Source organism: Peptostreptococcus sp. (genome assembly GCF_036639115.1).
GTDB lineage: Bacteria > Bacillota > Clostridia > Peptostreptococcales > Peptostreptococcaceae > Peptostreptococcus.
In genome coordinates, this window is sequence record NZ_JAVWJH010000001.1 from 505,717 (window position 1) to 563,387 (window position 57,671).

General features: G+C 29.9%; 48 protein-coding genes, 1 riboswitch and 1 other annotated feature. Of the genes, 42 read left to right on the forward strand and 6 right to left on the reverse strand.

Features of this window, described 5'->3' with window-relative positions:
- The first annotated feature begins 47 nt into the window (after positions 1 to 47).
- The 30 genes from RR561_RS02075 to RR561_RS02220 all read left to right on the forward strand — a co-directional run bounded on the left by RR561_RS02075 (position 48) and on the right by RR561_RS02220 (position 35,192).
- Positions 48 to 734, forward strand: a complete 687-nt coding sequence (locus RR561_RS02075) for an MBL fold metallo-hydrolase (protein WP_332505762.1) — start codon at positions 48 to 50, stop codon at positions 732 to 734.
- 279 nt (positions 735 to 1,013) lie between these two features.
- Entirely contained in the window at positions 1,014 to 1,646 is a 633-nt protein-coding gene (locus RR561_RS02080) for a GyrI-like domain-containing protein (protein WP_332505763.1), read from the forward strand.
- 505 nt (positions 1,647 to 2,151) lie between these two features.
- Positions 2,152 to 2,607 carry a GNAT family N-acetyltransferase gene (locus tag RR561_RS02085; RefSeq protein ID WP_332505764.1) on the forward strand — a complete coding sequence of 152 codons (456 nt, stop codon included), beginning with the start codon at positions 2,152 to 2,154 and terminating at the stop codon, positions 2,605 to 2,607.
- 300 nt (positions 2,608 to 2,907) lie between these two features.
- Complete coding sequence (locus RR561_RS02090) at positions 2,908 to 4,017, forward strand: helix-turn-helix domain-containing protein (RefSeq protein ID WP_332505765.1); 1,110 nt, start codon at positions 2,908 to 2,910, stop codon at positions 4,015 to 4,017.
- Positions 4,018 to 4,634: 617 nt separating this feature from the next.
- Positions 4,635 to 5,330: a YdjY domain-containing protein gene (locus tag RR561_RS02095; protein ID WP_332505766.1), complete on the forward strand. Its 696-nt coding sequence runs from the start codon at positions 4,635 to 4,637 to the stop codon at positions 5,328 to 5,330.
- A 64-nt stretch (positions 5,331 to 5,394) separates the two neighbouring features.
- Positions 5,395 to 6,591 (forward strand): TVP38/TMEM64 family protein, encoded by a 1,197-nt coding sequence (locus tag RR561_RS02100; protein ID WP_332505767.1) that lies wholly within the window; start codon positions 5,395 to 5,397, stop codon positions 6,589 to 6,591.
- 90 nt (positions 6,592 to 6,681) lie between these two features.
- On the forward strand, positions 6,682 to 7,347 hold the full coding sequence (locus RR561_RS02105) for a TVP38/TMEM64 family protein (RefSeq protein ID WP_332505768.1): 666 nt from the start codon (positions 6,682 to 6,684) through the stop codon (positions 7,345 to 7,347).
- A gap of 128 nt (positions 7,348 to 7,475) precedes the next feature.
- Positions 7,476 to 8,462: a (Fe-S)-binding protein gene (locus RR561_RS02110; protein WP_332505769.1), complete on the forward strand. Its 987-nt coding sequence runs from the start codon at positions 7,476 to 7,478 to the stop codon at positions 8,460 to 8,462.
- 455 nt (positions 8,463 to 8,917) lie between these two features.
- Positions 8,918 to 9,835 carry a MoxR family ATPase gene (locus tag RR561_RS02115; RefSeq protein WP_332505770.1) on the forward strand — a complete coding sequence of 306 codons (918 nt, stop codon included), beginning with the start codon at positions 8,918 to 8,920 and terminating at the stop codon, positions 9,833 to 9,835.
- Positions 9,836 to 9,857: 22 nt separating this feature from the next.
- Positions 9,858 to 11,834 carry a hypothetical protein gene (locus RR561_RS02120; protein WP_332505771.1) on the forward strand — a complete coding sequence of 659 codons (1,977 nt, stop codon included), beginning with the start codon at positions 9,858 to 9,860 and terminating at the stop codon, positions 11,832 to 11,834.
- A 305-nt stretch (positions 11,835 to 12,139) separates the two neighbouring features.
- Positions 12,140 to 12,643: a transcription repressor NadR gene (locus tag RR561_RS02125; RefSeq protein ID WP_332505772.1), complete on the forward strand. Its 504-nt coding sequence runs from the start codon at positions 12,140 to 12,142 to the stop codon at positions 12,641 to 12,643.
- Between the two features lie 28 nt (positions 12,644 to 12,671).
- Complete coding sequence (locus tag RR561_RS02130; protein WP_332505773.1) at positions 12,672 to 13,433, forward strand: TatD family hydrolase; 762 nt, start codon at positions 12,672 to 12,674, stop codon at positions 13,431 to 13,433.
- A gap of 292 nt (positions 13,434 to 13,725) precedes the next feature.
- Entirely contained in the window at positions 13,726 to 15,414 is a 1,689-nt protein-coding gene (locus tag RR561_RS02135; RefSeq protein WP_332505774.1) for a hypothetical protein, read from the forward strand.
- 195 nt (positions 15,415 to 15,609) lie between these two features.
- Entirely contained in the window at positions 15,610 to 16,029 is a 420-nt protein-coding gene (locus RR561_RS02140; protein WP_332505775.1) for a hypothetical protein, read from the forward strand.
- Positions 16,030 to 16,032: 3 nt separating this feature from the next.
- Positions 16,033 to 17,793, forward strand: coding sequence for an ABC transporter ATP-binding protein (locus RR561_RS02145; protein WP_332505776.1), 1,761 nt, complete (start codon positions 16,033 to 16,035; stop codon positions 17,791 to 17,793).
- A gap of 228 nt (positions 17,794 to 18,021) precedes the next feature.
- Positions 18,022 to 18,414 carry an ArsR/SmtB family transcription factor gene (locus tag RR561_RS02150; RefSeq protein ID WP_334309573.1) on the forward strand — a complete coding sequence of 131 codons (393 nt, stop codon included), beginning with the start codon at positions 18,022 to 18,024 and terminating at the stop codon, positions 18,412 to 18,414.
- A gap of 108 nt (positions 18,415 to 18,522) precedes the next feature.
- Positions 18,523 to 20,691, forward strand: a complete 2,169-nt coding sequence (locus tag RR561_RS02155) for a heavy metal translocating P-type ATPase (protein WP_332505777.1) — start codon at positions 18,523 to 18,525, stop codon at positions 20,689 to 20,691.
- Between the two features lie 98 nt (positions 20,692 to 20,789).
- Positions 20,790 to 21,284: a PTS sugar transporter subunit IIA gene (locus RR561_RS02160; RefSeq protein ID WP_332505778.1), complete on the forward strand. Its 495-nt coding sequence runs from the start codon at positions 20,790 to 20,792 to the stop codon at positions 21,282 to 21,284.
- Positions 21,285 to 21,466: 182 nt separating this feature from the next.
- Entirely contained in the window at positions 21,467 to 22,366 is a 900-nt protein-coding gene (locus tag RR561_RS02165) for a sigma-70 family RNA polymerase sigma factor (RefSeq protein ID WP_332505779.1), read from the forward strand.
- 143 nt (positions 22,367 to 22,509) lie between these two features.
- Positions 22,510 to 23,436, forward strand: a complete 927-nt coding sequence (locus RR561_RS02170) for an AEC family transporter (RefSeq protein WP_332505780.1) — start codon at positions 22,510 to 22,512, stop codon at positions 23,434 to 23,436.
- Between the two features lie 94 nt (positions 23,437 to 23,530).
- Positions 23,531 to 23,639, forward strand: a riboswitch (TPP riboswitch).
- A gap of 100 nt (positions 23,640 to 23,739) precedes the next feature.
- Positions 23,740 to 24,561 carry a bifunctional hydroxymethylpyrimidine kinase/phosphomethylpyrimidine kinase gene (gene thiD / locus RR561_RS02175; RefSeq protein WP_332505781.1) on the forward strand — a complete coding sequence of 274 codons (822 nt, stop codon included), beginning with the start codon at positions 23,740 to 23,742 and terminating at the stop codon, positions 24,559 to 24,561.
- 51 nt (positions 24,562 to 24,612) lie between these two features.
- Positions 24,613 to 26,064, forward strand: a complete 1,452-nt coding sequence (gene thiM / locus RR561_RS02180) for a hydroxyethylthiazole kinase (protein ID WP_332505782.1) — start codon at positions 24,613 to 24,615, stop codon at positions 26,062 to 26,064.
- 130 nt (positions 26,065 to 26,194) lie between these two features.
- A complete protein-coding gene (gene thiC / locus RR561_RS02185; protein ID WP_332505783.1) occupies positions 26,195 to 27,502 on the forward strand; it encodes a phosphomethylpyrimidine synthase ThiC in 1,308 nt (435 codons plus the stop codon).
- Positions 27,503 to 28,037: 535 nt separating this feature from the next.
- The gene (locus RR561_RS02190; protein ID WP_332505784.1) at positions 28,038 to 28,541 is read left to right on the forward strand and encodes an RrF2 family transcriptional regulator; all 504 of its coding nucleotides are present in this window, start codon (positions 28,038 to 28,040) and stop codon (positions 28,539 to 28,541) included.
- A 108-nt stretch (positions 28,542 to 28,649) separates the two neighbouring features.
- Positions 28,650 to 30,770 carry a C39 family peptidase gene (locus RR561_RS02195; RefSeq protein ID WP_332505785.1) on the forward strand — a complete coding sequence of 707 codons (2,121 nt, stop codon included), beginning with the start codon at positions 28,650 to 28,652 and terminating at the stop codon, positions 30,768 to 30,770.
- Between the two features lie 792 nt (positions 30,771 to 31,562).
- The gene (brnQ, locus tag RR561_RS02200) at positions 31,563 to 32,864 is read left to right on the forward strand and encodes a branched-chain amino acid transport system II carrier protein (RefSeq protein ID WP_332505786.1); all 1,302 of its coding nucleotides are present in this window, start codon (positions 31,563 to 31,565) and stop codon (positions 32,862 to 32,864) included.
- Positions 32,865 to 32,992: 128 nt separating this feature from the next.
- Positions 32,993 to 33,403, forward strand: a complete 411-nt coding sequence (locus RR561_RS02205; RefSeq protein WP_332505787.1) for a universal stress protein — start codon at positions 32,993 to 32,995, stop codon at positions 33,401 to 33,403.
- Between the two features lie 415 nt (positions 33,404 to 33,818).
- Positions 33,819 to 34,367 carry a rubrerythrin gene (gene rbr, locus RR561_RS02210; protein WP_332505788.1) on the forward strand — a complete coding sequence of 183 codons (549 nt, stop codon included), beginning with the start codon at positions 33,819 to 33,821 and terminating at the stop codon, positions 34,365 to 34,367.
- 36 nt (positions 34,368 to 34,403) lie between these two features.
- On the forward strand, positions 34,404 to 34,784 hold the full coding sequence (locus tag RR561_RS02215; protein ID WP_332505789.1) for a Fur family transcriptional regulator: 381 nt from the start codon (positions 34,404 to 34,406) through the stop codon (positions 34,782 to 34,784).
- A gap of 21 nt (positions 34,785 to 34,805) precedes the next feature.
- Positions 34,806 to 35,192, forward strand: coding sequence for a desulfoferrodoxin family protein (locus tag RR561_RS02220; RefSeq protein WP_332505790.1), 387 nt, complete (start codon positions 34,806 to 34,808; stop codon positions 35,190 to 35,192).
- 201 nt (positions 35,193 to 35,393) lie between these two features.
- Here RR561_RS02220 and RR561_RS02225 read toward each other — a convergent pair whose 3' ends face one another.
- Positions 35,394 to 36,476 carry a DEAD/DEAH box helicase gene (locus RR561_RS02225; protein WP_332505791.1) on the reverse strand — a complete coding sequence of 361 codons (1,083 nt, stop codon included), beginning with the start codon at positions 36,474 to 36,476 and terminating at the stop codon, positions 35,394 to 35,396.
- Between the two features lie 1,141 nt (positions 36,477 to 37,617).
- On the opposite strand from RR561_RS02225, the gene nifV reads away from it, so the two are divergent.
- The 6 genes from nifV to thrS all read left to right on the forward strand — a co-directional run bounded on the left by nifV (position 37,618) and on the right by thrS (position 47,384).
- Positions 37,618 to 38,790 carry a homocitrate synthase gene (gene nifV / locus RR561_RS02230; protein WP_334309574.1) on the forward strand — a complete coding sequence of 391 codons (1,173 nt, stop codon included), beginning with the start codon at positions 37,618 to 37,620 and terminating at the stop codon, positions 38,788 to 38,790.
- 159 nt (positions 38,791 to 38,949) lie between these two features.
- Positions 38,950 to 40,881, forward strand: a complete 1,932-nt coding sequence (locus RR561_RS02235) for an aconitate hydratase (RefSeq protein ID WP_332505793.1) — start codon at positions 38,950 to 38,952, stop codon at positions 40,879 to 40,881.
- Between the two features lie 87 nt (positions 40,882 to 40,968).
- Complete coding sequence (locus RR561_RS02240; protein ID WP_332505794.1) at positions 40,969 to 42,006, forward strand: isocitrate/isopropylmalate dehydrogenase family protein; 1,038 nt, start codon at positions 40,969 to 40,971, stop codon at positions 42,004 to 42,006.
- 528 nt (positions 42,007 to 42,534) lie between these two features.
- Positions 42,535 to 43,761 (forward strand): glycosyltransferase family 4 protein, encoded by a 1,227-nt coding sequence (locus RR561_RS02245; RefSeq protein WP_332505795.1) that lies wholly within the window; start codon positions 42,535 to 42,537, stop codon positions 43,759 to 43,761.
- Between the two features lie 378 nt (positions 43,762 to 44,139).
- Positions 44,140 to 44,898, forward strand: a complete 759-nt coding sequence (locus RR561_RS02250) for a DUF6873 family GME fold protein (RefSeq protein WP_332505796.1) — start codon at positions 44,140 to 44,142, stop codon at positions 44,896 to 44,898.
- A gap of 291 nt (positions 44,899 to 45,189) precedes the next feature.
- Positions 45,190 to 45,402: a binding site (T-box leader), on the forward strand.
- A 56-nt stretch (positions 45,403 to 45,458) separates the two neighbouring features.
- Positions 45,459 to 47,384, forward strand: a complete 1,926-nt coding sequence (gene thrS, locus RR561_RS02255) for a threonine--tRNA ligase (protein ID WP_332505797.1) — start codon at positions 45,459 to 45,461, stop codon at positions 47,382 to 47,384.
- Between the two features lie 287 nt (positions 47,385 to 47,671).
- Here thrS and RR561_RS02260 read toward each other — a convergent pair whose 3' ends face one another.
- The gene (locus tag RR561_RS02260; RefSeq protein ID WP_332505798.1) at positions 47,672 to 48,292 is read right to left on the reverse strand and encodes an ECF transporter S component; all 621 of its coding nucleotides are present in this window, start codon (positions 48,290 to 48,292) and stop codon (positions 47,672 to 47,674) included.
- A gap of 507 nt (positions 48,293 to 48,799) precedes the next feature.
- Here RR561_RS02260 and RR561_RS02265 point away from each other — a divergent pair.
- The 4 genes from RR561_RS02265 (at position 48,800) to rplT (ending at position 51,033) form a co-directional block, all read left to right on the forward strand.
- On the forward strand, positions 48,800 to 49,666 hold the full coding sequence (locus tag RR561_RS02265; protein ID WP_332505799.1) for a methionyl aminopeptidase: 867 nt from the start codon (positions 48,800 to 48,802) through the stop codon (positions 49,664 to 49,666).
- A gap of 261 nt (positions 49,667 to 49,927) precedes the next feature.
- A complete protein-coding gene (gene infC / locus RR561_RS02270) occupies positions 49,928 to 50,419 on the forward strand; it encodes a translation initiation factor IF-3 (RefSeq protein ID WP_442952312.1) in 492 nt (163 codons plus the stop codon).
- 26 nt (positions 50,420 to 50,445) lie between these two features.
- Positions 50,446 to 50,643 (forward strand): 50S ribosomal protein L35, encoded by a 198-nt coding sequence (gene rpmI / locus RR561_RS02275; RefSeq protein ID WP_332505800.1) that lies wholly within the window; start codon positions 50,446 to 50,448, stop codon positions 50,641 to 50,643.
- A gap of 33 nt (positions 50,644 to 50,676) precedes the next feature.
- On the forward strand, positions 50,677 to 51,033 hold the full coding sequence (gene rplT / locus RR561_RS02280) for a 50S ribosomal protein L20 (RefSeq protein ID WP_332505801.1): 357 nt from the start codon (positions 50,677 to 50,679) through the stop codon (positions 51,031 to 51,033).
- A 463-nt stretch (positions 51,034 to 51,496) separates the two neighbouring features.
- Here the strand turns inward: rplT and RR561_RS02285 are convergent, their stop codons facing one another.
- Both RR561_RS02285 and alr read right to left on the reverse strand, forming a co-directional pair.
- Positions 51,497 to 52,585 (reverse strand): Ldh family oxidoreductase, encoded by a 1,089-nt coding sequence (locus tag RR561_RS02285; RefSeq protein ID WP_332505802.1) that lies wholly within the window; start codon positions 52,583 to 52,585, stop codon positions 51,497 to 51,499.
- A gap of 479 nt (positions 52,586 to 53,064) precedes the next feature.
- Positions 53,065 to 54,231 (reverse strand): alanine racemase, encoded by a 1,167-nt coding sequence (alr, locus tag RR561_RS02290; RefSeq protein ID WP_332505803.1) that lies wholly within the window; start codon positions 54,229 to 54,231, stop codon positions 53,065 to 53,067.
- Positions 54,232 to 54,608: 377 nt separating this feature from the next.
- Between alr and RR561_RS02295 the strand changes: the two genes are divergently transcribed.
- Positions 54,609 to 55,259, forward strand: coding sequence for a TetR/AcrR family transcriptional regulator (locus tag RR561_RS02295; RefSeq protein WP_332505804.1), 651 nt, complete (start codon positions 54,609 to 54,611; stop codon positions 55,257 to 55,259).
- 292 nt (positions 55,260 to 55,551) lie between these two features.
- Here the strand turns inward: RR561_RS02295 and RR561_RS02300 are convergent, their stop codons facing one another.
- Both RR561_RS02300 and RR561_RS02305 read right to left on the reverse strand, forming a co-directional pair.
- The gene (locus RR561_RS02300; RefSeq protein ID WP_332505805.1) at positions 55,552 to 55,890 is read right to left on the reverse strand and encodes a hypothetical protein; all 339 of its coding nucleotides are present in this window, start codon (positions 55,888 to 55,890) and stop codon (positions 55,552 to 55,554) included.
- 17 nt (positions 55,891 to 55,907) lie between these two features.
- On the reverse strand, positions 55,908 to 56,393 hold the full coding sequence (locus tag RR561_RS02305) for a YtxH domain-containing protein (RefSeq protein ID WP_332505806.1): 486 nt from the start codon (positions 56,391 to 56,393) through the stop codon (positions 55,908 to 55,910).
- A gap of 444 nt (positions 56,394 to 56,837) precedes the next feature.
- Between RR561_RS02305 and RR561_RS02310 the strand changes: the two genes are divergently transcribed.
- Entirely contained in the window at positions 56,838 to 57,551 is a 714-nt protein-coding gene (locus tag RR561_RS02310; RefSeq protein WP_332505807.1) for a 3D domain-containing protein, read from the forward strand.
- Positions 57,552 to 57,671: the final 120 nt, after the last annotated feature.

Consider the following 57,671-nt stretch of genomic DNA (forward strand, 5'->3'; position numbering starts at 1 on the left):
AGGCTAAGAGCCAAAAAGTAATAATCAAAAAAAGGAGATGTAAAATTATGAATAAGATAGTAATGTTAGATATAGCTTTTCAATATGGTGATGAATTTAAAATACTTAATCCAGTAGTGTTAATTAGTGAAAAAGATACAGTTTTGGTAGATTGTGGATATATGGGATTTTTGCCACTTTTAGAAGAAGCAATGCTTCGTGAGGGAATAGATCCAAGTTCTTTGACAAAGGTTGTGATTACTCATCACGATGATGATCATGTAGGTGCCTTATATGAATTAAAGGAGAAATATCCGAATATAGAAGTTGTTTCGAGTGAAATAGAAAGCGATTATATAGAACAGAGTAAAAAATCTTTAAGATTAATTCAAGCAGAGGAAATGTTAAATGAGATGCCTGAAGACGAAAAGGAATTTGGAAGACAATTTTGTGAGTCCTTAAAAAAAATCATGCCAGTAGATGTAGATATTAAAGTAAAAGATGGCGAATATTTTGATTGGGCAGGAGGATGTAGAATAATAGCTACTCCAGGTCATATGCCAGGACATATATCACTATATTTGGAAGAGAGCAACTCAGTTGTAACTGGTGATGCAGCAGTAGTAGAGGATGGGGAGTTAGTTGTAGCGAATCCACACTTTACTTTGGACTTAGAAAAAGCTGAAGAATCACTAAGAAAACTAAAAGATATAAAGGCGGATACATACTATTGCTACCATGGTGGTGCAATTTAAAAAATCAAGTGAAGAATAATTTAGAATTAAATTGTTTTAAAAATCTTAATAGAGATCTTTATTGGATTTTATATTATTTAAATAAATTTTTAAATAATAATTAGCTAAGGAATAATATTTCTATAGGGATGCTTGTTTGAAAATAAATCAAAAAAGTAAATCTATAAAACTATTGTACTTCAAAATCTAGATATAGCTTAAAATGTAGATATAGTCGAAAGTGTGATTTATAATGTGTGTTTAATTAGTTTTGTAAGCGTGTAGTTGTGGAGGTAAAAAATGGCATTTGATTTCAAGAAAGAATATAAAGAAATTTATAGCCCCAAAAATAAAGCTGAAATTATTACGATTCCAGAGATGAATTATATGGCTATTAGAGGAACTGGAGATCCCAATGAAGTAGATGGAATGTATCAAAATTCAATAAAAGTTTTGTATACAGTTGCCTATACCCTGAGGATGAGTTATAAAAGTGATTATAAAATTAAAGGTTTTTATAAATATGTAGTTCCGCCACTTGAAGGTTTTTGGTGGCAAGATGGAGTTGCAGGAGTAGATTATTCTAACAAACAATCTTTCAATTGGATTTCTGTAATAAGGCTTCCAGATTTTGTGAGTAAAGAAGATTTTGACTGGGCGGTTGAAACTGCATCTAAAAAGAAAAAAATTAATTGTTCTATGCTGGAGTTTATAAAAATTGATGAAGGATTATGTGTTCAGATGATGCATATAGGACCATTCAATGATGAACCGAAAACTGTTTCGATGATGGATGAGTTTATTGATGACCTAGGATACCAAAATGATTTCTCAGATAGACGACATCATCATGAAGTATATATTTCTGATATGAGAAAAGTATCACCAGAAAGGCTTAAGACTGTTATTAGACACCCTATTAAAAAGAAATAGATATCTATATTTGGGATATATTTACAAGCAAAATAGAGAGTAGTTTATGCAACTTATAAATATATAAAAAATTATAAAAAGGTAAATATATAGTTTTAAAAAATTTAATTGTTATTAGAGTATCATTTTAATTTTGCTATAAAAAAGATATGAATACATTAAGATTATCAAAAAAAATATAGATAGAATAGAACTATAGATAGAATAGAACTATAGATAGAATAGAACTATGGATAGAACAGAACTATAGATAGAACAGAACTATAGATAGAATAGAATTGAAAAATATTAAATAAAAATTATTGTTGATTTAAAAATATTTTCGTTTTTAAAAAATAAAGAGTTTATTAAAATAATTTTCGATATAAAAATAAATAATTTTATAATTAAAAAATAAAATTGTCAATGGATAAAAATTACAAAGAGTTTAAAAATAAGAAAAAATGCGAACGATTATTGATACTAAAATATCAGTAAATAGATAAACATTAAAGGAGAAAAGTATATGAAACATGAAATTGTTAGACTATGTGAGCATCCAGAGATTAAATTAAAAGCTGCTCAGTGGTTTCATGAAAAATGGGAAGTACCTGTAGAGGCTTATCTTGAAAGTATAGAAGAGTGTATTGATGAAAATTCATCTAGTACTCAATGGTATATTGTTTTAGATAACGATGAAATAATAGCAGGTATAGGGGTAATAGAAAATGACTTTCATGATAGAAAAGATCTATCACCTAATGTATGTGCAGTGTATGTAGAAGATGAGTATAGATGTAAAAGAATTGCTGGAGATATGCTCGAATTTGTTGCTAGTGATATGAAAAATAGGGGAGTGGATGTCTTATATTTGATGACAGATCATACCTCTTTTTATGAAAGATATGGATGGGAATTTCTATGTATGGTTCAAGGAGATGGAGATGATCACAAATCTAGAATGTATATGCATAGGAGTTAAAGGTATTTTAAGAATTAAATTTATAAAAATGCTCTAAGCATTAAAAATATAAGAGTGGAAAAGTAAAAATAAATAAAGATTTTTAATAGACCTCAATTAAAAGAAAGTATAAAGACCTGTTTAGTTATATGACTAGATAGGTCTTTATTAGTTTCCCATAGGTTGATTTTATATACTTAAATCAACTATAAACCCATTGAGAAAGAAATATATAACTAGTAAAATAAAGATAATAAATAAAATAATAAATAAAATAATAAATAAAATAAAAAGTAATTATAATTGCATATGGAGGTATATATGAGGGAAATAAATATAGGAAGTATGATAGTTAAAAATAGAAAATTGAAAAATATAACTCAGGATGAATTGGCTAGTTATATAGGAGTATCTAAGTCATCAGTCTCAAAATGGGAGACAGATCAAAGCTATCCTGATATTAATTTTCTTCCACAAATAGCAGGGTATTTTGATATAAGTATTGATGATTTAATTGGATACAAGGCGCAAATGGAAGAAGAAGCTATAAAAGATTTTTATATTAAAACATCTAAAAAATTTGCAAATGAAAATTTTGATGATGTGATGAATTATTGCAGAAAAAATATAAAAAAATATTTTTCTTGTTATCCATTTTTATACCAAGTGGCTTTAATGTTGGTAAATAACAGTTCTTTAGCTGGCGGTAAACAATTTGAAATACTTGACGAAGCTAGAGTCTTATTAGAAAGAGTAATAAGTAATAGTGATGATATAGAATTGATAAAACAGGCAATCAATATAAAAGGTCTGATTCTTCTCACATTAGGAAAATCAGATGATGTAATTGAATTATTAGGTGAATCAATACCTTATGTAATGTCCTCTCAGATACTTCTATCATCAGCATATCAAATGAAAGGGGAAGAAAAGAAAGCAAAAAAGACATTGCAGATAGAAATATACCAATACTATATGAATTTAATTCAGTTGATGTCTTCTTATCTACCTTTGTGCTTTGATGATAAAGATAAGTTTGACGAAACTTGTAAAAGAATATTAGAACTTTCCAATACTTTTAAACTAGATAGATTGTTACCTACTAATTTGTTGTCATTTTATTTATTAGGAGCACAAGGAAATGTAATTCATGGCGAAAATGAAAGAGCATTAGAATATCTAGATATGTATGTAAAACTGGCAACTTCTAATATATATCCTTTAAAATTAAAAAATGATGAATTTTTTAACCTAATAGATGAATGGTTTGAAACTTTTGCAATAGGAAAGAATCCTCCAAGAGATGAAAAAGTTATAAAAGAAAGTATTTTAGATGCTGTTGAAAAACAAGCTAGCTTTGAAGTTTTAAAAGATGATATAAGATTTATAAATATTATAAAAAAATTGAATGATAACTGTTTAGACAAATAAATTACAAATAATTAGACGAATAAATTACAAATAAAATATTATAAGTAACTATAGGATTTTTGAATAGTCATTAGCTTTAAGCGATGGATTAAAATAAAAACAAGTCATTAGAAAATCTCATTAAAGTTATAAAAAGATTGATAGTGAAAGTTATTTTTAAATATTTATTTGTGTTATAATTATAGATAGAATAAATAGACTGATTAAATGATCAGTCTATTTTACTATAATCATTATTATTATAAAGGAGCAAAATAATGATTTATTTTTTCCTGAAAATAAATCATAAAATATTATTTATTAAATTCAAAAGATTTAAAAATTAATTTTACAATAAAAAAACTTATAAAATACATAGAAAAACAGTTAGAAATAATGTTAATTAAAAAATAAATATAAAAAAATAATAATGATTAAATAAAGAAAACAAAGGAATACTTAATGAATTTACAATAATGGAAGCATTCCTTATAGAAAAAATCTATAGGAATTAAGACAGCTATACCTTTTTTGATTTAATCAATATTTAACAAATAAAAACGTTTTATTATTTTTTATTTGTGATATAATTACAAAGGAATTACAAAAGATATAAATTATTAGGGAGGCGTTTTGTAATGAAAATAAATAAAAAGGTATTAGCAGGACTATTATGCTTGTCTTTAGTAGGTATGGTAGGATGTGGTCAGGAAAAGGCTACTGATAACTCAAACTCACAAAAGCAGGAACAGAAAAAAGCAGCAGATGAAGTAGCAGGTGTTTCTTTAAAGCAACCTATTAAGGTTGATAAGGAAGCAAAAACAGTAACAGTATTGACTAAGGTAAATGGAAAATATTTTAACGAACCTACTCGTCATGCTTCAGTTTTTAGTGAAGGATCAAATGGTACGAAATCAATATTCACATCATACGGAACACCAGAAGACTTTTTACAGGGCTTACTTGACATTGGTGCAGAGGCTGGAAATAATATGACACCAGAAAATGCAACAGAAACAAGTGTAAAAGGTTCTCCAATAAAGATGGAAGTAACTTGGGCAGGTGCAGATAAGACTTATGATGTCAATGATGTTGTAAAAGATAGTAATGGAAAGAAGATAGACTTTAAATTTGGTGGAAACTTAGAGAGAGCAAAGAATAAAAAGACAGGTTGTCTTACTTGTTTAGATAGTTGTCCAGTAGGTATAGTGTCAAATGCCGCTTATACCTATGGAGCTGTTGAAAAGAGAAATGAAGTATCTTTCACAGGAAATGCAGATGTATTGCCAGAAGATGGAACATATGTAGCTACTGTTTATAGCTTATCAAAGTAGTTTGTAAACCATAGTCATCTGGCTATGGTTTTATAATGGTTTAAATTAGGAAGGAAGTGTTGAATTGAAAAAGTTAAGATCATTGTTTTATTATACTACAACAGGTATAGCTTTAGGATATTTGTTGTGTACACTATTGTTCTTTAGCGTTAGCTTAGAAATGATGGTAGGATTAGGCTTGGTGATGTATATATCATTAGGTTTTGGAGTAATGCTTGGAATAGCCTATAATAGAATAAATTTCAAATATTTATTTTTTATTCTTGAAGGTTTAGTACTAGCAATTTCACTTGCTACAGGTAAAATGGTTAATCTTTTGTATATAACAAAAGAAAGCTTGAGCTTAGATGTACCTGTCAGCAGTATAAAGATCGGCTTTATAATCGGATTTATAATAGTTAATATAATCAATATATACATTGTAGCAACACTAAGCAAATATCAGACTATACTAACTAAGGAAGAAAAAAAGGTACAAAAGGCAGAAGAAAAGAAATTAAGTGATTTAAGAGAAGAAAAAACTCCAGAAGAAATCGCTAAGATAAAGAGTAAGAGAAAGAAGCAGAGAATAATAGCTTTGGCAATGATAGTGATATCATTAGGTGTATATTTTGTAAGTCCAAAGGTAAACAATACTATTAATCATGCCTTTGCAATATTATCTCAGCTAGATACTCATGCTGTAATCGAATATATCAGATCATACGGAAGTATGGCTGCCGTAATATCATTTATATTAATGATTCTACAGTCAGTAGCAGCTCCAATACCAGCATTTTTGATAACATTGGCAAATGCGTCAATATTTGGATGGATTAAAGGTGCAATATTATCATGGTCATCAGCTATGGCGGGTGCCGCACTTTGTTTCTTCATAGCTAGAGCACTTGGAAGAGATGTTGTTGAAAAACTTACGAGTAAAGGCGCTATGGAAGGTATAGATGTGTTCTTTGAAAGATATGGTAAATATACAATATTAGTTTGTAGATTATTACCTTTTGTTTCATTTGACTTTGTAAGTTACGCAGCGGGACTTACAAATATGAGTTTTTGGTCATTCTTTATAGCTACTGGACTAGGTCAGTTACCAGCTACTTTAGTTTATTCTTATGTTGGTGGTTCGCTTACAGGTGGTGCTCAGAAACTATTTATAGGTCTTTTAGTATTGTTTGCGTTATCAATTGTTATAGGAATTATGAAAAAAGTATATGATGACAAGCATAAGGCCGCTAAAGAAAGTCAAAATAATATAGATAAATAAAGATATAAGTTATATTTATTATGATTGGAAATTTTATAGAATTGAATATAAATCTATATTGAAATGTTAGGATACAGAAAAGGGTAAAATATGTCAAAAAAATTAAAACAAAAAATTCTTATAGTATCTATGATTGTAGTATTTATATTGATATACAAGGTATTTTTGCAAGGAATAACGGCACAGAGCATTAGAGACTGGGTTTCTGGTTTTGGGATAATGGCGCCAATAGCTTATATATTTGTTTGGGCTATCTTACCAATATTTTTCTTTCCAGTACCAGTACTTGCCTTAGCTGGAGGTTTATCCTTTGGTCTTATAGACGGAACTATATATACTCTTATAGGAGCTATGGTAAATAGTAGCCTTATGTTTCTTTTGGCAAATGTTTTGGCAAAAGATATGGTAAGTAAATATCTAGAAGATAAATTACCAGATAAGTGGTGGGATAAATTTCAAAGGGCAGATGGAAAAGAAGGATTCTTGATAGTTCTTATATGTAGATTGATACCAATTATGCCATATAATGTTATAAATTATGTTTCAGGCTTAACGAAGATAAAGTTTAGAAATTATTTTCTTGCAACATTAATAGGAATCTTTCCAGGAACAGTGATATTCTTAAATGTAGGTGATAAAATTTTGGATGTTAAATCTCCAGAATTTATGATGTCTATCGTTTTTGTAGTAATTCTTACCGTTGTTTCTGTGGTTTTAGGTAGATATGTATCAAAGAAATCTGAAAAAAACCATTAAGAATGCTCAGTAATCAAAAATACTATAATAATTAAAGATATCTTGATTATAGTTATATATTTCGAATTTTATTCGAATAATAAATCCCCATAACTATGGGGATTTTATTTTATAGGTAAGGAGAAAAAATGGATAAAATGATTTCAAAAGAATGCATACATTGCAATAAATGTAAAAATAATTGTGATTTTCTGAAAAAATATGATTTAGATTTAATGGGAGTTGAAGATAGATTGGATCTTGCATATCATTGCTTTATGTGTGGTAAATGCAAAATTGTGTGCCCAAAGGACATAGACGGTAGAAAAATTGCTCAGAAGCTTCGAGACGAGACAGTTAAACAAAATAATGGTAAATTATCTGATAAGGGATATGGTGGAATCGTGTTTGAAAAGAAAAACTATATCTTTAAAAATTATAAAAATGCTGTCAAAGAAAATAGTAAAAAAGGAAATACAGCAATATTTACTGGATGTAATTTTTTATCGTATACTCCAAATACAGCAAATGAGTTAATAGAAATAATGGGCAAAAATGATATAGGAGTCATATTTGATTGTTGTGGAAAACCAATTTTCGAATTGGGATTAAAGGATAAGGCCAGAGATATAATAGAAAGAATAAATAAAAATCTAAAAGAAAAAAATATAAATAGATTAGTTATGGTGTGCCCAAATTGCTATTATTATTTTAAAGGAAAATTAGATGTAGAAATGATAGATATATATACTGTGTTAGAAGAGTTGGGAATAGGTAAAGATTTAGACATGGAAGCATTTATGTTTAGACCATGCCCAGATAGAGAAACAGAAGAATTATTAGAAAAGATTGCTCCATTTATGAAAAATAGCAATATAAAAAAATTAAATGAACAATGTTGTGGGGCTGGAGGGTGTGCATCTGTAAAAGAAGGCAAACTATCGAAAGAATTTAGAGTGGATATAAAAGAACAAACAAAAGATGAAAAAGTCTATAGTTATTGTTCCACATGTACTGGATTTTTCAAAAGTGAAGGAGTAAATGTTAAACATGTATTAAGTGAAATTTTAGATGTTGATGAGGAAAATACTGGAAACTCACTTATGAATAGATTTAAATATAAATTTTACAGATAAATACAGATGAAATAAGGATTATAAAACTCTAAAACTATTGATAAGTAAATAGGGTAACTTTATTAAATTAATTAATTTATAATGCTAAATATTTAAGATCCTTTTTTAGAAATGTAAATAAATACTTTAGAAAAAACATAAATATTTATTATATAAAAAATACACAATAACAAAAATCAACAAATAAAAAGTGTAGAGATGTCTCTACACTTTTTATTTGTTGATTTTGCTACTGCTTTTGTATATAATAAAGCTTGTGTAAAATCATATTATTAATTTTAGACAAGCTTGTTATATATCTTAAATTTGGGTATAATAACTATGAAAATGATAATTTAAATCAATTAAAATACAAGTATTGCGCGTGACTTTAAACAAGATGAATCGGAATGCTTTATATAAAAAAAGAATATTTGAAAGGAGGAGGGTGGACTGTGTAAGCAGTCTAGCCCCTGATGATTATGAAAGATTTTTTGAGAGAACAAGGAGTTCCAGAAAAACTATTAAAAGAATTAGAAGATTTTAGAAAATACTATAAGTTGGAGGATTCCTTAAAAGATAGAGTACCTAATCCAAGGTATAAATACTATGGTAAAGAGGTGTGGAGTAAGGCTATAGCAGCTCTATTGGCTGGATACAATATATTGCTTTCAGGTCCTAAGGCAACAGGTAAAAATGTCCTTGCTGAGAACTTGGCAATGATATTTAATAGACCTATGTGGAATATATCCATGAATATAAATTCGGATAGTAGCAGCCTTTTGGGAAGCGATACCTTTGTAGATGGAGAAGTAAAGCTAAGAAAGGGACCAGTATACAATGCAGCTGAGTCTGGTGGATTTGCAGTATTTGATGAGATAAATATGGCGAAGAATGATTCTTTATCTGTTATATACTCAGCACTTGATTATAGAAGAGTAATAGATGTTCCAGGATATGAAAAGATAGACATGCATGAAGCGACTAGATTTATAGGGACTATGAATTATGGTTATATAGGTACAAAAGAATTAAATGAGGCATTAGTTTCTAGGTTTATGGTCATAGATATGCCTACTATTACTGAGGAAAACTTCAAGATGATTTTAGAAAATGAATTTGCATTGAAAAAAGAATATCTTGATATTTTCGTGAAATTATTTATGGATTTGCAGAAAAAATCTTTAAATGCAGAGATATCGTCAAAGGCAATTGATTTAAGAGGTTTATTTTCTAGCATCGAAACAATGAAGAAAGGACTACCTATAAAATCTGCTTTAGAGATGGGGATTGTAAATAAGACATTTGATCAATATGAAAAAGATATAGTGACAGATGTCATAAATTCACTTGTGAGAGATAGCGTGAAATCTGAGGATCTTTTTATAAAATAGTGAGAAAATTGGGTGATAAGAAATGGATAATAAATTAAGAAAAGAAAATGTTGTGTGGACTGTGTCTGAAGATTATTCATATATACCTGTACTAAATTTATTTGATGATTATGGTGATTATAATATGGATTACTATAAAATGATGTTATTGGGTTTTGTATATAAGCTAATAGATATGGATAAATTTTTAGACTTTATGTCTATATGTATGGATAAAACTGAACTAAAAGATGAGTATTTAAAGGTGGTAGAAATATTTTTAGATGATGCATTTTCAGATGTCTTGATTGAAGAAAGATCGGGTGCATATGATTACAAGAAAATATTTCTAGATAAAATTTCAGATAAATATGATATTTTGCAAAATGAATATGGTGATGATTTTTTAAAAGAAATTAGCGTTGAAGAGGAGATTGAATATGTGTACTACTCCTTATTAAATCTTAAGTTTGTTCAAGGTAGAGGCGTTGTAGAAGAGATGTCAATGTATTTAAGAAGAAGAAGTACAGCAATAACAAACTTAGCTGAGAATTTATCAAAAGCAATAAGAGTTGAAAAATCAGAAGAAAAAATTAAAACTAAAAAATCAAATGAAAATAAAGATAAAAATCAAGATAAAAATCAAGATAAAAATCAAGATAAAAATCAAGATAAAACAATTAATGATTTAAAGGAAGAGCTTACAGATGAACTAATTAATGTATTAAATGGGGCTTTTTTAAAGTTTTTTTATCAAAATATAAGATCAGATAAGTCTAATAAAGATGAAGATAAGTTTGAAAAAAATGATAAGAAGAAAAAAGAGAATGAAAAAAAAGCTGGCAAAAAAGAAAAAAAATCAAGACTGAACTTTAAGATGAAGAAAAAACATATAGATAAAGCCAAGGATACAGACGGCATAGGTATGTTTTCAGTTGAATCCGCTGAATTTACAAGACAAATTTCAGACGATGTAAAAATGGAAGATGAAAGATTAAAGTCAAACATATCAGCTAGTAGCAGGACTTCTAATGAAAAAGTGAAAGATATGCTGGTTGCTAGATATGGTGAATCTATATATCCTGAAAATATAACAAACTTTATTGAAAGTAAGCTTTGTACAGACATACATCAGGATATAAAATTTCATTTTACAAAGGGAAACTTTATCGAAGGAAGACATGATAAATACTTTGAAAATGCCATTAAAAATCAAAGAGAAAAAAATATAGAGCACTATAGAGATAATGAATTAATATTTAGAAGATCAATAAATGAATTAAAAGAGATCATAAGAAAAAAGATATTTTTGGAAGATGATGATTCTCCAGAGTTAACTAGGAGTGGAGAGCTTATTGTATCTCAAATATGGAAAAATAAAGTATTAGGTGATGAAAAAATATTCAAAAAAGTAAATAAAGATGAATTAGGTTCTTTGTCTGTAGATATATTGCTAGATTCATCAGCCTCTCAGATGGATAGAGAAGAATTGGTTTCAGCACAAGCCTATATTATAGCAGAGGCACTTACTTCACTTAAGATACCCACAAGAGTATTCGGATTTTGTAATTTCTTTAACTTTTTGGTAATGACCGAATATAGAGATTACAAGGATGATAGATCAGCCAATAAAAGAATATTTAACTACAAAAGTTCTGGAAGTAACAGGGATGGACTCGCAATTAAATTTATATCAAAACAAATGGATACTTTGGAAGAAGATAATAAAGTATTAATAGTATTAAGTGATGGAAAACCAAATGATAGAATAGATCTTGGAGCAACGGGATTTATGAAGATTGATGGTAAGGATTATGAAGGCGAAGAAGCTATAAAAGATACAGCCCAAGAAGTATTTAATACAAAAATGAGATCTAATAATGTATTGGGAGTTTTTACAGGTGAAGACGAGGATCTAGACGCTGAAAAAAAGATTTATGGAAAAGACTTTGCATATATCAAAAATTTAGATAGATTTTCACATATAATTGGTTTTTATTTGGAACAATTATTAGATTAATAATCTATATAACATAGTAAAATTATTAAAATTATAGATAATAAGTCTTACTTTTAATAGTCTTTTTACCTAAGTGGAGATTTTAATGGGAATATAATATATAAAAAAAGAATTAAAGAATAAAGAAAATATTAGCGGAACGATTCCAGCTGGTATTTTCTTTATTTAGTATAGAGAAAATTATTGAAGTCAAAAATTAAGATTTGAAGACTATTGTAACTATTGTAAATATTGTAAACAAGTCAAAAACATTATATAATGGATATATCAATATTAGAATAAAGTTGTCGAAATGAGGTGAGTGTGTGTCGACAAAAGACAGAAGAAAAAAGATTTTAGAAAAGCTTGAAGAAGCAAATAGCCCATTGTCAGCATCCTTACTTGCGAAAGATTTTGGAGTGAGTAGACAGATAATTGTTGGAGATATTGCTTTGCTAAGAGCAGAAGATATTGGAATAATTTCCACAAATAGAGGGTATATACTAAATCAAGCAAGTGAATATACCAGAGTAATCAATGTAAGTCACGATGAAAAAGGTATGAGAGATGAGTTAAATGCAATTGTCGATTATGGAGGAAGAGTTTTAGATGTAATCGTAAATCATCCTATATATGGTGAGATAAGAGTAGATTTAAATATTTCAAATCGACTAGATGTTGAAAAGTTTATTTCAGATATCAAAAATCAAGATAATGTTCCCTTAAGTGTTTTAACAAAAGATAAGCACAGTCATACTATAGAAGCAAAGTCAGAGGAAAATTTAGATTTTATAGAAAGAAAACTAAAAGAGTTAGATATAATCAAATAAAAATGTAATTTTGAAAGAAGTGGTATATATGGAAAATAGAAAAATTTACGATTTTCATACGCATGTAAAAAATTTAGAAACTATAGAGAAATATTATGAAAGCAATGTGATACCAGTAATAAATTGTCAAAATGCGGATGAATTCAATAGGATAAGTGCAATGTTTGAGAAAATTAAGGACAATAGAGATTTTGATGAAGTAATACCATTTCTTAGTATAGGAATACATCCTCAGGATTCCTGGAAGTATAAAAATGATATAGGTAATATATATGAAGAAATAATAAAACAGGTACCTTTAGTAGGAGAAGTTGGAATGGATGGCTGTTGGTGTGACGTTTCTTTTGATGTCCAAGAAAAAGTTTTTAGAAAAAGTTTGGAACTGGCTCAAAAGTATAACAAGGCAGTGATTCTTCATACAAAATCTATGGAAAAAAGGATCTATGATATTATAAAAGATTATGATTTGGATTTTATTGTACACTGGTATAGTTGCAAAGACTATATAAAAGAATTCATTGAAAAAGGATGTTATTTTACAATAGGTCCAGCTGTTTTAATAGATGATAATGTCAGAGATCTTGTCAAGAGAGCACCTATAGATAGGTTGTTATTAGAAACAGATGGAATTGAAGCGCTAGAGTGGTTATTTGAAAAAAACTATAGACCAGAAGATATTAGACCAAGCTTACAAGCTGTGTGTGAGGAAATATCACTTCTTAGAAATATGAGTGAGGATGAAATATTACAGAATTTACAGAAAAATTCAGAAAGACTTTTGAAAATTTGATAAAAAGTAGAAATATTATAAAAGGATACTCATTTTGAGTGTCCTTTTGTTTTTTTATGTAAAAATATAAAAATAGGTTATTTTCAAAAGAGTAATATATTTAATATGGAAATAGTAAGATAAGTTTTTGTGCGTGAAAACGTTTGATTTTTAAGTTCCTTACCCTTGAATAACATATTTTTATGTACAAAAATAAGCTAATATGATAATATAGTAGATATATAAATTAATAATAACGAACTATATTTATCTAAATGAAAATTTTGTTCGAAAATATAAAAGGAGTGACATTATGGTAAACTATGGCGAAGGAAGTAAGAGTCCTATTATAATTAACTACAAGAATACTTATTTTAAAGATATATTTGAGTTGGCAAATAGTAGAGAAATGGATGAAATAATATTAGAATATATATCTGTTATAAGAAAAAGAAATGGAAAAGTGGCAGAGTATATTTTAAGAGATAAGTCTGTATATCAGGCAGCGTCTGATTATATAGCTTGTTTAAAAAAATTATTGATATTTGATTTAGGGGATATTCAAGATGAGTATCTAGATGATCTCGATTTGTTTCTAAAAACATTTGAAGATATATATACTTTTTTTAGAAGTAGATTAAAGTTTAGCGTTATTGAACTAAATGATAGTGCATTAACATCAAAAAGATTTATGGATATAGACAATCACTACAATAATTTGGTGTTAAGTTTTTATAGAACTATTGGTGAAAAAGTTCAGGGACATGCAAATAAAGTGTATAGACAGTTAAATCCAGGATCAAATGCATGTATTTTATTAAATAAGATAGATTGGCCAGCAGGAGAAACTTATAAAAAACTATCCGCAATACCATTTATTGATACAATAATGCTTCGTTCACCTTTATTGGTGCATCCTGCATCTAATAAAAGAGAAGGTGGATTTGACGAAATATTCGAACATCCGATGAAAAATTTCAATGAGAGCCCAGAAAACTGGTTTTGTTATCCGGCCAAAATTGGGGAAAGTCTTGCGTACATATATTTCCATAAGGATTTTATAGCCAGTGGAGTATCTTTGGCAAATTTATTTGAGCTTGCAAATGAGGATGAAATAAGGTATAAAAAGCCAGACTTAATTTGTTTGTTTGGTATGACAACTGATACACCAGGATGTAAGTTCTTTTATGATAGATATGAGGACATATTTGTAGGACAGGTTGCATATGACAAGAAAGCTGAATACTTTGGCTATATAAAAAAGACTTGTTTGACACTTCATAATGCATCTATGCTAAAGAAAAAAAATCTTCCAATACATGGAGCAATGGTGAGTATTACGCTAAATGATGGAAGCATTAAAAATGTAGCGTTTTTAGGAGATTCTGGAGCAGGAAAATCTGAAACTATTGAAGCTTTGAGAATAATATCTGAAGACTCAATAAGAGACATGGATATAGTGTTTGATGATATGGGAAGCTTCTATATAGAAGACGGTCAAGTATATGCTAAGGGAACAGAGATTGGCGCATTTGTTAGACTTGACGATTTGGAAAGTGGAGCAGCATATAGAGATATGGATAGAAGTATATTCTTCAATCCAGAAACTACAAATGCTAGGGTAATAATACCAGTGTCTACATATAAGGATATTACTAGAGGAACAAAGGTTGATATGTTCTTATACGCAAACAATTATGACGAAAAGATAGGTCTTCACTATTTTAAAAATGCAAAAGAGGCTAAGTCAGTATTTGTGGAGGGTAAAAGAAGAGCATTAGGAACTACTGATGAGAAGGGAATAAGTAAAACATATTTTGCAAATCCATTTGGACCCCAACAGAAACAAGAATTAGCAGAACCACTGATTGATGAGGTTTTTGAACAATTTTTTAAGACAAATACAAAAGTTGGAGAAATATATACTCAATTAGGAATAAGCGGTTCAGGCGAAGGAATTAAGGAATCAGCAAGACAGCTTTTAGATGAACTATATAAATAAAAATAAATAACGTATATAAAAGTCTAAATAGGACCATCTAGATCTTGTATAAAAGAGATTGGATGGTCCTGTTTGAGTTTTTTGTAAATTATGAACATATGTATAAGCCCATAATGCAATTGAAAAAAATATTCAGTTAGATTATAATAGTTATATAGAAATCTTATAAAAAAATAGAATTTAGGTGGTGATTATATGGATGATAATAAAAAAATAATAAGAAGAGCCTATATTCATGGTGCAATAATATTTATAATTTTTATAGCAAGCAATGTTATTTTGGATAGATTAGCCATTAAGTGGGCAATATATCCATATCAAACAATAATTGCTATCGTATTTTCATCTGTAATAATATTTTCTGAGATAACTATACGCACAAAAAAGCAACAAAAATATAAGAAAAATAGATTCGTATACATTATGATGGGAGCTATTTCTATGATTACAATAATATCATATGCTAGAGATGTTATGAGTGGTGCCGTAAAGGTTATAAAAGGTGGCGTATTAACTGTAGAAAGCTGTATGGCAATTATAAGTATGATGTTTATGATTTTATTTATTTCGTATGTTTACAAAGAGTTAAAAATAAGAAAGGAGATGAATTCATAGTAAATGGACAAACCTATGAGCAATTTCAAATTAATAAAAAGTGTAGCACCATATTTTAAGAGGTATAAAAATATTTTAATACTGGATTTAATATGTGCAGGACTAACTACTGCTTCAGAGATGATATTGCCCTTAATTTTGAGAAAAATAACAAATCTTGGTATGCTAGGTGGTTCTTCTTTAACCCTTGAGTTGATTTTAAGGATGGCTATGCTATTTTTAATTATCAAGGTAGTTGAATTAGTAGCGGTCTATTATATGGCATCTATTGGACATATAATGGGAGCAAAGATAGAAACGGACATGAGAAATGATATTTATATTCATTTACAAACTTTGTCTGATAATTTTTATAATGAAACTAAGATAGGGCAGATAATGTCAAGAATGACAAATGATTTATTTGATATTACTGAGTTCTCTCATCATTGCCCTGAGGAGTATTTTATTGGTATTATAAAGATTGTAATTTCATTTGTAATTTTGGTAAGCATAAATGTACCTCTTACAATAGCGATATTTGTGATGATACCAATAATGTTTATAAGTTCAAGTAAATTTAAAGATAAAATGAGAATTGAACAGAAAAAACAGAGAGTTCATGTAGGTAATTTGAACTCAAGTATTGAAGACAGTTTGTTAGGTGTAAAGGTTGTAAAGAGTTTTGCAAATGAAGATATAGAACTTGAAAAATTCGAAAAAGACAATAATAATTTCTTATCTATAAAGAAGAGATTCTATAAATCAATGGCAGGATTTAATACAGTTAACAGAGCAATAGATGGATTAATGTATTTGATAGTTATTGTATTCGGTGGAGTGCAAATGATTCGTGGAATGCTAGATCCAGGAGATATGTTGGCATATGTAATGTATGTTACTGCACTTCTTACTACAGTTAAGAGAATAATAGAGTTTACAGAACAGTTTCAAAAGGGAATGACTGGTATAGAAAGATTTAACGAAATTATGAGTATAAAATCAGACATTGTAGATAGTGAAGATGCAGTTGATCTAAAAGATGTCAGAGGAGATATTGATTTTAGAAATGTAAGCTTTAGATACAATAAGGGTCTAGAATATGTTTTGAAAAATTTTGATTTGAGTATCAAGAAAGGTCAAAATGTCGCACTTGTTGGACCATCGGGTAGTGGAAAAACAACTGTTTGTACGTTGATCCCAAGATTTTATGATGTAACTGAAGGTGGCGTTTATGTTGATGGAGTAAATGTGAGAGATTTTACACTTTCTTCATTAAGAAATAATATTGGTATAGTTCAACAGGATGTATATCTTTTCTCAGGGACAATAAAAGAAAACATAGCATATGGAAAGCCAGATGCAAGAGATGATGAGATTATTGAAGCCTCAAAGATGGCTGGAGCTTACGAGTTTATAATGGAGCTTGAAGATGGATTTGATACATATGTAGGAGAAAGAGGAGTAAAGTTATCTGGTGGACAAAAGCAGAGGATATCTATAGCAAGAGTATTTTTAAAGAATCCTCCAATATTAGTATTAGATGAAGCCACATCTGCTCTTGATAATCACAGTGAGGCAATAATACAAAACTCACTAGAAGTACTATCCAAAGGAAGAACAACTATTACAATAGCTCACAGATTGACTACAATACAAAATGCAGATGTTATAATAGTTATGAACGAAGATGGAATTATAGAAAGAGGTAACCATGAAGAATTAATGAATAGAAGGGGTTACTACTATAATTTATATACAAAATCAGATTTATTAGATCAATAATTTAAATGTATATTAAAATACCTAGGAGAATTCTCCTAGGTATTTTTTATAAAAATAACTTTAGGAAAATGTTTGAAATATATTTACTTTTAGATTTATCTGTTATATAATAAAGATAAAGAAACACATGAACAATCATTCAGGTATGAGTGGTTGTATATTTTTTAAAAAACATATGAATACTTGTTCATATATTGGTTTATGGAATTTGTAGAAAGGAATATAGATATGGAAGAAACTAAAAGAAAAGATGTTAAAACGGGTGATATAGAAGTATGTCAGACTTATTGTGTGCACGCAGATGCAGTCGATTCAGTTAGAAAAGAGACACCATCAGATGAAATGTTAGATGATTTATCTGAGTTGTTTAAAGTATTTGGTGATTCTACAAGGATAAAGATAATCTATTCGTTATTTGAAAAAGAATTATGTGTATGTGATATTGCAGAACTTTTGGGAATGACTCAGTCAGCTATTTCCCATCAGTTAAGAGTATTGAAAAACAATAGATTGGTAAAGTTTAGAAAATCAGGTAAAACAGTTTACTATTCTTTGGATGACGAACATATTAGAAGAATATTTGATTGTGGTCTATGTCATGTTAAGGAAATGTATTATTAAAAATAGGATATTATAGAAGATATAGTTTAAGAAGGGAGGACGGGCAAAAGTCTATAAAAAATAGACGATATCCTTGCCCTATTCAATATGAAAAACATAGAGATAGTATTGGGTGGTTTGAATTGTGCAAATTGTGCAAGTAAAATAGAAGATAAAGTAAGTAAGATGAATGAAATAGAAGAAGCACATTTGAATTTTATAAAGAGTACCCTAAATATAAAAGTTAAAGAGGGTTACAAAGAAGAAAATGTAGTATCAAAGGTAACAAAGATTGTAGATAAAATTGAGCCAGGGCTTGATATAGTAGTGAAAGATGAGAATTATTCTGATAATAAAGATATGGATCCAAATAAATATTGTTCATCATCTTCCTGTTCTGCTGGTGATCATGATCACAATGATTCAGATGGGCATAACCATGAACATGGTGATAGTGATTTAAAAATTCTTTTGATCGCGATATCATTATACGCAGTGGGCTTGATATCAAATTATTTTGGTGCACCAAAGGCAATATATCTATTATTACTGGGTTCTGCATACATTATATCAGGATTTGATGTTATAAAGTCAGCTGTAAAGAATCTGATTAACAGAAACCCACTAGATGAAAATTTCTTGATGACAATTGCTACAGTAGGTGCAATTGCAATAGGTCAGTATCCAGAAGCGGTTGGAGTAATGCTATTTTACGGTATAGGTGAATATCTAGAGTCAAGAGCTGTAAATAAGTCAAGAAAAAATATAGAAGAATTGATGAATATAAAGCCAGATGTAGCTAATTTAATAGTAGATGGTGAAGTAAAAGAAGTTGCTCCAGAAAATATTAAAATAGGTGATCATATAATGATTAAGGTCGGGGAAAAAGTACCTCTAGATGGAATAATAATAAAGGGGGAAAGTAGATTTGATACATCAGCAATTACAGGTGAATCAGTCTTAAAGAGCATATCTCAAGGAGAAGAAATATCATCAGGAGTAATAAATAAAAATGCTGTAGTAGAAGTAGAAGTAACAAAAACATTTAAAGATTCTACAGTATCAAAAATATTGGATATGGTAGAAAATGCTACTAGTAAAAAGTCAGAAACAGAAAACTTTATTACAGTATTTGCAAGATACTATACACCTGTAGTAGTTGCATTAGCAATCGCTGTTGCAATATTACCTCCGATATTTATGCAAGAACCATTTAGTAAGTGGCTATATAGAGGACTAGTATTTCTAGTTGTATCTTGTCCTTGTGCACTAGTAATATCTATACCACTAAGCTACTTCTCAGGTATAGGAGTATCATCTAAAAATGGTATTCTTGTAAAGGGAAGTAACTATCTAGAAGCCTTAAAAAAGGTAGATACAGTAGTGATGGATAAGACTGGTACTATTACAAAGGGTGTATTTGATGTTACTAACATTGTATTAGGAAAGGGAATAGAAGAAAAAGATCTTCTAAAGTATGCCAATATAGCAGAGTCAAGATCTTCTCATCCAATAGCAAATTCAATATCAAATTATTGTAAAGACAAGGTAAGTATGGATTCAAGTAAAATAGATTCATATGAAGAAATTGCATCTCACGGTATAAAGGTTGGCTATGAAGGAAAAGAAATTTTGGCAGGTAATGCAAGATTAATGACAGCAAATAATATTGATTTCCAAGAAATACAAAATTCCACAACTAAAGTATATATAGCTGTAGATAAAATATTCTATGGATGTATTGAAATCTCAGATCAAATAAAGGATGGTATGAGAGCAACTATACAGCAAATGAAGTCAGTAGGAATAAATAAGATAGTGATGCTAACAGGAGATTCAGACAATGTCGCTAGAGAAGTATCTGATGAAATAGGAATAGATAGTTACTATGCAGAGTTGCTTCCAAATGATAAGGTCGACTTGATAGAGAATATAATATCAGAGAAAAAACCGGATTCAAAGGTAGCATTTATAGGAGACGGAATCAATGATGCTCCAGTTATAGCAAGAGCAGATGTTGGTATTTCAATGGGTGGTGTAGGAAGTGACGCAGCTATTGAAGCCTCAGACGTGGTATTTATGACAGATGAAGTATCAAAGATAGTTCCTGCAGTAAGTATTGCTAGATTGACAGGAAAAATAGTATGGCAAAATATAATTATTGCGATAGGAATAAAGGTACTGGTATTAATTCTTAGTACAGTAGGATTAGCAAATATGTGGGCAGCTATATTTGCAGACGTAGGTGTAACTTTGATAGCAGTGCTTAATTCTTTAAGAGTTTTAAGATATAAATAATCATATAAAACGTATTTAATCAAGGTGTAAAACTATCATATATGTGATATTTGTAGTATAATTATTTGTAAGAAATAGACAGATATGGAGGTTTTACAATGAGATTATTTAGATCGTTGTTTGGCAAGGAACCTATAAAAGCAACTGATGATGAATTTGTATCTCCTGTAAATGGAATATTGATGGATATATCAAGAGTTCCTGATGAATCTTTTTCCAAAAAGGTTATGGGCGAAGGATTTGCAGTTGAATCTAATGATGGCTATATATTTTCGCCAGTAGACGGGGAAGTAGTGATGATATTTCCAACAAGCCATGCCATAATAATAAAGTCAAAAGGTGGTCTAGAGGTTTTAGTTCATATGGGAATTGATACAGTGGATTTAAACGGTGATGGATTTGAGATTTTTATTAAAAAAGGTGACAAGGTAAAAGCGGGAGACAAATTAGCTTGTATGGATATAAAGATGTTTAAATCGAGAGGTTTTACAACATGTATTCCTATAATTGCAACAAATCTTACTGATGGAAGAGTCTTTAGTGTAGAAGAAGGCCCTGTAAAGTCAGGTGAGAAGGGAAGAATAAGGTATTAGCCACATTTATATTTTATATATTTAAAAATAAAAAAGAAAAAAGCCCCTATCTAGAGTATACTTTATATAGGGGCTTTTTTAATAATCAAAATAAAAATGAATTAAAAAGGTTTATTTTTTGAAAAATTTGACTATATTATATAAAATAATTTTCCTAAAACAAAATAAAGGTGGCGATTCTTGTGAAGATAACAGATATTAAAATCCAAATTAAAGAGTACATGAAAGAGTTTGACTCCGATACTGGTATTGTAAAAAACATTGAAAGAGATAACGAGGAAGTATATCTTGACGTTGAAGATTATAATGACCATATAGATAGGATACTGGTGTGGAAGAGTACACAAGGTGATGAGTTGGCTAGAGAATTATTTATATTGGATAAATTAGAGTATGTTCAAAAAATTGTTAGGTCGGATTCAGAAATGATCGTCTATAAACATAAGGGGCTAGAAGATGAAGATTTGATACAAACGGGAGTAATAGGAGTTATAGAAACCATAGATAGATATGATTTTAGAAAAAATGTCAAGGTAAGAACATTTTTGGCATGTCGAATAAGATTTGCAATTAAAAATGCATATAGAAAATATGGATCAGTCTCCATATCAAGAGAAGCAAACTCAGTGTACAATAAGTGTTCACAAGTGTATGATATTTCTAATGATAAAATACCAATTGAAATATTAAAGTGTGTCTCCGATAAATATAATCTAGAAACCAAAAAAATATCTGAATGTATACTCGCTGTGAAGCTTGGAAATTCAGTGCTTCATTATGATACAGAGGGTTATATAGAGGCAGATAATAAAACTTTAGGAAGGCATTGTAATAAAGTAGTCGATCAATATCAAAATAAAATGGGAGAGATGTTTGATTATAGATTAATTTTAGACGCAATATCAAAGCTTGATACTCAAGAAGAGTATATAATGACAAAAATATTTATAGAGGATAAAACTCAAAAAGAACTGGCAGAGGAATTAGGTTACTCAGTCACTACAATTGGGAAAATTAAAAAAAGAGCTATAAGAAATATAAGAATAAAAATAATAGATGAAAGTGAATATGAGAAAAAATAGGGCATAGGAGATATATGTACATATCGGAATATATAAAAAATAAAATATTATAGTTATAATGAATAGAAGGTAAAGATTTTATAGATTAAGGTTCTTCGTTATGGTATACTAGTAATGTTATTATCAAAAAAGGAGGACAAGCTGTGCAAGTAGTATTTGTAAATGTGTTGATACTATTCATTTTGATGTTTATAGGATATATTCTTGGTAAGCGTGGTACAATTGCGCATTCATCTATTAATGATTTAACAAACTTATTGATAGATGTCAGTATACCAGCAACAATCATGGTATCTATGATAAGGCCATATAGCTCTGAGCTAATGAAAGATACTGTAAGAGTTTTAATAATAATAGCCATATATCATCTTGGAATAGCAGGAATATCTTTTGTTCTTACAAAGATATTGAAAGTTGATGAGAAAAAAAGAGGGGCATGGATATTTGCTATGGTTTTCTCCAATAATGGTTTTATTGGATATCCTCTTATGTATGCAATTTATGGTCAGGAAGGTCTTTTTATAATGGCTATGGGAAATATTATACAAAATGTATTGATATTCTCGCTAGGGGTAAAGATGATTACCATGAATTACGAGTTAGATGAAAAAATAAGATTAAAGAATATACTTTTAACTAGACAAAATTTGGCGATAGTTATAGGAATGACTTTGTTTATTAGTCAAATTCCAGTACCAGAGGCTATTGTTTCTTTGTTGACTCATTTGGGCAATCTTACAGCACCATTATCTATGATAGTAGTGGGTCTTTCACTTTCTAGATATGATGTAAAAAATATGTTTACAGATCCAGAAGCATATAGAATGACAATTTTTAGAATGTTAATAATACCAGCAATAATATTAATTGGATTTAGACTGACAGGAGTCTCTGCTAACAACGATTTGCCGTTTGCAATATTATTTTATACAGCAGCACTTCCAAGCCCAGCACTTACTTCAATTATGGCTGAAAGATATAACACAAGCACAGAATTTTCGTCAAGATGTGTATTTATTACAACTGTGGCAAGTGTAATAACTGTACCTTTATTTGCAGGACTACTTTAACGAAAAGGTTTACAAAAATAAAAAGTTGTGCTAATATTAAAATGTAAGCTTGAGACATACGATTATATGTCTTGGAATTTAAAATAAAAATAGAATATTTGTACAAGGGGGCTGATAAAAATCGGCTGAGATAAGAATGTAATTCTTGACCTTATAACCTGATCTGGGTAATGCCAGCGTAGGAAGGAACATATATTGAAGAAAGTATAATATACGTAAACGCGAGCATATACCTTAGGGTATGTGCTTTTTTTATGCGCTTAAATAGACTTGTAAAGCTGTAATTTGAAAAGGGGGTACATAATGAAAAAAGTAATCACTATAGCAGGATCTGACTCTAGTGGAGGGGCAGGTATACAAACAGATTTAAAAACTTTCGCATCGTGCGGAGTATATGGCATGAGCGCAATAACAGCAATTACTGCCCAAAATACTTTGGGTGTTAGAAGTGTGGAAAATATATCCGATACTATGGTAAAGGATCAGATAAAGGTTATATTTGAAGATATTGATGTAGATGCTGTTAAGATTGGTATGCTCTCAGATATAGAAATAATAAAGGCAGTATGTGATATGTTGTTGGTATACAAGCCAAAAAATGTTGTATTGGACCCGGTTATGATCTCAACATCGGGCTTTGATTTAATAAATACACAGGCAAAAGAGGTATTGGTTAGAGAACTTCTTCCAGTAGCTGATATTGTCACTCCAAATCTGGCAGAGGCAAGATGTATAGTTCATCACATAGATGAAAATAAACTTTTGGATCTTGAGTCTGCAGAAGATATGGTAAAGGCAGGTAAAATAATTACTAATTATACGAAGAATCATGTCTTAATAAAAGGAGGACATCTATTAGATAGGCCATGTGATGTTCTTGTCACAAAAGATCTAGATGTTTTTTATTATGATAATCATAGAATAGATACAAAAAATACGCATGGAACAGGGTGTACACTTTCTTCTGCAATAGCTTCAAATTTAGCTTTGGGTTATTCAATAGAAGAATCAATAGGAAATTCAAAGAAGTTTATTACGAAGGCTATTGAGAATTCTCTAGATATAGGACATGGATGCGGTCCAACAAATCCTATGGGAGAGATATATAAAAGCCTTGGCTGGTAATGAAAAAAATAATAATAGACCTTTAAGACCATAATTGTGGAGGTAGGAAATATGGATATAGAAAGAATAAAAAAAGAGGTGTGCGAAGCTATAGATAAGGTAAGATCAAAAAAACCTCTTATAGAACAAATAACAAATTATGTAACAATAAATGATTGTGCAAATGTGACTCTTTCAATAGGGGCATCACCAGTAATGGCTGATGGTGAAAAAGAAGTTGAAGAAATGACTTCTATAGCAGATGCACTAGTATTAAACTTCGGGATAATAGATGTTCAACCCCTTGAAACAATAGTAAAAGCAGGTGTAACAGCAAATAAAAAAAATATACCTGTAGTATTTGATCCTGTTGGGATGGGTTCTATAAAATATAGAAGTGAGGCAGTACTAGAGTTACTGGAAAAAGTACATATGGATGTAATAAAAGGAAATGCTTCAGAGATAATGTCTTTGGCAGGTGTGAAGACCAAGACAAAGGGAGTGGATTCCAATGAAGATAGCCTAGAAGCTATAGACTCAGCTGTAAAGATAGCTAATAAATATAGATGTGTATGTGCAGTAACTGGAAGTGTAGACATCATTACTGATGGAAGAAGCGTAGTGAAAATATACAATGAATCGGATATATTATCATATATCACGGGTACTGGATGTATGATAGCTTCTTTGATTGCTAGCTTTCTGGGGGCAGGTGCTTCTCCTTTGATAAGTGCTATAGCTGGTGTATTGGCAATGAGTATATCAGGAGAGTTGGCTATAAAAAGGGAAGAAATAGAAAAAAATGGGATTGGAACATATAGAGTAGATGTAATGAATAATATATATCATTTTTCTCCTGAAATAGTAAAAAGAAATGCAAAAATAGATTTGGAAAAAAGAGAATATAAATATTCAATGTATTTAATTACAGATGAAGCATCTTGCCTAGGTAAAGATTTATATAAATCTGTTGAAGAAAGCATAAAGGGTGGAGCAAATCTAGTTCAATTAAGAGAGAAGAATGTTTCTACTAGAGAATTCTTTGAGAGGGCAGTAAAGCTAAAAGAAATATGTCATAAACATAATGTTCCTCTTATAATAAATGACAGAATTGACATAGCACTTGCAATAGATGCTGATGGGGTTCACCTGGGGCAATCTGATATGCCAATAGAGCTTGCAAAAAAAATTATAGGTCATCAAAAGATAGTAGGAATATCTGCGGGAAATATGAAAGAAGCCATATCTGCACAAGAAAGTGGAGCAGATTATATAGGAGTGGGTGCAGTATTTAATACCGACACAAAAAAAGATGCAGATTATGTATCAAAAGAACTTTTATGCGAAATGACAAGTAATCTTCATATACCAGTACTGGCTATAGGAGGAATAAAATTAGATAATCTAGATTACCTAAGAGCTACAGATATAGAAGGTATATGTGTGATATCAGATATCTTAAAAAATACTGATTGTAAAAAGAGAACAGAGGATTTAATAGGGAAATTTAGAAATGAAATATAGGGAAAATTGCTAATATTTAAAAAAGTTAGATCTGAATACGAAAAAAACTAAGGAATAAATGGCATATTGAATTTACTCAATTCTTAGTTTTATATAAATAACACTTTAAATTTACTTGGAGGTAACTGTAATGTATAAGACACAAATGGAAGCTGCAAAAAAAGGTATTTTAACAAATGAGATGAAGTCAATAGCAGAAAAGGAACACATGGATCCTAAGCTATTAATGAGTAAGGTGGCTGAAGGAAAAATAGCAATACCAGCCAATAAGAACCATAAAAACCTAAAAGCTGAAGGTGTAGGTGAAGGTCTTACTACTAAGATAAATGTTAACCTTGGTATATCAAGAGATTGTCCTGATGTAGATAAAGAATTAGAAAAGGTACAAAAAGCAATAGAGATGGATGCTGAAGCAATAATGGATTTAAGTTCTTTTGGTAAGACTAAAGAGTTTAGACAGAAGCTAGTAAATATGTCTACAGCAATGATAGGTACAGTGCCTGTATACGATGCTATAGGATTTTATGATAAAGAATTAAAGGATATTACATCAGATGAATTTTTAGACGTTGTAAGAAGACATGCTGAAGATGGGGTTGACTTTGTAACTATTCATGTTGGTATGAATAGAGAGGCTATGAATATATTCAAGAGAAATAAAAGAAAAACCAACATAGTATCTAGAGGTGGATCTTTAATGTATGCTTGGATGGAGCTAAATGATGCAGAAAATCCATTCTTTGAAAGATATGATGAACTATTAGATATTTGTGCTGAGTATGATGTAACTCTAAGTTTAGGAGATGCACTAAGACCAGGATGTATAGATGATTCTTCAGATGCAGCTCAGATAAAAGAACTGATCACACTTGGAGAATTGACTCTAAGAGCATGGGAGAAAAATGTTCAGGTAATAATAGAAGGACCAGGACATATGTCAATGGATGAAATACAAGCGAATGTTGTAATGCAGAAAAAACTTTGCCATGGAGCACCGTTCTATGTATTAGGACCAATAGTAACTGATGTTGCTCCTGGGTATGATCATATAACTTCAGCAATAGGTGGGGCTATAGCTGCTGCTGCAGGCGTTGACTTTTTATGTTATGTTACACCAGCTGAACATTTAAGATTACCTAGTCTAGAAGATATGAAAGAGGGTATAATAGCTACTAAGATAGCTGCTCATGCTGCAGATTTAGCTAAGAAGGTTCCTCATGCAAGAGATTGGGACAATGCTATGTCAGATGCAAGAGCTGAGCTTGATTGGGACAAGATGTTTGATCTAGCAATAGATAATGAAAAGGCCAAAAGATATAGAGAAGAATCTACACCTGAACACAATGATTCTTGTACAATGTGTGGAAAAATGTGCTCAATGAGAACTATGAAAAAAGTAATGGCTGGAGAAGATTTAAATATTTTAAGAGAAGGTTAAAAAACTTCAAATATAAATATTATGAATATAAAAATATACAAAGAAATAAGCCAATTGATTTGTTTATTTTATAAAATGCTTATCTGAAATAAGTATTAAAAATTCCTACTTTTAAGAATAAAGGAAATAAGGACCCGTATTTATGCGAGTCCTTATTTCAATTGTTCCAAACTAAGAAAAAATCTCTTCATTATATAGGGTAGTTAATAATGGGTAATATTATTTGAAATTAAGTCGAGAAAAATACAAGAGAAAAATACATTAGTATTATCAAAATCTATTAATTTCTTGAATTAGATAGATTTTTTGAAATATAAGATGTATAATTTATCTATTGGCAAAATTAACAGATGTAAATATAAAGTTGCAAATAAAGAGTATATTTATATTTTAATATATTGATATGAAATAATATAACTGGGTAAGTATATAATATGAAAATTGTTATTTTAAGAACTGTTAATTGTATTTTTGACAAGATGATTGATATTTTGTCAGTTAAGTATTATTCATATAAAATGGAGGGAGCAATTTGATGAGTGAGTTTATTATAGCGCTTCATGTGTTGGTATTTTTATCTCATGATAGAAAATCTAGATCAAGTGAGGAACTATCAGAAAATCTATGCACCAATCCTGTTAGAATAAGAAAGGTAATGTCTAGATGTAAGAAGAGTGGACTTGTTACAACAAAGGCAGGTGTAAATGGCGGATACATGATAGCCAAGGAAGGTAAAGATATAAACCTTAAAGAAGTCTATGACGCAGTAGGTGTATCTATTATAGAATCAAAATGGCACTCAGGCGATATAGAATCTGATTGTTTAATAGCAAGTGGAATGTCAGAATACGTAGATGAATTATTTTCCTATTTGAATGATGAAGTGGTAAATCTTTTGGAGTTAATAACACTGGACAAAGTCGAAGTAAAGTTGGGTGAAATTAAGAGAGAAAAAGAGCTTAGAGGTGAGAAAACTTGCCCTAATGAGTTCAAATCAAAAGGAGCAGCTTCAATAGATAGTGAAGGAAATGGAAATTAATTAAAATAGGAGTATAGTACTTCTATTTTTTTGTTTAAAAAATGTACAAAAATGGTGTTTTGTGTTATCATTAAAAGGGAATACTCTATTTGAGAAAGGGGGCAAAACATGGCTTCAAATGGCAGAAAAAGTACGAGATATACGTACAAGGGAAACAACAAAAAAGTAGAAAATAAGTATGCTAATATATATCAAGATTTAAGTGAAAAAGAAGAAGTATATAAGTCTAATGTTTTGAAGAAAATTCATAAGCCATCTGATGATGAAAATGAAGAAGATGACAATGTTAGAGAGTTAGTAACTAGAAGTTTATCTACAGAAGAGGCTGAACAAAATGCTCAAAGGAGAAGGCAGGCAGCAAGAAATCAGAAGAGAATAGCAACACAGAAGTCCTCACCAGTATCATCTAGCAAGAGAGCTTCAGAGCTGAGCAAGCTTGAAAGCATCGAAAAGTTGAAAAGAGAAAAGTGGGCTTTAAAAAATAATAATACAGAAGATAATATTAATACAGATATAGATATTCAGGATGGTTCTGAAAGAAAGAGAATAGATCTCGGTCAATCAGAAGATGTAGACCTAGGATACACAAAAGATATTTCCGAAAACTTGGAAAATGCTGATGTAAACGATACTGTGGTTAATGATGCTGAATATATTCGTCGAAAAGCAAGAGAACGTGCTTCGATGGATAAATCTAATGTAAAGATATACAAAGAGTATTCTGATTTTGAAAGACCGAATATCGGTGAAAAAAGAGAAAACAAAAAAGAAGACGACAAGTCGAGTATTTCTAATGAAGAGGATGATGATAGTTTTGACACGAAAATTTTAGATAGTTCAATCTTAGATATGCCAATTGTAGATGAAAATACAACTGGGTATGAAGATGACGAAACTACTAAAAGGGAGATTCTAAAAAACGAGCAAGATATCAAAGAACGTGAAAATGAAATTGAAAAAATTTTAAAACTAAAAGAGGAAAAATTTGGAGATTCAAGCAATTCAACGACTTTAGATAGAAGCTCAAGAAGAAGGTCAAGATCACAAAAAAATGATTCTGATGAATTAAACACAACAGACAAAACATCTAGAGCAAATAACAGAGGTAATGTTTATAGAAATAACACTGCAAAAAAAGAATCAAAGTTAAATATTAAAAAAATAGGTGGTATAATTATTGTACTGCTTTTGATAATTGTTTTTGCAGCAGCAGGTATTGATAAATTGAGAAGTAGCAAGACAAAGACAACTCAAAATAATGCAGCTACTACTCAAGTTAAGAAAAAAGAAGATGATAAGTCTAAGACAGAGAAGAAAGAAGAGAGCATTGAAGAAAAAATTAATAAATTGGAAGTTATCAAAGCTAAGTTAAATGCAGATGAGTCTCAAAGGATGGATTATATAATTGAAAATATAAAGTCATATCCAGAAAATATGATTAACTTATTGATAGCAAATCCTGAGACTATTGATTTTGTTTATAGCTATAAAGATAAAGACAAATATAATGCTAAAAGCTTAGAAGGCAATATAAGCTCTAGTTACTATGTTGATGGAAGTGTTCCTCTATATCTACAATGGGATAGAAGATGGGGTTATAGGAACTATGGTAAGGAAATGATTGGTTTATCAGGATGTGGACCAACATCTCTTGCAATGGTTATAAGACACTTTGACAAGGAATCAACTGTCAATCCATATGACGTAGCAAAATATAGTGAAGAAAATGGATATTTGTCTAAGGACAATTTCACAAGCTGGAAACTTTTTGATACTGGTCTTAAAGAATATGGACTTGAATCTAGGGATGTTGTTCCAGTGGAAGCGAAGATGAAGAAAGCTTTAGATGATGGACAAATATTAATAGTAAGTGTAAAGCCTGGAATATTTACAGAAAGAGGGCATATAATAGTTATTAAGGGTTACAATAAAGAAGGAGATTTCTTAATAAATGATCCAAACAGCATTGTAAACACTAATAAGTCTTGGTCGTATGATGAATTGAAAAATGACTTGAGAAAGATATGGGCCGTAAGCGAAATTGGTTCCTCAAGCTATAGTTCATCAGATGATAATACATCAGACAACTCTTCTGAAACAGACTCAGAAACTAATACAAGCTCTTCAAAGAGTTCTTCAGGATCAAGTTCGAGTCAAAAAAACAATGATTCTAACGATGATTCTACAGGAAACTCAGATGATCCGAGTATAATACAGGATATAGAGTAGTATAAAAAGATATGATTTTAGTTGATCATGCATAAACATGATTTAAAGTGATAAAAATATTACATTTTGTAGAAAGAATAATATGAAATATAAACTGTAATATATATGTCATAATTTCGAAAAAAATTAGTTTGCTTAGAAAGTAAACTAAAAAAATGATTCAAATTATAACTTAATAGAAAAAAATATATTGTATCAATATAGTGAATACAGGGCACAGATAAAGGGAATAATAGACTAGAAAGTAAGAGAAAAATTTTCTATTCTATTATTTTATCTGTGTCCTGTTGTTTTTTAATATTATAAAAAAATTATAAATAGTTAATACAACTGCTAAAGATTTTGTAAAATCCATGTTAAATACACAAAAAGTGTAGAAAAAACGCAAGAAAAAGTGATAAATAAAAAACAATTAGAAAATAATGAATATTGAATAAAAAAATTCAAAAAACTTGTAAATACCAAAGAAATACACATTAAAGACAGAATAACGTTTTCAAACCTGTTTAATATAATAAACAAATACTCCGCTGTCATAAGAGGAAAATAAGGCTAAATAGCGATTAAAAAGAATATCGTATTGAGAAAAACTTACATAATAGTAAGATAATACAGGGGTAAATCTTTATTATATTAAATAATCTAGAAAATAACAAAATCAAATTGTCTATAATATGATGGCCTTGACACCTTTATTATATAAAACTATAATAAAAGATGTAAGTTGAAAAATGAATAATAATTAATCTTTTCATCTGACCAGGTGGAAAAAATTAAGGAGGAAAAATTATTATGAATAAGAAAAGTAGCGTAAAAGACATTTTTGTGTTTGGATTTGCACTATTCGCTATGTTTTTTGGTGCGGGTAATCTGATATTCCCACCTTATCTAGGAATTATAGCAGGTCCAGAGTGGTTCACTGCATTCGCAGGATTCACTTTTTCAGATGCAGGTCTAGCTCTGTTGGCAGTTATAGCGATTGCGCTTTGCCAGGGACATATAATGGAACTATTCGGTAGAATTGGCAGAATTCCTGCACTTATACTAAGTTTCATAGACATCATGTGTGTCGGTCCTTTGGTAATAATACCAAGAACAGGGGCTACTACATACGAAATGGGTATTACACCTTTACTAGGAGACAGTGTACCTCTTCTTTTAGTTGTAGTGATATTCTTTGTACTAACATATTTAATGACGGTAAGACCTTCAAAGGTAATTGATATAGTAGGTCAGGTTCTTACACCATTCCTAATTATTGCATTATCTATAATCATTATAAAGGGTATAATATCTCCTTTAGGTCAGCCAATTGCTCAGCCTATGATTGAAAACGTATTCAAAAAGGGTATAGCAGACGGTTACCAAACAATGGACTGTTTCGTTTCTATAGCGGTAGGTTCTGTATTAATGTTAACTCTTGTTAATAAGGGTTACACAGATCCAAAAGATCAGGTTAAAATATTGGTTAAGGCCGGACTTATAGCATGTGTTGGACTAGCTTTAATATATGGTGGTCTTACTTACCTAGGAGCTACTGTATCAAGTATATATGATATAAATGTACAGCAGTCTCAGATAATAGTTAACATAACAGAAAGCCTATTAGGAGGACCAGGTAAGTCTATACTTGCAGTAGCGGTATCTCTAGCTTGTTTAACAACAGCTATAGGACTTACATCAGCAACTGCTGAATACTTAACTATGATAACTAAGCAAAAAATTAGCTATTCTAGATTTGTATTAATTATATGTGTATTTGCAACAGCTGCAGCTACAATGGGTGTTACAGGATTAGTAAACTTCGCAAGTCCAATACTTGCAATAGTGTACCCACCTACAATAGTACTTATATTCTTAGCTTTCGTTAAGGATAAGATTCACAGTGACTTAGTTTACAAGCTATCAGTTGGTGTGACAGTAATAGTAAGTGCGATCACAGTATTAGCAGATAAGGTTCCTTCACTAGGATTTATCAATAGTCTACCAGGTGGAGATCTTGGATTTAACTGGGTACTTCCTGCAATAATAGCTGGAATAATAGGATTATTGATCAGTGGAAATAAGGAAAGCAAAAAAGTTGCTAATTCTTAATTAAATGAATATTTAGTATAGTAAGTCATATTAAATTGACTAAAACCTCTTTTAGTTATATAATATAGTTAAGCAATGGTATTATTAACTATTAAAATATTACTTTTTTAGCAGGAGGAGTGTTATTTATGAAAACTACTAAGATATTAGTTCCAATTGATGGAACCGAGAGAAGTATGCATTCTTTAGATTTTATCAAGAAAATTTATGAACCAAATGATGTAGAAGTTACTATAATGAACGTGAAAGAGTTAGTATTTGTAGATGGAATTTCTATGAGCGATGAGATTAAAAATTCAGAGAAATTTGGCAGAGAACTTCTTGAAAAAGCTAGAGAGGTAATGGATGGCTATGATGTTAGCCTTTACTTTACATTTGGTTATGCAGGTGACGAAATTGTCAAAAGAGCTAAAGATGATGGAGTAGAAATAATCGTAATGACAAAGTCAACAAAGACAGGACTTACTAGAATAATAGGTTCTTGTACATCATATGTATTGAAGCATACTACTTCTACAGTGATGGTAATACCAGAATAATGAAAAGGGCTACTTGCATATGCAGGTGGTCCTTTTATAATATAAAAAATTAATAGTTGTCTATAAATCAATTACCCATATTAAGTTTTTTATTTATATAAACAAAACAAATAATTGTAATATACTAAAATACAAATATGATTTAAAAAGTAGTAAATGTTATCATTTATATGTTTTAATAAATATATATGAGGGTATAATTATAATATTGGATTGATAAATTCGATATGATATTATTGCGTTATCAATTTGTGCAAGGCTACTGTAGGTATTGCAATGAAAGTATTGTTGACTATATTTAAGTAGCTTGACAAGTTTTAAAATAAAGGGTATAATCAATATCAATAATAGTAATTATTACTGTTATTGTGACTGTTTTTTATGTTTTTTATAAAAATTTAAGGAGGATGTTGTAATGACTATTGAACTAAAGGGAACTAAGACAGAAAAGAATTTAAATGAAGGATTTGCCGGTGAATCAATGGCAAGAAATAAGTACACTTATTATGCTTCTCAAGCAAAGAAGGAAGGATATAATCAGATATCTGATATATTCCTAGAAACTGCTGGAAACGAAAAGGAGCATGCTAAGCTATGGTTTAAGGCTCTTAGTGGAGGAGAAATAGGAACAACTGAAGAAAACCTACTAGCAGCCGCAGAAGGTGAACATTATGAATGGACTGATATGTACGTTCGTTTCGCTGAAGATGCAAAGGAAGAAGGATTCAAGGAATTAGCAAGATTATTCGAAGGTGTTGGAGCAATAGAAAAAACACATGAGGAAAGATATAGAACTTTACTACAGAACTTAAAGGATGGTAAGGTATTCGAAAAGGATGAAGTAGTTGTTTGGAAGTGCCAGAACTGTGGACATATCCACGTATCTAAGAAGGCTCCAAAGATATGTTCAGTATGTAAGCATCCACAGGCATTCTTTGAAGTTAAGTGCGAAAACTGGAGATAATATAAGCTGATTTAATTTAATGAAAGGGTGTTTGTAATGAAGAAATTTTCTAAGCAAAGAGAATTGATTTTGCGCACAGTTTTAAGTAGCAATGAACACCTAACAGCTGATAATATTTATGAAACATTGAAATCAAGCAATCCTAATCTCAGTTTAGGAACAGTCTACAGAAATTTGACTCAACTAGAAGAACATGGATATATTAAAAAGATAAATATTCCAGGGGACCCTGTTAGGTTTGACGGTAATACCGAAGAACATGATCACTTTATATGTGAGAATTGCAAAACCATAATAGATATAAATAAGGGCGAGATAGAGTATGTAGATGATTCACTAAAAAAAAGAGGATTGAAAATAAATTCGACAGAAATAATTTTAAGAGGTATCTGTAATAATTGTAATACGGATACATAATATATTTAAGGAGGTAATGATATGGCAAAGACTTTAGCATTTTATAAGTGTCAAATATGTGGTAACGTAACAGAAAAGATTGTAAACGGTGGTGGACCATTATCATGTTGTGAACAGGATATGATCCGTCTAGAAGCTAATTCAACTGATGCAGCTGGTGAAAAGCATGTACCAGTAGTAACAGTTAATGGAAATAAGGTTTCAGTTAAAATTGGTAGTGTAGAACATCCTATGACTGTAGAGCATCATATCGCTTTTATAGTATTAGTAACTGAAAAGACTGTTCAGAGAGTTGATTTACTTCCAACAGGAAAGCCTGTAGCTGAATTTGTTATAGCAGACGATGATAAGGCTGTTGCAGCATACGAATACTGTAATCTTCATGGATTATGGGTTGCTGAAATATAATTAAAAACATACAATTTTATGTAATTGATTAATAAAAAAGGCAATTGTGAACTCTTTCGAGTTTGCAATTGCCTTTTTAGATTTTATAATTATACTTAAGGTCTAGTATGTGCTCATAAAATTAATTTTTAAAAAAGAAAAATATAATGAAGCTATTTATCTATGTCTATAACTGGGTATTAAATGATAGTAATTTTATTATTATTTAATATTTTTGACCTTATCATATACATCTAAATTTTTATCAGTGATAAAAGAGCAAGAGTTTCCCTCATGACCTATTCTCCCAGTTCTTCCTATTCTGTGTATATAGTCCTCTGGTGACTCTGGAAAGTCATAGTTGTATATATTGCTAACTCCATCAATGTCTAGCCCTCTAGATGCTAAATCGGTGGATATTAAAAATTGTATTTTCATATCTCTAAAGTTTTTAAGGATTCTTTCTCTTTTTGCCTGACTTATATCACTATGAATTTTTTCGCAATTATATCCAGCCTGTGCTAGTTTTAAATCTAAATTATTTACACGAGCCTTTGTTCTGCAAAATATAATAGCCATGAAAGGTTTATCTATTTCTATTTTTTCACATAAGTCATCAAATTTCTTTCTATCAGTTGTAAATATAAACTCTTGATTTATTAGTTTTGGAATATCAAACTCTGATTTAGAACTAATGATTTCAAAATTATCAGCGTATCTATAGGCAAGTTTTTTGACCTTTGAATCGATAGTGGCTGATAGGAGCATTATTTGATTGATAGACTTAATATCCTTTAAAACAATATCTATTTCATTTCTAAAGCCCATTAAAAGCATTTGATCAGCTTCATCTATAATAACAGAAGAGATATCTTTCAAATCTATAGTTTTTCTGTTCATATGATCTAAAAGTCTTCCAGGAGTTGCAATTATAATATTGATTTCATTTTTTAATTTATTGATTTGTGATTTAATATCCTTACCACCGTATATGGCAAGAGTGCTGATATTATCATTTTCAAGTAAATTTATTATTTTTTCTGTTTCGGCATGTATTTGAACTACAAGTTCTCTTGTAGGAGCTAATACCAATACTGAATTTAATTCTTCATTATGTATCTTATTTATTATTGGAATAAGAAAAGAAAGAGTTTTTCCAGTTCCAGTGTTTGATTCTGCTACTATATTATTATTTTTTAGTATATTTGGTATAACTTGTTTTTGTATAGGTGTAGGCTCGTTAATTCCCATTCTGTGCAATGCATCTACCAAATTTTCATTGATTCCCATTTCTTTAAAATTCATATATTTTGGGCAATAACCTGAGAGTTATTAGCTTTGGGATTGCCCATCCTCCTTTTATTTTATTTCAGGTATTAGTCACCTGATACGAATTATATTATATCACATAGGCTATAAAAAACGGTAAATATAGAAATATATATACAATAAAATATAAAAAATATGAATAAAATAGAAAATCAAAAAATAAGCTAATAGTATTAATAAAAAATAAGCGAATAAAATAGATTAAAAAAGACAATAAAATCAATGAAAGATAAATCAATGAAATAAGACAATTAAGATCAATAAAAGGTAAATGGATGAAATAGGACAATAAAATCAATAAAGATAAATAAATGAAAAAAGACAATAAAATCAATAAAAGATAAATGGATGAGAGAGGCTGATAAAATCAATAAAAGATAAATGAATGAAATTAAAAAGATAAAAATAAAATAAGTTTTTCGAATGCATCTTTTATTGTATGTGTATGATTTCAGGGGAGTATTTTTGAATAAAATAAAATTAAAAAATAATTACAGAGTCTATAATGCGATACTTGAAAATCTGTAGATGTATTTTGAAAAGGTATATCTAGATGAAATCATATAGATATAGCTATAATGTAAAAGTAAAATACACTAAATGTTGAAATTATTCAATTATAAAAAAATCTGTTTAAAAAAGAAAAAAATAATACTTGTAAACAAGCAAAAATATATAAATAAAAGGTTTTTTAAAATTTATAATCAATTAAATAAAAGGGTATTCTGTATACAAAAGTTTTAAAACATATTTTTTATAAATATATAGTAAGATAGGAAAGAAAATTACTAGTGTAGAAAAAGATTATTCACATATTACAATAAATAAATCTTTATTATTTAGAATATAAAAAGTTTATAATAATCTGAAAAAAGTCCTTCTATGAAAGTACATTTTATATAATTGCAAAAAAGAGCGTTATATAGGAATGAATGAGTAAAAATATGTCAAAAATGAAAGTATCATAAAAATAATATCATAAAAAAGCGAAAAAGACTTGCAAATTAACTTATAAGCAATTATAATAATATTTAAGCAAATGAATGAATAAAAAAAAGACTTGCATAAGTGAAATTATATATGAAAAATAAGAGTTAATTAATAGGAGGTTAGTGTAATGTGTGTGATTGATAAGATTCAGGGAAGAGAATTAAAAATTGTTGATACTACTTTGAGAGATGGAGAGCAGACTGCTGGAGTAGTGTTTGCAAATAGTGAAAAAATTATGATTGCAGAAATGTTAAGTGATCTAGGCGTAAATCAGCTTGAAGTTGGAATCCCTACAATGGGCGGAGATGAAAAAGAAGCGATAAAGCAAATAGTAAAAAGAAACCTAGATTCTAGTATTATGGCATGGAATCGTGCAGTAATTGGCGATGTTCAGCAAAGTATCGATTGTGGCGTAGATGCAGTAGCAATTTCTATTTCTGTTTCTGACATACACATTCAAAACAAGTTAAAAACTTCTAGAGAATGGGTTTTGGAACAAATGGTAAAGACTACTGAATATGCTAAGAAAAATGGGTTATACGTATCAGTTAACGGTGAAGATGCATCTAGAGCAGACGATGATTTCTTGATAGAGTTCATTGAATGTGCAAAAGAGGCTGGTGCAGATAGATTTAGATTCTGTGATACAGTAGGTGTTATGGATCCTTTCTCAACTAGAAATAAAATAGAAAAAATACATAAAGCAACTGGTTTTGATATAGAAATGCATACTCATAACGATTTTGGTATGGCTACGGCAAACGCTATCGGGGGAGTATTAGGTGGAGCAAACTATGTAGGTGTAACAGTAAATGGTCTAGGTGAAAGAGCAGGAAATGCGGCTTTGGAAGAAGTGTTGATGTCTCTTATTCATGTATTAAAATATGAATCTAATATAGACACTAGAAAATTTATAGAACTGTCTGAATATGTTTCAAGAGCTTCAGGAAGAGAAATACCTGCTTGGAAGGCAATTGTCGGTAGCAATATGTTTAGACATGAATCTGGAATCCATGCTGATGGAGCATTGAAAAATCCAAAGAACTATGAAGCATTTGATCCAGCAGAAGTTGGGCTTGAAAGACAGATTGTAATAGGAAAGCACTCAGGTAAAGCAGCTGTAATTAACAAATTCAAAGAATTTGGTGTAGACATAAGTGATGAAGATGCAAACTTGGTTCTTGAAGAAATAAGAAGAACTTCTGTAAGACTCAAGAGATCTTTATTTGATAAGGAAATTGCTTCAATATACAAGGGTGTATTAGCTGAGAAAAAAAAAGGAATAATTAGGGCAATATAAAATGAATTTAAATTTAAAGGGTGTTATTCTCTGAGAATGATGCCCTTTATTAAAATATTTCACAGCAAGGCTGTTGAGTAATGTTTGGATATTATATTGATTAAAATATAGATATATAAATAGGGTATATCTAAAAAAATATTATAGAAGGTGATTGTTTTGGGAAAAAATATAGTAGAAAAAATATTGTTAGAACATTTGGTAGAAGGTGAATTGAAAAAAGGGACTACAGCAGGGATTAGGATTGATAGAACTCTTACACAAGATTCCACGGGTACTATGGCTTATTTACAATTGGAGGCTATGGGAATAGACAAAGTTAAGACAAAAAAATCTGTTGCATTTATAGATCATAATATGCTTCAGCAGGGGTTTGAAAATGCAGATGACCATAAGTTTATACAAACTATTGCAAATAAGTATGGTATATATTTTTCAAAACCAGGAAACGGCATATGCCATCAGGTGAATTTAGAAAGATTTTCTGTACCTGGAGATACACTTTTGGGTTCAGATAGTCACACTCCTACAGCAGGTGGAGTAGGAATGCTTGCTATAGGTGCAGGAGGGCTAGATGTTGCCCTTGCAATGGCTGGCGAGGCCTATTATATCAAGGTGCCTCAGGTGATCAAGGTAGAGCTAAGTGGAAGATTAAACCATATGGTATCTTCTAAGGATATCATATTGGAAGTATTGAGAAGACAAACTGTAAAGGGTGGAGTAGGCAAGGTATATGAATATGCTGGTGAAGGATTGAAGAATCTTTCAGTACCTCAAAGGGCTACTATTACTAATATGGGAGCTGAATTGGGAGCTACAACTTCAATATTTCCAAGTGATGAAAAAACAAAAGAATTCTTTGTAGCACAGGATAGACTTGAGGATTGGAAGGAACTATTGGCAGATGAAGATGCTAACTATGATGAAGTCATCAAAATAGATCTAGATAAACTAGAACCTATGGTAGCTGCTCCTCATAGTCCTGATAATATTAGAAGATGTAGAGATGAAGGAAAGATAAAAATAGATCAAGTAGCAATAGGAAGTTGTACAAATTCATCATATGAAGATTTGATGAAGGTATCAAAGATTTTAAAGGGAAGAAAAGTTGCGGATAATGTGAGTTTGGTAATAGCACCAGGTTCAAGACAGGTAATGGAAATGATTGCTAGAAATGGAGCACTTGGAGATATTATAAGCTCAGGAGCTAGAATTCTTGAAAATTCTTGTGGACCTTGTATTGGTATGGGACAATCCCCAGGTACAGATGCTGTGAGTATAAGAACATTTAATAGAAATTTCTATGGTAGAAGTGGGACTAATTCAGCACAGGTATATCTTTCAAGTCCAGAAGTAGCAGCTGTAAGTGCAGTATATGGATGTCTAATGGATCCAAGAGATGCGGAATTTGAAGTAGACTTTGACGGTATAGCTGTAGATAACTTCCTGATAGATGACAGTATGATAATTGCGCCTAGCAAAGATCCAGAGAGTGTGGAGATTGTAAGAGGTCCGAATATAAAACCATTCCCATTAAATACAGCATTGGAAAATAATTTGGATGGAAAAGTTATAATAAAAGTTGAGGATAATATCACGACAGATCATATTATGCCATCTAATGCAAAATTACTCCCATATAGAAGTAATATACCTTATCTATCAAAATTCTGTTTTAGTACAATTGATGAAGGTTTTGCTGAAAGATCTCTTAGTAATAAGGGTGGATTTATCGTAGGTGGAGATAATTATGGTCAAGGATCATCAAGAGAACATGCTGCACTTGCACCACTTTATTTAGGAATCAAGGGTGTAATTGCAAAGAGTTTTGCAAGAATACACAAGGCGAATTTAATAAATAGCGGTATTTTGCCGATGGAATTTGAAGATTTAGCAGATTATGACTCTATAGATCAGATGGATGAATTATTTGTAGAAGATATATTTGATGGAATTAAGTCTGGAAGATTGAAGATAAAAAACAAGACGAAAAACAATGAATTTTTTGTAAAGGCTATGCTCAATCAAAAGGAGATAGATATGTTAATGGCTGGAGGAAAGCTAAATAGCATAAAAATGAAGAAAAATTAGTACTCAATTATATAAGAGTGAAATTAATAGTACAAAAATGTTTAAAATAAAAAGTTAAATAATTCAAAATATAATTGGAGGTAAAAAATGTATAATATTACTCTAATTCCTGGAGATGGAATAGGTCTAGAAGTAACGAAAGCAATGAAGAAGGTAGTAAAAGCCAGTGGTGTTGATATAAATTGGGAAGAAGTAGCAGCAGGAGAAAGTGTTATTGAAGAATACAACACGCCTCTTCCTGAGTATGTATTAGATAGTATCAAGAAAAACAAGATAGCTATTAAAGGACCGATTACTACACCAGTAGGTAAAGGATTTAGAAGTGTCAATGTGGCCCTTAGAAAATCTTTGAATTTATATGCAAATGTAAGACCTGTTAAAACTTTTGATGGTATCAAATCAAGATATGAAAATATAGATTTGACTATTATAAGAGAAAATACAGAAGATTTATATGCTGGAGTAGAGCATATGATCGGAGATGTAGCAGGAGAAAGTATAAAAATAATAACAAAAGAAGCAACTGATAGAATAGTTCAGTTTGCATGTGATTATACAAAGAACAATAATTACAAGAGATTATCTTGTGTTCACAAGGCAAATATAATGAAGTTATCAGATGGATTGTTCCTTAGAGAGTTTGACAGAGTATGCGAGGAAAATAAAATATTTAGATTAAACGGAGAAGATGCAGCAGCTAGAAAGTACTATGCAGATGATGTAATAGTGGATGCAGCAGCTATGAATTTAGTTTTGACTCCTGAAAATTTTGATGTTCTTGTAATGCCAAACCTTTATGGAGATATATTGTCAGATTTATGTGCAGGTCTAGTAGGAGGTCTTGGGATAATTCCAAGTGCCAATATAGGTAAAGAATGTGCAGTATTTGAGGCAGTTCATGGAAGTGCACCTCAGATAGCAGGTCAAAACATAGCAAATCCTACTGCTATAATTCAATCAGCAGTAATGATGCTAAACTATATAGGAGAAAATGAAGCTGCAGATAAGATTGACAGAGCATTAGTAGAAATATTTAAAAAATCTGATGTTCTTACAGTAGACTTGGGTGGTAACGCAAGTACAGAGGAGTTTGCCGATGAACTATGCAGACTCATAGAAAATTAATATTGCCTAATCAATCACTATAATACACAATAAAGGGAAGTTGGATATTTCAACTTCTCTTTATTTATGTTGAAAATATTATTGGATTATATTAAAAACGCAATTAAAAAAGATTAATAAGGAGGATTATTTTAGATCCTAAAATAAAAAAAAGAAGTCTCTGAAATGTAGGGCATAGTACTTTAAAAAGATAATAACTTTAAAAGTCATAAAAAATAATTGATTAAAATAAAAAAATACAAGAAGAGCCTAGATAAAAAATCATATAAAAAAGAATATGTAAAAAGAATATAAAAAAGAATATATAAAAAGAGTATGTAAAAAGAATATAAAAGGATAGATATAATATATCCGAAGATGTGCATAGATAGTAAAAAGCTATATCAAGTGAATATATCTATCAAAAGACGTATTTCTATTGAATTTATATATCATTTTACTTATAATTAGAATGATGAAATATATGGTGGTCAAGTTTGCCGTATAACTATAGAAAATAAAAATAATTTTGTTTGGTGGAGGTGTAAAATGAAAGTTCTTCATGTAAGTGCTCAAAAGCCGGATTCTACGGGTAGTGGAATATATTTAAGCGGAATAATAAATGGTATGAAGGCATTGTGCGAAAAACAGGCTTTGGTAGCAGGGATAGATAGAGAAGATTGTATAAATAGTATAGAAAAAAAATATAATAATGAAGTTGATTTTTTTCCAGTAGTCTATAATTCTGGAGAGCTGGATTTTAATGTTCCTGGTATGAGTGATAATATGCCATATTCTAGTACTAGGTATATGGATATGGATGAAGATATGGCAGATACTATGAGGTTTGCTATTAGAGAGGCTCTACTACGGGCTACAAGGGATTTTAATCCGGATATAATAGTATGCCATCATCTATATTTTGCGACATCTATAGTCAGAGAATTATTTCCAGATAAAAAAATAGTTGCAATTTGTCATGGTACTTGTATAAGACAGATGAAAAGGATAGATTTTAAGAAAGATTATATAAAAGATAATGTAAAGAAGTTAGATATGATATTTGCTCTTCATGATGAGCAAAAAAATATAATACAAGATGTATATGAAATAGAAGAGTCTAAGATAAAAGTTTTGGGAAGCGGTTACGATAGCTCTGTTTTTTACAATAAAAAATATAAGAAAGAAGGACCTATAAAAGTTTCGTACGCTGGGAAGCTTTCTTATAGTAAGGGATTATTACCTTTTATTGAGGCAATAAATAGCTTGGATTATCCAACTGACATGTTGGAATTTGTATTTGCGGGAAATGGTAGCCTTGTAGATGAATGTAGAGCTATTAAAGAGTATGGAGCAAAGAGTAACTATAGTATAGATTTTATTGGAAGGGTTGATCAGTTTAGATTATCTGATGAATTAAATAAATCTGATATATTTGTATTGCCATCATATTATGAAGGCCTTCCTTTAGTAATATTGGAGGCTTTGTCTTGTGGAAACTATGTGATATCTACGGATGTCGATGGAGTAAAACAATGGTTAGGCAATAAAGTAAACGATAGTGGGCTGATCGATTATGTTGATTTACCAAAGATGAAAGAAGTATCTCTCCCATATGAAGAGGAAATTCCAATGTTTGTAAAAAGGTTAAAAGAGTCTTTAGAAAAGGCGATTGAGTATAGAATATTGGATAGAGAAAAATATCTAAGTATAGAAGAACTATCTTGGAATGGTCTAGCAGCTAAGCTTTATGATTATCTTATGATTGTAAAATAGAAATTTAATCAAACATCTATTCTCGTTATATAATATAATAAGGATAGATGTTTTTAAATAGCAAATTATTTCAGTTTTAATTAAAAGGATAGATAACAAAAATAGGAAAATAGAAATAATAAGAGATAGATAGAGAAGTAATGAGATATAGATATAAAAATAGAAGTTGAAAGAAAGTAGATATCGCAAAGAAAAAATAAGTTCAGAAAAAATAAAAGCTTAAAAAAGTCTAAAAAATATAAATAAATATAAATAAAAAAAGTACAGAAGAAATAAATAAGAAAAGTATAGAAAATAGGAATCTAGAAAATAAAGTAATGACATGAAAATAGAATAAGACTTGCTTTAATTTAAGAAAAAAGAAAGGTGAAATAATAGATGGATAATACGCAGTATGCAATAATAGACTATAGAATGGATCTTGAATGCAGAAAAAACATAGAAAAACTAGGCATAAGACTTATAAATTCTTATAAAAATGAGAATGTATATGAAGCTATAAATGGGCATGTTGATATAAATATATTTCAACTAGGTAAGAATGTATTTGTTTCTCCAGAGTCATATGAATATTATAGGGAAGAATTTATGAAAGTGGGATTAATCGATCGTATTAATTTACTAAAAGGTAGAAAAAAATTAGATAGAAAATATCCTAAAGATATTGCCTATAATATGTGTTTTACAGGAAGGTATGCCATTGGAAGCCTCGAAAATATAGACATTACGATATTAAATTTTTTGGAAGAGACTGTTAAATTTTCCAAAGTGAATGATAAGAAAAATAATAATGAAATAGAAATAATAGATATAAATCAAGGTTATGCTAATTGTTCAATTTGTCAGATCGATGAAAATTCAGTAATCACTTCTGATAAAGGCATATCAAAAGAATTGAAAAAGAAAAATATTGATGTATTAGAAATTTCGCAAGGGAATATTGACCTATTTGATTTTGATTATGGCTTTATAGGAGGAGCATCTGCATCAATAGATGATAGAGTTTGTTTCTTCGGGGATATAATCAAACATCCAGATTATTCATCAATAAAAGAGTTTGTAGAAAGTAAAAATAAAAAAATCTTATCATTGTCTAATCAAAAGTTGATAGATTATGGAGGATTGATAATTATATAGTCATTAGTAATTCTATAGTTAAAATGTATACACTTTATTCTAACAGCTCCATATGAATTCAATAATCTACTAATAAAATAATGAGGATATTTTGATTTATATGAGGATAAAACTATAAAATATATGACAGCAGAATATGAGAAGGTATAAAATCGGACATGAAATAAAAATCTAAATATAAAAAATATGTCTGTGATATAATATAGATAAAAATTTTGTAAATATTCTATTATTTTTAAAAAAAACTTGAATTTTTTTTTCCATTGTGTTAGTATTAAATCAATATAAATAATAAATGCATTGACAAAGGAAGAGTAAGATATAGATCGTCTAAAAGAGAAGTGAATCATCGGCTGAAAGTTCACAAGAAATGAGATATCTGAAAACTACCTTTTAGCAGAGTTTAGTAGCTTTAGTGAAAAGACTCGGTTGACTGCCTTAAAGTCTTATCGAGAGGGTGCATTGCATCAACTTGGGTGGAACCGCGATTTATTCGTCCCAATATTTTTATTTGGGGCGTTTTTTTTATACAAAAATTAAATGATATGGAGGAAAATTAAATGATAAAAGTTGAATTAAAAGATGGAAGTTTATTAGAAGTTGAAGATGGCTCATCACTATTTGATGTGGCTCAAAAGATAAGTGATGGATTTGCGAGAAGTGTACTAGTTGGATCAATAAATGGAAGACTTGCAAGTTTAAATGAAAAGTTAGAAGGAGACTGTAAAGTCAATTTCTTTAAGTTTGAAGATGCAGAAGGTACGGAAGTATTTAGACATACAACTGCTCATATATTTGCTCAAGCTGTAAAAAGAATCTGGCCAGAAGTAAAGTTAGCTATAGGACCTGCAATAGATAATGGATTTTATTATGATATAGATTTAGATCATAGACTTGTACCAGAAGATCTTGAAAAAATAGAAGCTGAAATGAAAAAGATCGTAAAGGAAGATTTATCTATAGAAGGATTTGAAGTTCCTAGAGAAGAAGCAATAAAGATGATGGAAGATATCGGAGAAGACTACAAGGTTGAAATGATTAAAGATCTTCCAGAAGAAGAACATATATCAATGTATAGACAGGGAGAGTTTGTTGACTTATGTCGCGGACCACACCTAAAGAGTACTAAGAAGATAAAGGCATTCAAGCTACAAAGTATAGCAGGTGCTTACTGGAGAGGCGACGAAAAGAATAAGATGCTTCAAAGAGTATATGGTACTTCATTTGAAAAGAAAAAAGATCTTGATGCGCATCTTAAGATGTTAGAAGAAGCAAAGAGAAGAGATCATAGAAAGATAGGTAGAGAACTAGATCTATTTATGATACCAGAAGAAGGACCAGGATTCCCATTATTCTTGCCTAGAGGTGTAGAATTAAAGCAAGCTCTTATGAAGTATTGGGAAGAAATACATAGAGAAGATAGATATGTAGAAATAGAAACTCCTATTATACTAAATAGAAGTTTATGGGAAACTTCTGGACATTGGTTCCACTATAAAGAGAATATGTATACTGTTAAGATAGATGAAGAAGATTATGCTATCAAACCAATGAATTGTCCAGGAGCAATGATATTTTACAAGAGTCAGTTACACTCATATAGAGATTTTCCAATGAGAGTTGCTGAAAGAGGTAGAGTACATAGACATGAATTATCAGGAGCACTTCATGGATTGATGAGAGTAAGAGCCTTTACTCAGGATGATGCGCATATATTTATGTTACCAGAACAGATAAGAGAAGAAATTAAGGGTGTAGTTAGACTGATAGATAAGGTATACACTAAGTTTGGCTTCTCATACCATGTGGAACTATCTACTAGACCAGAAGATTCAATGGGTACTGATGAAGAATGGGCAGTAGCAGAAGATGGACTAAGAGGCGCTTTGGAAGAGTTAGGAATGGACTATATAGTAAATGAAGGCGATGGAGCATTCTATGGTCCAAAGATAGATTTCCATTTGAAGGATTGTATAGGAAGAACTTGGCAGTGCGGTACTATTCAGCTTGATATGCAGCTTCCACAGAGATTTGATGCAACATATGTTGGTAAGGATGGAGAAAAGCATAGACCAGTAATGATACATAGAGTTTGTTTAGGTTCTATAGAAAGATTTATAGGAATACTTATAGAAAACTATGCTGGTAAATTCCCAGTTTGGTTAGCTCCTTGTCAGGTAAAGGTAATATCTGTATCAGATAAGTACAATGATTATGCAAATGAAGTAATGTCAAAATTATTTGATCAAGGCATAAGAGTAGAGCTCGATAGCAGAACTGAAAAGGTTGGATTTAAGATAAGAGAAGCACAGTTAGAAAAGATTCCTTACATGATAGTTGTTGGAGAAAAGGAAAGTTCAGAAAAGAATATAGCTGTAAGATCTAGAGATGAAGGTGAATTAGGATCTATGCAAATAGATGAGTTCCTATCAAAGATAGACAAGCAGATAGAAGAAAGAGAAAATGTGGATGTAGAGGTTCTTTAGGACAACTACAGAAAAATCAAAGTTATTAAAACATTTATAAAGCTGCGTTTAAAATTTATAAATTATTAAATTAAAAGCCCCTCAAGTAGTACATGAGGGGCTTTTTTATTATGACAAATGTTTATGTATTAATTTATATCATTTGTATCATGTAATGTTATATATCAAGCAAATATTCACGCCATATATTGGGGGATGACGTGAATATTGTATAGAAAAATATACTGAATTTGGCAAGAAGAATATGGTTAAACTCGCCAAATAATATATTTAACTTTGCGTGATTATTATTTCAAATTCTTGCTACTTTTGACCTTGTAACCAATTAAAAGATTTGATTTAATTAGTATTGGTCTAAGTGCTGAATATATTAGTGTAGCTATCACAACAGTAGTAACTGCATTAAAGAATGTAACGCCTGCGCTTAACTTTGCAAGAACCTCTGCAACTTCAGCAGGTTGACCTAAAAGGTATCTCTTATAAAAATATCCTACAACTGGGTCTGCAATTACATTAAATGCCATTCCGCATATCGATGCTATTAAAGCCCATTTAAATACATATTTCTTATCATTAGTTTCATTAATATGAGCCATTTTATGAGCGATTGCTCCAACTATAAGTCCTATACAAAACTTAAGTATAAAAGTTTTGGGTGCTACTAAAATATAGACTGGATCCATAAGGTCGGCAATTGTCATACCTATAGCTCCTGCCAATCCACCATAGAATCCTCCAAGTAATAGTGCTGCCAAAACTAAGAATACGTTTCCAAAATGTATGGAAGTCATATCTCCTCCACCTGGAATAGGAATCTTAATCTGTAAAAATGTAAAAGTAATAAAACATAATGCTGCAAGTATAGCTGTTTGCGTTAGTTTTGAAAGCTTTTCGCTTTTATTATTCATCTTGCTCTCCTCCATAAAACTATAAATATAAATTATTAGTACATTACAATTTTATTATTATTGCATACAAAAGTCAATAATTTACAGTACAATATGATAAATAGACGAAGTGAACCGATACAATTCTATATATATTAATAATTTTATCAAAAAATCGATGAAAATGATGCATATATTTTCAAAAAAGTATTTTTTAGAAATAAAAATTAAGTGAAAATAAACTAAAATTAGGTCAAATAATCAGTGAGATTAAATATCATTATTAAAAATATATTTTTACGATAAAATGGTATTAATAATGATTATTTGTGGTATTATATTAGAGAGGAATGTTTATTTATTATGGATTATAGAAATTTGATATAGATATAGAATGAAAGATTTAAAAGATTATAAATATATTAAAGTCTATCTATGACCATGTGTATATATGATTTTATATTTAAAAGTTGTTCAATCTATACTAATAGATTGCAGCTAATTAGAGATTTGTTTAGGAGGAAAGATATGTTAAATAGAAATGAAATATGTTGGTGTGGTAGCGGATTGAAGTATAAAAAGTGCCACATGGATTTTGATGAAAAAATTAGAGAACTTGAAATAGCAGGGAACATTGTTCCAGATAGATTTATTATAAAAACACCTAAAGAAGTAGAGATGATCAAAAAAAGCGCAGTTGTCAATACTGGAATTTTGGATCATGTAGCTAAGAATATCAAGGCTGGAATGAGTACAGCAGATATAGATAAGTTAGTCTATGATTATACAGTTGAACACGATGCAATACCTGCAACACTTGACTATGAAGGCTATCCAAAGAGTTGTTGTACATCTATAAATAATGAAGTTTGTCATGGTATTCCTTCAGAGGATATAATTCTAAAAGATGGTGATATAATTAATGTGGACGTATCTACTATAAAAGAGGGATACTTTTCTGACGCATCAAGAATGTTCATCATAGGTGATGCTAGTGAAGAAGCACAGAAGCTAGTGCAAGTAACTAAAGAATGCTTAGAAAAGGGAATGGAACAAGTAAAGCCATGGGGACATATAGGTGACATAGGTGCAGCTATATATGAACATGCTACAGCAAATGGATATTCTGTAGTTACAATGTTTGGTGGACATGGTATAGGTAATGAATTCCATGAAGAACCATTTGTATCTCATGTAGGTAGAAAAGGTACTGGCATGGTAATGGTGCCTGGAATGGTATTTACAATAGAACCAATGATAAATATAGGCAAGCCACAAGTATTTGTAGATAAGAAGAATGGTTGGACATCTTATACTAGAGATGGTTCTTTATCAGCTCAATGGGAACATCAGCTGCTTGTAACAGAAGATGGATATGAAATAATATCACACTAACATTAAGCGATAAAATTAAAAAAATAAAATAGTAAAAAAAGTTGACAATATAAGATATATGCCCTATAATAGACAGAGTAGTGAAAAGAAGTAGAATCCGTTCTCACCTTACAGCACAGAAGTAGCTAGTTTGGTTAAATAAGTGAAGTTAGCAAAAATATTTTGCTATTTTATTTTGAGAATTAAGACGGATTTTTGTCCGTCTTTTTATTTTATTATAAATGAAAGAAGAGGTGCTCTAATATCAGTAAAGAACTAATAATCAACGAGGAAATCAATGCAAAGGAAATAAGAGTTATTTCCGAAAGTGGAGAACAGCTTGGAATAATGAGTTCTAAGGACGCTTTAGAATTAGCAGGTCGCAAAAATTTGGATCTAGTTATGATATCGCCAAATGGGAAGCCACCTGTTTGCAAAATAATGGATTATGGAAAATATAAGTACGAGCAAGCAAGAAAAGAAAAAGAAGCTAAAAAAAATCAGAAGACTATCACTGTTAAAGAGATAAGATTAAGACCAGCGATTGGTGATAACGACCTTAAAACTAAGGCAAACCAGGCAATTAAATTCCTTAAAAAGGGAGATAAAGTAAAGGTTGAACTTAGATTTAGAGGTAGAGAACTTGGACACAAAGATATAGGTAGACAAGTAATGATGAATTTTATTGAGATGTTGAGTGAGTTTGGAGAACCAGTTAAACCCCCTAAATTTGAGGGAAACAATATGGTTACAATTATAGATCCAAAGAAATAGATAATGATTGAGAGGAGGACTTTGTTATGCCAAAGATGAAAACACATAGAGGTGCAGCAAAAAGACTAAGAAGAACAGGAAGCGGAAAGCTTAAGAGAGCTAAGGCTTATAAAGGTCATATACTTACAAAGAAGTCTGCTAAGACTAAGATGAATTTAAGACAGTCAACTTTAGTAAGTGACGGAGATGCAAAGAGAATTAAACAGTTATTACCATACAAGTAAAATATAAGGAAGTGGTATCGAGGAGGAATTATAATGGCAAGAGTAAAAAATGGTATGAATGCCCATAAGAGACATAAAAAGGTATTAAAGCTTTCAAAGGGATACAGAGGATCAAGAAGCAAGCTTTATAAGACTTCAAATCAGTTCGTGATGAAGGCTTTAAGTAATGCATATACAGGAAGAAAGTTAAAGAAGAGAGACTTCAGAAAGCTTTGGATCCAGAGAATAAATGCAGCTTGTAGAATGAATGATATGTCATATTCAAGATTCATGAATGGTCTTAAGAAGGCTGACATAGAAGTAAACAGAAAGATGCTTTCAGAACTAGCTATAGCTGATCCAGCAGGATTTGCACAGTTAGTAGAAGTTGCAAAGAGCAACTTAGCATAATCTTTTATAAAAGAGATAAATAGGTTTAACGTATTGATTTGCGTTAGACCTTTTTTTATTTTGAATTTATAAATATATAGCTGGTATGTAAAAGCACGAAAGAAAATAAAAATAAAGCGAATTAAAATAAAGCGAATAAAAATCAAACAAATAAAACGAATGAAAATAAAGTAAATAAATATGAAAACTTAAGATAAGAGTTGATTCGTTCAAAATAAAAGAAATAAAAGCTCAATAATACAAATTACATTTTGTAAAAATCAAAACTAAATGGAGAATAAAAAGAGAAGTGACGAATAAAGGATTAGTTATCAGTTCTAGAAAGAGCAAAAAATATAAAGTTATATTATAGGTGGAAATATAATTGTAATTATAGAGCATATTCCGACTATTCAGTAACAATATAAAATATATTGTATACAATAAAAGACCGTAAAAATACGATCTTTTATGTATAAGATGATTATTCAGGCAAATTAATTCCAAACTCTATATCAAGTTGTTTGGCCAAATTTTTCATTTCTTCAATAGTCTTTGGAAGAATAGGAACACCATTTTTTATTCTATCTTCATGCTGTTCTTCTTCTTTTTCACCATGGATATAGATTCGATCCTGCTGATATGCCTTTTCAGAGTTTCTTACTTCTTCAAGATAAGTACTCCAATGTTGCTTTATAGTTTCAGGATTACCAAATAGTTTCGGATCAATTGCCATAAAGTAGTGACAGATACCAGATACACCGTTTTCTTCAGAGTGATTTGAAGTAATACCAGAAGATAATATACCAGTTAAGAACTCGACAATCAATGAAAAACCGAATCCCTTATGGCTACCGAATAGCTGAGTGGCTCCTCCCAATGTGTTAAGTCCGCCTGTTCTATCAAAGATACAATCAATAAGATTTTGAGCATCTAAGGCATCCTTACCGTCTTGGTTTACTCCCCAACCAACTGGAAGTTCCAAACCTTTCTTATTTCTTACTTCAACCTTACCAAATGCTACTACTGATGTTGCAACATCAAAGTTGAAATCTACTGGGCTAGCTGGTATTGAAACAGCTATCGGATTAGTTCCCATCATAGGGCGTCTACCAAATGTTGGCACTACTGCTGGGAAGGAGTTGGTCATCGATACACCTATTAAGCCTTCTTTACAAGCCATTTTACTATAAAAACTAGCTATTCCATAATGGTTTGAGTTACGAACACTAACCATACCTATTCCAGACTTCTTAGCCTTTTCTATAGCTATTTCCATAGCGTAATTACCAACTACATGGCCCATAGCCCTGTTGCCTTCTACAACGGCTGATACAGGTGTTTCAAAGGCAATGCTAGGTTGATTCTCCACGTGAATAAATCCCTTTTTAATTTGCTGACGATACATCTCTAGTCTCTGAGATCCGTGAGTATCTATACCATATAAATCTGCTGCTAGTAAAACATCAGTTACTGTGTTGGCATCCTTTTCATTGAATCCATATTTCTGGAAAGCTCTTTGGCAAAAGCTTGTAAGTTCATCTACATTTACTCTTATTGGTTTTGCTTCCATATATTAAGCACCTCTTCCTTATTTAATTTTATATTAAGTATTCTACTACTAATTAATTTTTTTTTCAAGATTGAAAACCTATATCTATTTCAAAAGAATATCTTGTATAATAAAAAATAAATTAAAAATAATTAGATGCCTTTTAAAAGAAAGAATATACTAATAATGAAAATGATTTCACAATACTGTAAGCTTTAAATAAAAAAGTTGAAAAATAATAATAAAATAGTGTAAAAACAATAAAATAAACATATCAATAAATTTAGAAATTTCTGAATTAAATAAGTATAATATAGTAAAAGAAAAAAGAAAAAAGAAAAAAGAAAAAAGAAAAAAGAAAAAAGATAAAAGAAAAAAGAAAAAAGATAAAAGAAAAAAGAAAAAAGAAAAAAGATAAAAGATAAAAGATAAAAATATATTTATTAAAGTATTGAAAGATGGCAAAATATCAATAATAAATTACCATCTTTAATATTATATTAGTCCAACAGATAATCAACTATGTCTACTATTTCTTTATTTTTTTTGTAAACCCTTTGAACTCTCCTGTCTATTCTACACATAATTTCATAATCTATGGTATCACAGTCTCTTGCAATATCTTCAACTGTTACAAGATCTTCTCCAAAAATTAACACATCGTCATCTATATTTACATCCATTTCCATGGGCACTCTTACCATACACTGATCCATACAGACTCTACCAACGACTTGACATTTTTCACCATGTATATAGACATAAGGATTTCTTCTAGCTCTTAAAAATCCATCAGCATAGCCCACAGCCACTGTGACAATCTTTTCTAGTACCGTTGTGAAATATATTCGCCCATAACTTATAGAAGTACCCGCCTGAAGTATTTTAACATTGGATACCTTAGCTTTAAAGCTCATAGCAGGTTTTAGTTTGACAGAATGTGATACCTCACTCGAAGGATATATACCATATTGAATGATGCCCACTCTCACCATGTTGTACCTTTCTTCAGTATCTAATATTTCGGCACTATTAGAACAATGTATATATCTGGGTTTTATATTGTTTTTTTCTAAGGCATAAATCATTTCAGAAAATCTATGCATCTGTAAATTTTCAAATTCTTTATTTTTTGCATCCGCTGTTGCGAAATGAGTATAAATTCCTTCTATTTCAATAAATTCTAAATTGCTTATCTTTTTTATTTCATCTGTAATTTCATCTATCCTATCATCTAAGACCACATATCCAAGCCTTGACATACCAGTGTCCAACTTTATATGAACTTTTGCCTTCTTATTCAATCTCTTTCCAACTTCATTTATTTTTTCAGCAAATTCATATCTAAAAATAGTCATAGATATATCATTATTTATACTAGCTTCAATAGAAGAAAGGTTGCTATATCCCAAATTGAGAATAGGAAGTTTTATATTGTTTTTTCTAAGCTCTAATCCCTCCCTAGTTCTTGCTATTGCCAAGAAGTCTGCACCTAAGTTTTCATATAGTCTGGCTAATTTTACAGCACCATGCCCATAGGCATTTGATTTCAATACCATACACATGTTTGTTTTATCTGGTAGTTTACTTTTTAAACCCTTAAAATTATACTCTATAGCATCTAGATCTATTTCTAACCAATTGGAATCATTTATATAATCCATCATAAAAATACCTCCGAATATTATATGTTAGAAATAATTATAACATAATTTAGCATAAATATTTATAAAATATAAAAAATTCTGTAATTTAAATAAAAATATGTAAAAAACAAAAACAGATTGATAAAACTAAGTTAAATAAAGAATATTAATGATTAAATAGATTTAAATAATAAAGTTAAAAATGAAAAATAACTTTTTTGATAAAAAACATATCGTTTTATTGAAGAGATATAGCAGAGAGTATTTTAATTATAAAACATGAAAAATAAAAATAATTGTTATAGATAAGATTTACTTTAATAGTGGATAAAAAGAATGTATAATATTAGTTAGAATAACAAAAGAAATAGATTAATAATTTAATAGGAGAGGTATCAATGGAAAATTTAAGTTCTTATAAAAGAGGCATAATGAAGAGTCTAATAAATTCGGCGAGAGAAATTATGCAAGAGGAAGGGTTGGATAGTATTACGATAAGAAAGGTCGGCGAACGAGCTAGGCTAAACAGTGCAACAATATATAATTACTTTGAAAACCTAGAACATTTAAAAATCTTTGCATGCTTATTTGTATTTGACGAATATATTGATGACATACAACATTATATAAAAGAGGACGATAATATAGTAGAAAATTATTTTGCTATATGGGAATGTTTCGTAAAGCATACTATTATGGATGTCGAAGTATATTATAATATATTTTTCAATAAATTGGAAAGAGAGATATCTGAATATGTAGAAGAATACTATTTATTGTTTCCTTTTAAAAATAAAGATTACGGTGAATATATAGATAAAATGTTAAAAAATTCATCTGTAGAAAAAAGAAATATAATTCTATTGGAAGAAATTTCTAATAGAGGTCATTTGAAAAGGGAAGATATAGAGTGGATCAATGATTTATCAGTGTATACATATGAATCAATATTGTTCAGAGTCTATAAATCTAGCATGGGAAAAGACGAAGGTGCAGAAAAAATGAAAGAATATGCACATAAAATTTTGGAAAGCAATATGATTAAGTAAAATATAGTAAGTGAAAATATATAGCTAAGAAATATTAAGTAATTAAGAAAATTAAAGGATACACAAATATAGTACCGTTAAGAAAATGGTAAATAAAAATATGAAAATCATATTGATGTATTTTAATAGTATAAAATATAAATTGAGCTTGTATAAATCTATTTAAATAGGTAATTAAAACTATGACTATGTTTTTAATATAAAAGTAGATATGACTGTATTTTTAAAAATATTATAAAATCGTAAAAATTTTACAAATAAAAATCACCCATTTTTAATGGGTGATTTTTATCTATTTTGAAAAAGTATCTTTTACAATACCTGCAACTGCCGCTGTAGTTGCAAATCCTGATTTGACCTTTTCTTTTGCTGTTATTACATCAGCAGCTACATCGACAGCCACATCTGATACATCCTTAGCATTATCTACAACGGAATCAACATTATCGAGTATTCCTGGGAGTTTGGCTATTGTTAAACCAACATTTGTAGAATTTTGTGTAATTATTGTATCTATATTTGTCATCAATGCAGATAATCTCTTTAATAAAACTATCAAAAATACTAGCGCTACACATCCAAGTACTGCAAGGATAAATAGTACTACTTGTATATTAATCGTAACACTCATTTATTTACCCCTTACTTTTACTTAGATTTGATGTCGTCCTTTATACCTTTAGCAGTATCTTTTACATCTGATTTTATTATATCGACATCTTCTTTTAAATCATCTTTTGTTACCTTTAAATCATCCTTTAAATCTTCTGAGTGATTAGTAACATCATCAAAACAATCTTCAATAGAAACATCTACTTCATTTTTCTTTTCATCGAAGTAATCTTTTATTTTGGCTTTAGATTCACCAAACTTATCCTTTGTGTTTTGAATAGAGTCATTTGTTTTGTTAGCGATATCTTTTGACTTGTCACTAATAGCTTGACCAGTGTCTGTGATACCATCTACAATATCTTCTCTTGTTTCCTTTCCTGACTTTGGTGCTAGCAATATACCACCAATAGCTCCTAAAGCAGCTCCTACTACACCGACTTTAGCTAATTCGCCGGCTTTCTTTTTCTTTCTTGCCTTTTCAGCTTCTTTTCTTTTTTTTCTTATTACATTTGTTAGTACCATAATTACACCTCCAATTATAATATCTAGTTAATATTATATTATATTCAAAATCAAAGAATGTCAATGAATTGTCGGATAATAATATGAATTCAAACATCTTTTAATTTAATATTTCAAAAATTTAGAAAAATAATTTTGAAATTTCTAAAAAAATAGTTAAAATTATGCAACTATTTATGTAAAAAAAAGAGCTTTTGAAGAGAAATGAAGTTGCAATAGTAACAAATTGTAATTTTTGAGTTATTAAATAAATGTTGAAAAATCAATATATACATCGTTTTACCGAATAAAAACAAATAAAAAAAGGTTGCTTTTTTGTCATCTTTATATTAAACTATGAAAGTGTCGAAGGTAAAAATTACAAATTGTAACTAATTTGAACTTTGGATTAAAAAATAAAAGACGTGAAAAATTAAAATAAAAGAATTAAAAAGGAGAGAGATTATGAAAAAAATATTTTCGATAGCAGCAGCAGTATTGATGACCTCATCAGTATTTTTATCTGCATCAACACTAAATATAAAGGCTGATTCAACAGAAGGTGTAAAGTTTTCATCTGAAATGGGATGGAAAAAAGTAGGTAATAACTACAATTACATTAATTCTTCAGGCAATAAAGCTGTGGGATGGAATAGATTAAATGGACTTTGGTACTATTTCAACCAAAATGGAGATATGGTAAGAGGCGTTCAAACTATATCAAATAAAACTTATTTATTCAATGAAAATGGAAGTTTGAATAAGGAAATAAAATCAGATAAGCAAAGTAGTAACAATTCAAATGAAAATAATCAGTCAAATAGTAATGTTTCAACGGAAGTAATAAAAGAACCAGCTAAGAAGGATCCTAATATGGTATATGACAAGAGTGGAAATCCACTAGGAACTGGTAAAAAATATGTATCTAATGCAAGTGCCTATACTGGGGACACAACAACAGCGTCTGGACAGAGACCTAGATGGGGAACAATAGCAGTTGACCCTAAGGTAATACCATTGGGATCAAAGGTATATGTGCCTTATTTTGATAAAGTATTTATAGCCAATGATACTGGAGGAATAATAAGAGGAACGATGATAGATATATTTATGAAATCCGCTAGTAATATGAACAATTTTGGTAGAAGAAATATAGATATATACGTATTAAATCAGTAATTAATAATGTTTGTAAAATGAAATTCTATGCTTGAAAGAAAATACGAGTCTAGATAGTATAAAAGATTGTATTTAGTTTTGCTGTGTTTTTAAGATTAGAAAAAAATAGTAAAAACACTG

What these genes read in the sequence shown, in the direction of transcription:
- RR561_RS02075 (WP_332505762.1), top strand. Translation starts at nt 48, where the DNA reads ATGAATAAGATAGTAATGTTAGATATAGCTTTTCAATATGGTGATGAA.
- RR561_RS02080 (WP_332505763.1), top strand. Translation starts at nt 1,014, where the DNA reads ATGGCATTTGATTTCAAGAAAGAATATAAAGAAATTTATAGCCCCAAA.
- RR561_RS02085 (WP_332505764.1), top strand. Translation starts at nt 2,152, where the DNA reads ATGAAACATGAAATTGTTAGACTATGTGAGCATCCAGAGATTAAATTA.
- RR561_RS02090 (WP_332505765.1), top strand. Translation starts at nt 2,908, where the DNA reads ATGAGGGAAATAAATATAGGAAGTATGATAGTTAAAAATAGAAAATTG.
- RR561_RS02095 (WP_332505766.1), top strand. Translation starts at nt 4,635, where the DNA reads ATGAAAATAAATAAAAAGGTATTAGCAGGACTATTATGCTTGTCTTTA.
- RR561_RS02105 (WP_332505768.1), top strand. Translation starts at nt 6,682, where the DNA reads ATGTCAAAAAAATTAAAACAAAAAATTCTTATAGTATCTATGATTGTA.
- RR561_RS02110 (WP_332505769.1), top strand. Translation starts at nt 7,476, where the DNA reads ATGGATAAAATGATTTCAAAAGAATGCATACATTGCAATAAATGTAAA.
- RR561_RS02115 (WP_332505770.1), top strand. Translation starts at nt 8,918, where the DNA reads ATGATTATGAAAGATTTTTTGAGAGAACAAGGAGTTCCAGAAAAACTA.
- RR561_RS02120 (WP_332505771.1), top strand. Translation starts at nt 9,858, where the DNA reads ATGGATAATAAATTAAGAAAAGAAAATGTTGTGTGGACTGTGTCTGAA.
- RR561_RS02130 (WP_332505773.1), top strand. Translation starts at nt 12,672, where the DNA reads ATGGAAAATAGAAAAATTTACGATTTTCATACGCATGTAAAAAATTTA.
- RR561_RS02135 (WP_332505774.1), top strand. Translation starts at nt 13,726, where the DNA reads ATGGTAAACTATGGCGAAGGAAGTAAGAGTCCTATTATAATTAACTAC.
- RR561_RS02140 (WP_332505775.1), top strand. Translation starts at nt 15,610, where the DNA reads ATGGATGATAATAAAAAAATAATAAGAAGAGCCTATATTCATGGTGCA.
- RR561_RS02145 (WP_332505776.1), top strand. Translation starts at nt 16,033, where the DNA reads ATGGACAAACCTATGAGCAATTTCAAATTAATAAAAAGTGTAGCACCA.
- RR561_RS02150 (WP_334309573.1), top strand. Translation starts at nt 18,022, where the DNA reads ATGGAAGAAACTAAAAGAAAAGATGTTAAAACGGGTGATATAGAAGTA.
- RR561_RS02160 (WP_332505778.1), top strand. Translation starts at nt 20,790, where the DNA reads ATGAGATTATTTAGATCGTTGTTTGGCAAGGAACCTATAAAAGCAACT.
- thiD (WP_332505781.1), top strand. Translation starts at nt 23,740, where the DNA reads ATGAAAAAAGTAATCACTATAGCAGGATCTGACTCTAGTGGAGGGGCA.
- thiM (WP_332505782.1), top strand. Translation starts at nt 24,613, where the DNA reads ATGGATATAGAAAGAATAAAAAAAGAGGTGTGCGAAGCTATAGATAAG.
- thiC (WP_332505783.1), top strand. Translation starts at nt 26,195, where the DNA reads ATGTATAAGACACAAATGGAAGCTGCAAAAAAAGGTATTTTAACAAAT.
- RR561_RS02190 (WP_332505784.1), top strand. Translation starts at nt 28,038, where the DNA reads ATGAGTGAGTTTATTATAGCGCTTCATGTGTTGGTATTTTTATCTCAT.
- RR561_RS02195 (WP_332505785.1), top strand. Translation starts at nt 28,650, where the DNA reads ATGGCTTCAAATGGCAGAAAAAGTACGAGATATACGTACAAGGGAAAC.
- brnQ (WP_332505786.1), top strand. Translation starts at nt 31,563, where the DNA reads ATGAATAAGAAAAGTAGCGTAAAAGACATTTTTGTGTTTGGATTTGCA.
- RR561_RS02205 (WP_332505787.1), top strand. Translation starts at nt 32,993, where the DNA reads ATGAAAACTACTAAGATATTAGTTCCAATTGATGGAACCGAGAGAAGT.
- rbr (WP_332505788.1), top strand. Translation starts at nt 33,819, where the DNA reads ATGACTATTGAACTAAAGGGAACTAAGACAGAAAAGAATTTAAATGAA.
- RR561_RS02215 (WP_332505789.1), top strand. Translation starts at nt 34,404, where the DNA reads ATGAAGAAATTTTCTAAGCAAAGAGAATTGATTTTGCGCACAGTTTTA.
- RR561_RS02220 (WP_332505790.1), top strand. Translation starts at nt 34,806, where the DNA reads ATGGCAAAGACTTTAGCATTTTATAAGTGTCAAATATGTGGTAACGTA.
- RR561_RS02225 (WP_332505791.1), bottom strand. Translation starts at nt 36,476, where the DNA reads ATGAATTTTAAAGAAATGGGAATCAATGAAAATTTGGTAGATGCATTG.
- nifV (WP_334309574.1), top strand. Translation starts at nt 37,618, where the DNA reads ATGTGTGTGATTGATAAGATTCAGGGAAGAGAATTAAAAATTGTTGAT.
- RR561_RS02240 (WP_332505794.1), top strand. Translation starts at nt 40,969, where the DNA reads ATGTATAATATTACTCTAATTCCTGGAGATGGAATAGGTCTAGAAGTA.
- RR561_RS02245 (WP_332505795.1), top strand. Translation starts at nt 42,535, where the DNA reads ATGAAAGTTCTTCATGTAAGTGCTCAAAAGCCGGATTCTACGGGTAGT.
- RR561_RS02250 (WP_332505796.1), top strand. Translation starts at nt 44,140, where the DNA reads ATGGATAATACGCAGTATGCAATAATAGACTATAGAATGGATCTTGAA.
- thrS (WP_332505797.1), top strand. Translation starts at nt 45,459, where the DNA reads ATGATAAAAGTTGAATTAAAAGATGGAAGTTTATTAGAAGTTGAAGAT.
- RR561_RS02260 (WP_332505798.1), bottom strand. Translation starts at nt 48,292, where the DNA reads ATGAATAATAAAAGCGAAAAGCTTTCAAAACTAACGCAAACAGCTATA.
- RR561_RS02265 (WP_332505799.1), top strand. Translation starts at nt 48,800, where the DNA reads ATGTTAAATAGAAATGAAATATGTTGGTGTGGTAGCGGATTGAAGTAT.
- rpmI (WP_332505800.1), top strand. Translation starts at nt 50,446, where the DNA reads ATGCCAAAGATGAAAACACATAGAGGTGCAGCAAAAAGACTAAGAAGA.
- rplT (WP_332505801.1), top strand. Translation starts at nt 50,677, where the DNA reads ATGGCAAGAGTAAAAAATGGTATGAATGCCCATAAGAGACATAAAAAG.
- RR561_RS02285 (WP_332505802.1), bottom strand. Translation starts at nt 52,585, where the DNA reads ATGGAAGCAAAACCAATAAGAGTAAATGTAGATGAACTTACAAGCTTT.
- alr (WP_332505803.1), bottom strand. Translation starts at nt 54,231, where the DNA reads ATGATGGATTATATAAATGATTCCAATTGGTTAGAAATAGATCTAGAT.
- RR561_RS02295 (WP_332505804.1), top strand. Translation starts at nt 54,609, where the DNA reads ATGGAAAATTTAAGTTCTTATAAAAGAGGCATAATGAAGAGTCTAATA.
- RR561_RS02300 (WP_332505805.1), bottom strand. Translation starts at nt 55,890, where the DNA reads ATGAGTGTTACGATTAATATACAAGTAGTACTATTTATCCTTGCAGTA.
- RR561_RS02305 (WP_332505806.1), bottom strand. Translation starts at nt 56,393, where the DNA reads ATGGTACTAACAAATGTAATAAGAAAAAAAAGAAAAGAAGCTGAAAAG.
- RR561_RS02310 (WP_332505807.1), top strand. Translation starts at nt 56,838, where the DNA reads ATGAAAAAAATATTTTCGATAGCAGCAGCAGTATTGATGACCTCATCA.